General features: G+C 69.0%; 61 protein-coding genes and 4 pseudogenes. 41 read left to right on the top strand and 24 right to left on the bottom strand.

Annotated features, from left to right (window positions below; genetic code table 11):
- Positions 1 to 457: 457 nt before the first annotated feature.
- From tpg to NEH16_RS33465, 3 genes and pseudogenes are all read right to left on the bottom strand, one after another.
- Positions 458 to 1012 carry a telomere-protecting terminal protein Tpg gene (gene tpg / locus NEH16_RS33475; RefSeq protein ID WP_265547493.1) on the bottom strand — a complete coding sequence of 185 codons (555 nt, stop codon included), beginning with the start codon at positions 1010 to 1012 and terminating at the stop codon, positions 458 to 460.
- A gap of 6 nt (positions 1013 to 1018) precedes the next feature.
- Positions 1019 to 3223 carry a telomere-associated protein Tap gene (gene tap, locus NEH16_RS33470; RefSeq protein WP_265546986.1) on the bottom strand — a complete coding sequence of 735 codons (2205 nt, stop codon included), beginning with the start codon at positions 3221 to 3223 and terminating at the stop codon, positions 1019 to 1021.
- A 367-nt stretch (positions 3224 to 3590) separates the two neighbouring features.
- Positions 3591 to 5279 (bottom strand): annotated as a pseudogene (locus NEH16_RS33465) (PP2C family protein-serine/threonine phosphatase); the annotation flags it as partial.
- A gap of 995 nt (positions 5280 to 6274) precedes the next feature.
- On the opposite strand from NEH16_RS33465, the gene NEH16_RS33460 reads away from it, so the two are divergent.
- The 3 genes from NEH16_RS33460 (at position 6275) to NEH16_RS33450 (ending at position 8377) form a co-directional block, all read left to right on the top strand.
- On the top strand, positions 6275 to 6481 hold the full coding sequence (locus NEH16_RS33460; RefSeq protein WP_265546985.1) for a hypothetical protein: 207 nt from the start codon (positions 6275 to 6277) through the stop codon (positions 6479 to 6481).
- Positions 6482 to 6884: 403 nt separating this feature from the next.
- Positions 6885 to 7679 (top strand): DUF4231 domain-containing protein, encoded by a 795-nt coding sequence (locus NEH16_RS33455; RefSeq protein ID WP_265546983.1) that lies wholly within the window; start codon positions 6885 to 6887, stop codon positions 7677 to 7679.
- 536 nt (positions 7680 to 8215) lie between these two features.
- Positions 8216 to 8377 carry a hypothetical protein gene (locus NEH16_RS33450; protein ID WP_265546982.1) on the top strand — a complete coding sequence of 54 codons (162 nt, stop codon included), beginning with the start codon at positions 8216 to 8218 and terminating at the stop codon, positions 8375 to 8377.
- Positions 8378 to 8448: 71 nt separating this feature from the next.
- Here the strand turns inward: NEH16_RS33450 and NEH16_RS33445 are convergent, their stop codons facing one another.
- The 4 genes from NEH16_RS33445 to NEH16_RS33430 form a co-directional block, all read right to left on the bottom strand.
- The gene (locus NEH16_RS33445) at positions 8449 to 8655 is read right to left on the bottom strand and encodes a hypothetical protein (protein ID WP_265546981.1); all 207 of its coding nucleotides are present in this window, start codon (positions 8653 to 8655) and stop codon (positions 8449 to 8451) included.
- Positions 8645 to 9457 (bottom strand): hypothetical protein, encoded by an 813-nt coding sequence (locus tag NEH16_RS33440; RefSeq protein ID WP_265546980.1) that lies wholly within the window; start codon positions 9455 to 9457, stop codon positions 8645 to 8647. Before NEH16_RS33440 ends, NEH16_RS33445 begins: the two co-directional genes overlap by 11 nt.
- Positions 9454 to 9978, bottom strand: coding sequence for an RNA polymerase sigma factor (locus tag NEH16_RS33435; protein ID WP_265546979.1), 525 nt, complete (start codon positions 9976 to 9978; stop codon positions 9454 to 9456). The genes NEH16_RS33440 and NEH16_RS33435 overlap by 4 nt, the downstream gene beginning before the upstream one ends.
- A 350-nt stretch (positions 9979 to 10328) precedes the next feature.
- Positions 10329 to 11711, bottom strand: coding sequence for a hypothetical protein (locus NEH16_RS33430; protein WP_265546978.1), 1383 nt, complete (start codon positions 11709 to 11711; stop codon positions 10329 to 10331).
- A 383-nt stretch (positions 11712 to 12094) separates the two neighbouring features.
- Here NEH16_RS33430 and NEH16_RS33425 point away from each other — a divergent pair, with 383 nt between their 5' ends.
- From NEH16_RS33425 to NEH16_RS33415, 3 genes are all read left to right on the top strand, one after another.
- Positions 12095 to 12655: a hypothetical protein gene (locus tag NEH16_RS33425; protein ID WP_265547492.1), complete on the top strand. Its 561-nt coding sequence runs from the start codon at positions 12095 to 12097 to the stop codon at positions 12653 to 12655.
- Positions 12656 to 12728: 73 nt separating this feature from the next.
- Positions 12729 to 13631: a DUF4231 domain-containing protein gene (locus NEH16_RS33420; RefSeq protein WP_265546977.1), complete on the top strand. Its 903-nt coding sequence runs from the start codon at positions 12729 to 12731 to the stop codon at positions 13629 to 13631.
- A gap of 114 nt (positions 13632 to 13745) precedes the next feature.
- Positions 13746 to 14591 carry an HNH endonuclease signature motif containing protein gene (locus NEH16_RS33415; protein ID WP_265546976.1) on the top strand — a complete coding sequence of 282 codons (846 nt, stop codon included), beginning with the start codon at positions 13746 to 13748 and terminating at the stop codon, positions 14589 to 14591.
- 230 nt (positions 14592 to 14821) lie between these two features.
- On the opposite strand, the gene NEH16_RS33410 is transcribed toward NEH16_RS33415, so the two are convergent.
- From NEH16_RS33410 to NEH16_RS33395, 4 genes are all read right to left on the bottom strand, one after another.
- A complete protein-coding gene (locus tag NEH16_RS33410; protein ID WP_265546974.1) occupies positions 14822 to 15700 on the bottom strand; it encodes a hypothetical protein in 879 nt (292 codons plus the stop codon).
- Positions 15701 to 15827: 127 nt separating this feature from the next.
- Positions 15828 to 16577 carry a DUF721 domain-containing protein gene (locus tag NEH16_RS33405; protein ID WP_265546973.1) on the bottom strand — a complete coding sequence of 250 codons (750 nt, stop codon included), beginning with the start codon at positions 16575 to 16577 and terminating at the stop codon, positions 15828 to 15830.
- An 8-nt stretch (positions 16578 to 16585) separates the two neighbouring features.
- The gene (locus tag NEH16_RS33400) at positions 16586 to 17212 is read right to left on the bottom strand and encodes a hypothetical protein (protein ID WP_265546971.1); all 627 of its coding nucleotides are present in this window, start codon (positions 17210 to 17212) and stop codon (positions 16586 to 16588) included.
- 5 nt (positions 17213 to 17217) lie between these two features.
- Positions 17218 to 17970: a hypothetical protein gene (locus NEH16_RS33395; RefSeq protein WP_265546969.1), complete on the bottom strand. Its 753-nt coding sequence runs from the start codon at positions 17968 to 17970 to the stop codon at positions 17218 to 17220.
- 128 nt (positions 17971 to 18098) lie between these two features.
- Here NEH16_RS33395 and NEH16_RS33390 point away from each other — a divergent pair, with 128 nt between their 5' ends.
- Complete coding sequence (locus NEH16_RS33390) at positions 18099 to 18632, top strand: hypothetical protein (RefSeq protein ID WP_265546968.1); 534 nt, start codon at positions 18099 to 18101, stop codon at positions 18630 to 18632.
- 1021 nt (positions 18633 to 19653) lie between these two features.
- On the opposite strand, the gene NEH16_RS33385 is transcribed toward NEH16_RS33390, so the two are convergent.
- The 5 genes from NEH16_RS33385 to NEH16_RS33365 all read right to left on the bottom strand — a co-directional run bounded on the left by NEH16_RS33385 (position 19654) and on the right by NEH16_RS33365 (position 23155).
- Complete coding sequence (locus NEH16_RS33385; RefSeq protein WP_265546967.1) at positions 19654 to 19959, bottom strand: helix-turn-helix transcriptional regulator; 306 nt, start codon at positions 19957 to 19959, stop codon at positions 19654 to 19656.
- A gap of 89 nt (positions 19960 to 20048) precedes the next feature.
- Positions 20049 to 20465 (bottom strand): dCMP deaminase, encoded by a 417-nt coding sequence (locus NEH16_RS33380; RefSeq protein ID WP_265546966.1) that lies wholly within the window; start codon positions 20463 to 20465, stop codon positions 20049 to 20051.
- A gap of 64 nt (positions 20466 to 20529) precedes the next feature.
- The gene (locus NEH16_RS33375; protein ID WP_265546964.1) at positions 20530 to 21213 is read right to left on the bottom strand and encodes a RibD family protein; all 684 of its coding nucleotides are present in this window, start codon (positions 21211 to 21213) and stop codon (positions 20530 to 20532) included.
- 22 nt (positions 21214 to 21235) lie between these two features.
- A complete protein-coding gene (locus NEH16_RS33370; RefSeq protein WP_265546962.1) occupies positions 21236 to 22669 on the bottom strand; it encodes a helix-turn-helix domain-containing protein in 1434 nt (477 codons plus the stop codon).
- Between the two features lie 153 nt (positions 22670 to 22822).
- Positions 22823 to 23155, bottom strand: a complete 333-nt coding sequence (locus NEH16_RS33365) for a GntR family transcriptional regulator (RefSeq protein WP_265546961.1) — start codon at positions 23153 to 23155, stop codon at positions 22823 to 22825.
- A 187-nt stretch (positions 23156 to 23342) separates the two neighbouring features.
- Between NEH16_RS33365 and NEH16_RS33360 the strand changes: the two genes are divergently transcribed.
- From NEH16_RS33360 to NEH16_RS33215, 30 genes are all read left to right on the top strand, one after another.
- On the top strand, positions 23343 to 23723 hold the full coding sequence (locus tag NEH16_RS33360) for a hypothetical protein (RefSeq protein WP_265546960.1): 381 nt from the start codon (positions 23343 to 23345) through the stop codon (positions 23721 to 23723).
- 756 nt (positions 23724 to 24479) lie between these two features.
- Entirely contained in the window at positions 24480 to 24737 is a 258-nt protein-coding gene (locus NEH16_RS33355) for a WhiB family transcriptional regulator (protein ID WP_265546958.1), read from the top strand.
- 174 nt (positions 24738 to 24911) lie between these two features.
- On the top strand, positions 24912 to 25118 hold the full coding sequence (locus NEH16_RS33350; RefSeq protein WP_265546956.1) for a hypothetical protein: 207 nt from the start codon (positions 24912 to 24914) through the stop codon (positions 25116 to 25118).
- A 110-nt stretch (positions 25119 to 25228) separates the two neighbouring features.
- A complete protein-coding gene (locus tag NEH16_RS33345) occupies positions 25229 to 25684 on the top strand; it encodes a hypothetical protein (RefSeq protein WP_265546955.1) in 456 nt (151 codons plus the stop codon).
- Positions 25684 to 27726 carry a hypothetical protein gene (locus tag NEH16_RS33340; RefSeq protein WP_265546954.1) on the top strand — a complete coding sequence of 681 codons (2043 nt, stop codon included), beginning with the start codon at positions 25684 to 25686 and terminating at the stop codon, positions 27724 to 27726. The genes NEH16_RS33345 and NEH16_RS33340 overlap by 1 nt, the downstream gene beginning before the upstream one ends.
- Positions 27681 to 27827, top strand: a complete 147-nt coding sequence (locus NEH16_RS33335; RefSeq protein WP_265546953.1) for a hypothetical protein — start codon at positions 27681 to 27683, stop codon at positions 27825 to 27827. Before NEH16_RS33340 ends, NEH16_RS33335 begins: the two co-directional genes overlap by 46 nt.
- Positions 27828 to 28128: 301 nt before the next feature.
- Positions 28129 to 29511: a cell envelope integrity protein TolA gene (locus NEH16_RS33330; protein ID WP_265546952.1), complete on the top strand. Its 1383-nt coding sequence runs from the start codon at positions 28129 to 28131 to the stop codon at positions 29509 to 29511.
- Entirely contained in the window at positions 29508 to 29690 is a 183-nt protein-coding gene (locus NEH16_RS33325; protein WP_265546951.1) for a hypothetical protein, read from the top strand. Before NEH16_RS33330 ends, NEH16_RS33325 begins: the two co-directional genes overlap by 4 nt.
- Before the next feature lie 143 nt (positions 29691 to 29833).
- A complete protein-coding gene (locus NEH16_RS33320) occupies positions 29834 to 30331 on the top strand; it encodes a hypothetical protein (protein WP_265546949.1) in 498 nt (165 codons plus the stop codon).
- Positions 30318 to 30755 carry an RRQRL motif-containing zinc-binding protein gene (locus tag NEH16_RS33315; RefSeq protein ID WP_265546947.1) on the top strand — a complete coding sequence of 146 codons (438 nt, stop codon included), beginning with the start codon at positions 30318 to 30320 and terminating at the stop codon, positions 30753 to 30755. Before NEH16_RS33320 ends, NEH16_RS33315 begins: the two co-directional genes overlap by 14 nt.
- Before the next feature lie 137 nt (positions 30756 to 30892).
- Positions 30893 to 31489 carry a hypothetical protein gene (locus tag NEH16_RS33310; protein WP_265546945.1) on the top strand — a complete coding sequence of 199 codons (597 nt, stop codon included), beginning with the start codon at positions 30893 to 30895 and terminating at the stop codon, positions 31487 to 31489.
- A 75-nt stretch (positions 31490 to 31564) separates the two neighbouring features.
- Positions 31565 to 32047: a Pycsar system effector family protein gene (locus NEH16_RS33305; RefSeq protein WP_265546942.1), complete on the top strand. Its 483-nt coding sequence runs from the start codon at positions 31565 to 31567 to the stop codon at positions 32045 to 32047.
- Positions 32044 to 32175: a hypothetical protein gene (locus NEH16_RS33300; protein WP_265546941.1), complete on the top strand. Its 132-nt coding sequence runs from the start codon at positions 32044 to 32046 to the stop codon at positions 32173 to 32175. The genes NEH16_RS33305 and NEH16_RS33300 overlap by 4 nt, the downstream gene beginning before the upstream one ends.
- Positions 32176 to 32177: 2 nt before the next feature.
- Positions 32178 to 32753, top strand: coding sequence for a hypothetical protein (locus NEH16_RS33295; protein WP_265546939.1), 576 nt, complete (start codon positions 32178 to 32180; stop codon positions 32751 to 32753).
- A 109-nt stretch (positions 32754 to 32862) separates the two neighbouring features.
- On the top strand, positions 32863 to 33243 hold the full coding sequence (locus NEH16_RS33290) for a hypothetical protein (protein ID WP_265546936.1): 381 nt from the start codon (positions 32863 to 32865) through the stop codon (positions 33241 to 33243).
- Positions 33244 to 33337: 94 nt separating this feature from the next.
- A complete protein-coding gene (locus tag NEH16_RS33285) occupies positions 33338 to 34033 on the top strand; it encodes a hypothetical protein (RefSeq protein ID WP_265546934.1) in 696 nt (231 codons plus the stop codon).
- Between the two features lie 94 nt (positions 34034 to 34127).
- Positions 34128 to 34697 (top strand): hypothetical protein, encoded by a 570-nt coding sequence (locus NEH16_RS33280; protein WP_265546933.1) that lies wholly within the window; start codon positions 34128 to 34130, stop codon positions 34695 to 34697.
- 103 nt (positions 34698 to 34800) lie between these two features.
- On the top strand, positions 34801 to 34968 hold the full coding sequence (locus NEH16_RS33275; protein WP_265546931.1) for a zinc finger domain-containing protein: 168 nt from the start codon (positions 34801 to 34803) through the stop codon (positions 34966 to 34968).
- A complete protein-coding gene (locus NEH16_RS33270) occupies positions 34968 to 35465 on the top strand; it encodes an AAA family ATPase (RefSeq protein WP_265546929.1) in 498 nt (165 codons plus the stop codon). The genes NEH16_RS33275 and NEH16_RS33270 overlap by 1 nt, the downstream gene beginning before the upstream one ends.
- A 47-nt stretch (positions 35466 to 35512) precedes the next feature.
- Complete coding sequence (locus NEH16_RS33265; RefSeq protein WP_265546928.1) at positions 35513 to 36310, top strand: hypothetical protein; 798 nt, start codon at positions 35513 to 35515, stop codon at positions 36308 to 36310.
- 62 nt (positions 36311 to 36372) lie between these two features.
- The gene (locus tag NEH16_RS33260) at positions 36373 to 36789 is read left to right on the top strand and encodes an NUDIX hydrolase (protein ID WP_265546927.1); all 417 of its coding nucleotides are present in this window, start codon (positions 36373 to 36375) and stop codon (positions 36787 to 36789) included.
- Between the two features lie 10 nt (positions 36790 to 36799).
- Complete coding sequence (locus tag NEH16_RS33255) at positions 36800 to 37192, top strand: hypothetical protein (RefSeq protein ID WP_308285999.1); 393 nt, start codon at positions 36800 to 36802, stop codon at positions 37190 to 37192.
- Between the two features lie 88 nt (positions 37193 to 37280).
- Positions 37281 to 37961, top strand: coding sequence for a GGDEF domain-containing protein (locus tag NEH16_RS33250; protein ID WP_265546926.1), 681 nt, complete (start codon positions 37281 to 37283; stop codon positions 37959 to 37961).
- On the top strand, positions 37958 to 38416 hold the full coding sequence (locus NEH16_RS33245) for a hypothetical protein (RefSeq protein ID WP_265546924.1): 459 nt from the start codon (positions 37958 to 37960) through the stop codon (positions 38414 to 38416). Before NEH16_RS33250 ends, NEH16_RS33245 begins: the two co-directional genes overlap by 4 nt.
- Positions 38413 to 38973, top strand: a complete 561-nt coding sequence (locus NEH16_RS33240) for a WhiB family transcriptional regulator (protein WP_265546922.1) — start codon at positions 38413 to 38415, stop codon at positions 38971 to 38973. The genes NEH16_RS33245 and NEH16_RS33240 overlap by 4 nt, the downstream gene beginning before the upstream one ends.
- Complete coding sequence (locus tag NEH16_RS33235; protein ID WP_265546920.1) at positions 38973 to 39191, top strand: hypothetical protein; 219 nt, start codon at positions 38973 to 38975, stop codon at positions 39189 to 39191. The genes NEH16_RS33240 and NEH16_RS33235 overlap by 1 nt, the downstream gene beginning before the upstream one ends.
- The gene (locus tag NEH16_RS33230; RefSeq protein ID WP_265546918.1) at positions 39188 to 39826 is read left to right on the top strand and encodes an Lsr2 family DNA-binding protein; all 639 of its coding nucleotides are present in this window, start codon (positions 39188 to 39190) and stop codon (positions 39824 to 39826) included. The genes NEH16_RS33235 and NEH16_RS33230 overlap by 4 nt, the downstream gene beginning before the upstream one ends.
- A 2-nt stretch (positions 39827 to 39828) precedes the next feature.
- The gene (locus NEH16_RS33225) at positions 39829 to 40323 is read left to right on the top strand and encodes a hypothetical protein (protein ID WP_265546916.1); all 495 of its coding nucleotides are present in this window, start codon (positions 39829 to 39831) and stop codon (positions 40321 to 40323) included.
- A gap of 7 nt (positions 40324 to 40330) precedes the next feature.
- Positions 40331 to 41047 carry a hypothetical protein gene (locus NEH16_RS33220; protein ID WP_265546914.1) on the top strand — a complete coding sequence of 239 codons (717 nt, stop codon included), beginning with the start codon at positions 40331 to 40333 and terminating at the stop codon, positions 41045 to 41047.
- A gap of 194 nt (positions 41048 to 41241) precedes the next feature.
- Entirely contained in the window at positions 41242 to 41373 is a 132-nt protein-coding gene (locus tag NEH16_RS33215) for a hypothetical protein (RefSeq protein WP_265546912.1), read from the top strand.
- Positions 41374 to 41377: 4 nt separating this feature from the next.
- On the opposite strand, the gene NEH16_RS33210 is transcribed toward NEH16_RS33215, so the two are convergent.
- A complete protein-coding gene (locus NEH16_RS33210; protein ID WP_265546911.1) occupies positions 41378 to 42259 on the bottom strand; it encodes a hypothetical protein in 882 nt (293 codons plus the stop codon).
- 188 nt (positions 42260 to 42447) lie between these two features.
- Here NEH16_RS33210 and NEH16_RS33205 point away from each other — a divergent pair, with 188 nt between their 5' ends.
- Positions 42448 to 42732: a hypothetical protein gene (locus tag NEH16_RS33205; protein ID WP_265546909.1), complete on the top strand. Its 285-nt coding sequence runs from the start codon at positions 42448 to 42450 to the stop codon at positions 42730 to 42732.
- 141 nt (positions 42733 to 42873) lie between these two features.
- Here the strand turns inward: NEH16_RS33205 and NEH16_RS33200 are convergent, their stop codons facing one another.
- From NEH16_RS33200 to NEH16_RS33185, 4 genes and pseudogenes are all read right to left on the bottom strand, one after another.
- Positions 42874 to 43302: a hypothetical protein gene (locus tag NEH16_RS33200; RefSeq protein ID WP_265547509.1), complete on the bottom strand. Its 429-nt coding sequence runs from the start codon at positions 43300 to 43302 to the stop codon at positions 42874 to 42876.
- 242 nt (positions 43303 to 43544) lie between these two features.
- Positions 43545 to 43775: pseudogene (locus tag NEH16_RS33195) on the bottom strand (ParB N-terminal domain-containing protein); the annotation flags it as partial.
- A gap of 113 nt (positions 43776 to 43888) precedes the next feature.
- A pseudogene (locus NEH16_RS33190) lies at positions 43889 to 44937 on the bottom strand (ParA family protein).
- Between the two features lie 269 nt (positions 44938 to 45206).
- Entirely contained in the window at positions 45207 to 45824 is a 618-nt protein-coding gene (locus NEH16_RS33185; RefSeq protein ID WP_265546907.1) for a hypothetical protein, read from the bottom strand.
- 397 nt (positions 45825 to 46221) lie between these two features.
- Here NEH16_RS33185 and NEH16_RS33590 point away from each other — a divergent pair.
- From NEH16_RS33590 to NEH16_RS33170, 3 genes and pseudogenes are all read left to right on the top strand, one after another.
- A pseudogene (locus NEH16_RS33590) lies at positions 46222 to 48186 on the top strand (DEAD/DEAH box helicase); the annotation flags it as partial.
- Between the two features lie 1699 nt (positions 48187 to 49885).
- Positions 49886 to 51853 (top strand): MobF family relaxase, encoded by a 1968-nt coding sequence (gene mobF / locus NEH16_RS33175; protein ID WP_265869949.1) that lies wholly within the window; start codon positions 49886 to 49888, stop codon positions 51851 to 51853.
- Between the two features lie 417 nt (positions 51854 to 52270).
- Positions 52271 to 53140 (top strand): hypothetical protein, encoded by an 870-nt coding sequence (locus NEH16_RS33170; RefSeq protein ID WP_265546903.1) that lies wholly within the window; start codon positions 52271 to 52273, stop codon positions 53138 to 53140.
- Positions 53141 to 53243: 103 nt separating this feature from the next.
- Here the strand turns inward: NEH16_RS33170 and NEH16_RS33165 are convergent, their stop codons facing one another.
- The 3 genes from NEH16_RS33165 to NEH16_RS33155 all read right to left on the bottom strand — a co-directional run bounded on the left by NEH16_RS33165 (position 53244) and on the right by NEH16_RS33155 (position 55084).
- Entirely contained in the window at positions 53244 to 53420 is a 177-nt protein-coding gene (locus tag NEH16_RS33165) for a hypothetical protein (protein ID WP_265546901.1), read from the bottom strand.
- 216 nt (positions 53421 to 53636) lie between these two features.
- Complete coding sequence (locus NEH16_RS33160; protein ID WP_265546900.1) at positions 53637 to 54650, bottom strand: hypothetical protein; 1014 nt, start codon at positions 54648 to 54650, stop codon at positions 53637 to 53639.
- Between the two features lie 200 nt (positions 54651 to 54850).
- Positions 54851 to 55084: a hypothetical protein gene (locus NEH16_RS33155; RefSeq protein ID WP_265546898.1), complete on the bottom strand. Its 234-nt coding sequence runs from the start codon at positions 55082 to 55084 to the stop codon at positions 54851 to 54853.
- Positions 55085 to 55452: the final 368 nt, after the last annotated feature.

Here is a 55452-nt window from a genome sequence, read left to right as displayed (position 1 = left end):
AATCCATTTCATTTCATTTCCTTGCGTCGCGATGAAATGAAATGAAATGGATGACAGAGGGTTACGGCTGAAGTGCGGAACTTGAGGGCGCCTCGGGAGCCGAGGGCCTCACGGTCTGCTGCTCGGAGGAATGCGAAACGCCTCGTCCCCGGCTGTGCCTGAGCGCTTCACCTGGCGAGGTGAGCGAATCTTTGGCACCCGTGCGAGTGGCGGATCGCCGCGGGAGCCTTGGCGAGGCCGAGGTGCCGGTACGGTGCAGTGCAGGAGCCGAGACAGCCATCCCGGGATCGTTGTCCGTGCCACCCCGATGCCACGCGGAGGGTAATCAATATCCGCGGTACAGAACGGCCCCCACGCGAGTGGGGGCCGTTCTGCTCGACTCGCCAGATCAGGTGCGAACTCGCTACCTCAAGCACTCAGTCACAGCCGGCAGCCCGGCGCTCCTGCGGGAGCCGGTCTACAGCTCGATGTCGAGCCGTTCCACGTCGGTGAACTCCACGCCCAGGCCGTGGGCCCTGCTGTTGTTGGCGCGGAAGTACATCTGGGCCAGGCCGTCGGCGGCGATCTGCCGGAGCTGCTGCTCGTTGGCGCCCTGCTCGCGTGCGCTGAACAACTGGTCGGCGAACTGCGGCGGCAGGGCCTGGGTGATATCCCGGATTCGGGCGTCGTCGGTCGAACCTGCGGCAGCTTCGAACCCGAAGCGGGCACGGGTGGAAACGACCAGGCCGTCTGTGGTCGCCGCCTTCTTCCTCGCCTTCGCGCGGACCTGCGGCTGCCACCGCTTCTTGACCTCGCGCTCCAGGCGGCCGCGCAGTTCCTGGCGGGGCCGCTTGAGCTTGCCAGTCACGTACCGCTCCACGGTGCGCTGGGTGATCCCGAGGGCCTGGGCGGCGGCCTTGGTGCCCTTGAGCTGCTTGACGAGGTACTTCATCTGCGCCTGGGCGCTCTTGGGGGCGGGGCGGGTGAACGCCTTCTCCAGTGCGCGGTCCAGGCTGTCCCCGAGCGAGTCCACCACGGCCTACTCCCCTTCTCCGGCTGTCGGGTCGGCGGTCTTGATGAGGTTGGAGATGTTGAAGACGCCGCCGCGCTCCTCGAACTGCTGCTCCGCCCACAGGACGGTCTGGGTGCCCTGGTGCTTGACCATCCCGGGCGAAACACCGAGCCGGAAGCCGCCGGGCACCGGCTTGCCCTCGGGCGTGGTCGGCAGGACGTCCAGCGGGGACGGCCCGGGCGAGGGGTAGACGATCGCGTCGGTGCCGATCGCGACCGGGTACAGGTCGGCGGCGGCCGCCGTCTTCATCAGCTTGCGGTGCAGGCCAACCCGCTGGTTGGCGAGCACGGCGGCCCGGATGTCCGGGCGCCAGTTCACCCGCTCCAACGCCGGGTACGGCTCGTAGTACGGCACCTGCCCCCGCGAGCGCTGGCGCAGCTTGCCGATCGCGCCCTTCGCCGTCGCCTTGATCGCGGTCTCCAACAGTGCCATCGCTGGGTCGACCTGCTTGCGCCGCGCCATCGCCTCGAGGAACTCGGTCCCGGTGAGGTCGGTGGTGACACCCATGTCGGCCATCGTGGCGACGTAGGCGTCGCGCAGCCGCTTGTACCAGGAGTCGAGGTAGCGGCCGGTCTGGGTGCGGACGTATGCCTCGATCGGTGCGACGTCGAAGCCGAGCTCCACCGCGTACTGCACGGTGGGCGTGGCGTACCAGGCCGGGCCCTCGGGGGTGTCGCCCTTCGGCGTGAACGGGCTCGGGAGCCGGGAGCCGTCAACGGTGCGGCCGTTGACCCGGGCGCGGGACAGGTCGACGTGGGAGAGGTCGACCAGCCACGAGCCGGGCAGCGCCGGGTCGAACTTGGGGTTGCCGGTCAGGTGGGTTGGCCCGTTCAACCCGACGACCAGGCCGTTCGCGGCGGCGGCGAAGGACATGTTGAGGTCGACGACGACCAGGTAGGGGTTGGCGCACTCCTCATCGGTGAGCGGCCGGCACCAGTCGTAGGGCTCCTCCATCAGCATCTCTGCCGGGGTGCGCATGTGGTGCCGGGCGAACTTGCCCTTCAGGATCGGGTGCTCGTCGGGGACCTCGCAGTCCACCACCTTGTAGAGGGCGGTGATCGCGTCGTCGTTAAAGGCCCGCTCGAAGTCGCCGGTCGCCGGGTTCTTCTCTGCGCGGGTCGGCGGGCGCAGCGCGGTCATGAGCTCCAGGCCGGTCGTCGCCGTGCTGCCGCGCGGGGTCATCACCCGGGCTGCGTACAGACCGAGGTACTGGACCAGGTCGGCCGGGTGCATCGTCAGCAGCAGTTCCGGGTCGTCCTTGCGCCCCCACTCGCGGACGTCCAAGGCGTGCCAGGGCAGGATGCACAGCTGGACGCAGCGCCGCCGGGAGCCTTCGGGGTCGCGGTAGAGCCGGGCCCATGGGCCGAAGCCGCGCTGGGTCATCTGGAGGCCCGCGCGCTCGATCTGCTTGACCACCTTGTGGCCGGCCGGGAGCCGGCCAGCGTGCCGCTCCTCCTCCGACAGTGCGGTGGGCAGGCCGAAGCGTTCCAGGGCGGCTGCGGTGAGGACGAGGATCGGGTCGGCGTCGCGGCCGTTGCGGTGCAGGCGGGCCTGACCGAGCCGGGCTTCGGTCAGCGTCCAGTCGACCAGCGCGGGGATCGTCTTGGCGGGCACGTCCAGGACGAGGCCGCCGATGCAGTACGCCGACACCTGCCCGTCGGCGTCGACGTCGATGACCGCGAGCGGGCCGTTCTCGAAGCGCGGGTCGACGTCAGCGGTCGCGGCCGCCATGGTCTTCTTCGCCACCGTCTTCTTCGCACCCGGGCGCCGCGACGACGCGGCGGGCGCCGGGCGTACGGCGGCAGCCGGGGCCGGTGCCGCCGGTGCTTCGGCCGCCGGGGCGGGAACGGGAGCGGGGCCGGTGAACGCCTCCGGAACCACCGGCACCGGGGGTGCGGCGGGCGCGTCGGCGACCGGGGCGGGGAAGCGGGCGGTGAGACCCTCCAGCAGCCGAGCGTACGCGGCACGCTTCGGCGGCCGCGGCTCGGTCTTGCCGGTCTCCCAGTTCCCCACCGCCTCCCGGCGGGCATCCAGCGCCGTGGCGATCTGCGCCTGACTCAGCCCCGCCGCCTCCCGCAGACGCTTGCGCTCCGCAGGGACCGGCAGGTCGTCCTGCGCGACTTGCTCCAGCAGCGCATCGACAGCGCTGAACAGCTCGTTCTCAGTGGACACAGAGGTCACCTCCAATAGACAGCCTACTCGATCGCGCTTTCGTTCGCGCATTTAATCGCGCATGAATCGCGCATGTAGCGGTAGCGGGACGTGGAGCGGGTGTTCTTCGCGGAGCAAGGCGGGACGGCCGACTCGGAGCTGGCTCAGCGTCTGACCTGGGAGGTGGTCGGCGGCGCAGAGCTGAACCCGCACGACTACTGGTGGCACTGGGCGGTAGTCGACGATCTACTGCCCCCGCATGGTCGAGGACACATGCAGCCTGAAGTTCCGCCAGTGGATCCGGCGGCTCCGTCACTGCGGTGTGTGCATAGAACGCCCTACCGCACGAGCTTGTTGACCAGCAGCTTGACGGCGGGCGAGAGTCCCCGGCCGCTGCCAGCACCCGCCGGATCCACCCGGCTGCCGCTTCCTCCGGTTCCAGCAACCAGCACGCTGCGTTCTACGGTTCGATCCCGTCGAAACGGGCCGCAAGCAACGCGATGTCGTCGTCCCGGTCGCCCAGGCCGAGCATGTCGAGCACGTCGTCGCAGAGCCTCTCCAGAGGCGGCGCGTGGTCGGGTCCACTCGGGCGGCTGACCTCGGCTATGCGCTGCCGCAGATTCCCAATTCCGGTCCATACGTCCCGCATGCGGGACTCGACCAGACCGTCTGTGTAGAGAATCAGCGTGGCTCCGGGAGGCGCGTCAAACTCGACGGTGCTGAAGTCGACCCCGCCGACACCGATCGGCGCTCCTGGCGGAACCCTAAGAACCTCTGCCCGACCGCCGAGGTGCAGCAGAATCGGAGGTGGGTGGCCTGCGTTGGCAATCTTGATCCGATGGGCAACTGGGTCGTACACCGCGTACATGCAGGTCGCCATCCGGTCGGGCCCCAGGCGTTGTGCCTCAATGTCGAGCCGCCTGAGAACCTCGTCCGGCGGCAGGTTCAGCCCGGACAGGGCATGCACCAAAGTCCCTAGTTGGCCCATGATCGCGGCGGAGGTCACGGAATGGCCCATCACATCGCCGACCACCAGCGCCACCTGGCTGCCAGGCAGTGGGACCACGTCGTACCAGTCGCCGCCGACCCGTGCCGTTTCGGCGGCCGGAAGATAGCGGAAAGCGATCTTGGCACCGACGGGTTGAGGCAGCGAATCTGGCAGCATCGCACGCTGCAGCTCACCGGCGAGGTAAGCCTCCCGGCCGTACAGGACAGCTTTGTCGATGCTGAGCGCTGTATGTGTGGCGAGTTGAGCTGAGACGAGCAGGTCCTGCGGATCGAAGGCCGGCCGGTCAGGGGCGCGTAGGAAGACAGCAACGCCGATGACGCGGCGCCGCCCCCGCAGTGGGGCCAGGATCGTTCGGCGCGATCCTGGCACATTGTGCTCGGGTCCGCATAGCTCCCGCATTGCAGCAGAGGCTCCGGGGGCCTCGCCAAAGACCGGCCGCACCTGGCGCAGCACATCGGCGAGGTCCCCGCCAGCACGCACCTCGCAGAGTTCGGCCGCCGGCGTCGGACTCAAGTCGAGGGCGAGCGCCAGTCCCTCACCCTCCATGTCATTCAATCGCAGCTGGTCGGTGCGGCGCAGGCGCAGTACGAACGGCACGGTCGGCCGCTCGTCGCCCACCGGAAGCGGCTCACGGAGATAGACCAGGATGGTGTCCGCGAACGTCGGTACGCTCGCGCGGCACAGCCCGAGCACGATCTCGTCGAGGTCGATCCCGCGCGAGATTCGACGCGTTGCGGCCCCAATGAACCGGACGCGGTCACCTTCCCTCCGGACCGCAAGTTCTGTACCGGAGCCGGGGGTATTTGGGCTGGTGGGAGAGTTATCTGAGGTTGTCCCGAACAACATCTCGTCGTCGTTTCGTACCGTGGGTACGTCCCTTACGACTTGCCCCGGGACGACTCCCCCTCGCTTTTCTGCTTCTTCGACCAGCCACCACTCGTCGTCCTCGGCGGCTTCTGAAGGCACCTGGCTCTTTTGGCCGGCATTCCGCCACCCCACGTCCTCGGCAGCTTCTTGCACCGCCTCGTGTTCTCGGTCGAGGACGTCGCGGGCCTTCTGGAGGGCCATGTCAACTTGGTCAAGAGCATCATCATCCGCAGCAGTTCCGGCTGGCCCAGGGAGTGTGACCTCCGCCCCGCTCTGAGCCGGGACACCGCGCTCCGCACCGGGCCTGAGGTCGCGAAGCTCCCTCTCGAGTTGGCTGATCTGACGGGCAGCGAGATCCGCGACTTGCTGTGCTTTGTCGCGTTCCTCCTCAGCTCGTGCCAGTTGGAGGCGAAGGTCCTCGGTCTGCTTCTGGGCACGGTCGAGGCGGCCCTCGGTCCGTGCCTCGTCGACAGGACGAGGGCTGTCGGCTGCGCGGAGAGCATCGAGCTGCCTCGTGAGCTGAACTACCTGAGCCTGCGTCTGGCCGAGCAGCGCGAAGAGGACTGTGGCCACTTGCAAGGCCTGCAGCCGGGCCTGCTCACTGACCTCGTACGCCTGCCGCACACGGTTGAGCTCCTCCAATGCGCGGATCGTGTGCTTCTGCGCCTCGACGAGGTTGTACGTCGGATCGGCATGAGCCTCGGTGGGTGAGATGTTCGCCGCGTCCCACAACCGCCGAACCTGGTCGAGCCGGTGAGCTGTCTCCTGCACCGTCTCTGCCGGAAAGCAAATGTCTGCGACGGCCTCGGCGAGTTCCCACGTCAGACCCACGCCGTTGAGCTGCTCGCGTAACCGCCAGACCGGAGGGACGGACCGCGGAGCTCCGTCGAAGTGCTCCGGTGTAAGAAGGCGGTGCAGCTTTGCCACCGACACGTTGGACGCATCAAGCCAACCACGCAGGATGTGAACGACCTCGTTGATCTCCTGGGATGCCCCGCGAGCCTCCGCCCACGGCCGCCCGGGCCGCCTTGCTGCTCCCACGTCGTCCCCCTCCTGATCGGGTTGTTGGCCAAACAACCCCACGTTGTGCCGCGAACAACATCCAACCGGTTCATCCGCGCAGGTGGGGGGTGGATCGTCATTTCAGTGCGGTTCGACGGCGTACCGCTACACGAAGTGAATCTTGGAGGAGAGCCTTGAACGTCACCCACACCCTGATGGCGCTGATGGGTATCGGCCTGGCGGTGGTCTGCTCGTTCTTCGTGGCAGGCGTAGCGTTCGCTGTCGCCCGCTGGGGCGGGAGCCCGGTACCGGAATCTGTTTCCACCTCGGGGAAGGCGTTCGCGACGGCGTTGATGGTGATCAGTGCTGTGCTCGCGTTGGTACTCGGGGTCTTCAAGTAGGGCGGACCTCAGCGCAACCCGGTCCGTTGCCGGCCTGACACCGGGACGACGGCGAAGGCTAGTCGACAAGGTCCTGGCGGCTGACAATTTGGTGCCGCGGCCGCGAGGCCCTCCAGCAGCCGGGCATACGCGGCGCGCTTCGTGTCCGAGGTCACCCGCCTCTGGGTGTGCCGAGCGCAGCAAGCGGCGGGGGCGGTGGTGGCACCGCCCCACCCCGCACGCCTCCGACTGGCAGCCCCGCGCACCTTCCCGCCGACGATGCTCTCGTGCTCGGAAATCTGCCGACCTCATGCGTTTCTTCAGTCAACTCACGCCACATAAGGCTTTGCCAGCCACAAGACGCCGTTGCAAATCCTTCATCACTCCCCGTACCTTCGGTGATTCGTCCATCCGGGGGAGTATCGTGACATCCGATCCACACGAGGAGTACAGAAACAAGTTCGCTGAATTCAGCCTCAAAGAAGCGGACCTGAGGGCGGCTAAGGCGCTTCAGAGGATTGGCTGGCTAATCCTGCTGGGTTCGTTAACTCTGACGGGGGTGCTCGGATACACCGTCTTTGTTGGCCTATGGAAATCCAATGACGGAATCGCCAGATGGATTTCGTTGGCTATTGTCAATATCTTATGGATTGCGTGCTCATACTGGCTGTTCAGCAATCATAAAAACCTTGCCGCAAAAGCGAGTGCCTTTCGTGATGCGCTGCAGAAGCGCCAGACGGCGGCCGCTCAGCTCCCCCTTGACACGACCTCGGGTCTGCGTGTCTATCGCGAGGCCTCGCTTGATGTCATCACCTCCTACCGGGCGCAGGCGAGCCGCAACAGACGCGTACACAACATGTTCCAGCTGCTCATCATCACCGGGTCAATTGTGGTGTCCACTCTCACGGCGATGAACGAGGGATCCAACACGGTTTTATCGATCTTTACTTCATCCTTGAGCGCCCTGGTCGGAATCTCTGCCGGAGTAACCGGCTACTTCAAGTTCCGGGAGCGCGGCACTACCTCACAGTCGACAGCAGATGACATTGAGAAGAATTACAATGCCAGCGCGTTCCAACTCGGTGACTATGAAAGACTGGAGGAGACCCCTCGGCTTATCCAGTACGCGGCAACGGTCGAAAGGATCAAAGAAGAACAGCGTAAGCGTGAAATCCAGCTGGAGCAGAGTGCCTCACGCGAAGAGCGCTCGGCGCAATGAGGAGCGGCGAAGAAGATGTCAATCGCTCCCGGGAGCGGGCTGTATCGCTGACGACAATCCGCTGGCTGCTGGCACCGCGCTGGCAGTGGCGTGCCCGCCGGTTGCGGGCCGTTCACGGGCTCTCTCTGTCCGACGAATCTGCTTGGTGCCTGATCGCCCTTGCCGCCGACGTGGCCAACCTGCCCTACGTGCGGCGGCGCACCCGTCCTGTGCCCGGCGCAGCGCCGGGGGTGATGGTCGATGTGTGGGCGCAGCTCCACCCGGCGGAACAGCGGAGGCGCCGGGCTTGGCTGACCCGGCACAGTCGGACCCCGTTACACCTGCTGGGAGTCCCGGAGGAACTGATCGAGCTGGCGGGCTTGCATGTGATCGAGTGGGCGCTCCCGCCGGACGTGCCATCGATCTCGCTGGTTGTCCAGCACCGATCCCGGCCTAGGCGAAGCGACTGACCAGCGAGGTGATGGATACGGCGCGATGCGTCGTTGTCCGCGCCTTGGGCTGTTGAATGATGTGGAGGTCCGCAGCTGATCGGCGTCGTGAAGGAGACATACACGGCCTCGCTGGGCGAGGGGGTCGTGCCGCGCCCCCTGATGATGCCGCTGGTGCGCGGCGACTTGGTCGGGCTGGTCTGGGTCCGCCCGCTCAAGGTCGGCCAGGACGCACTCGCCGGGATCGTGAAGCTCGCGAGCTCTGCTTGATCATCCTGGTGCGGGTCACCTGGCCAGGTGACCCGCACCAGGATCGTTCAGCCCGACTCTTCGCTCTGGAGTCAGATCTGCTGCCGGAGTACGTAGAAGCCGAGACCGATGATGCCGGCGCCGGTGGCATAGGCGGCGCCGCGCAGGGCGCTGGAGAGCAGGGCGGTACGGCGGCGGGCGATCCAGCGGACACTGCGGCGGATCATGGAGGGCTGCTGGGTGGTGCGGTGGATTGTCGGGGTCTGGTCCGCGGTGCGGGTGCGGCGGCTAGTCTGCATGGCAGGTGCTCCGTTCTTCGGGGTGCTGATGTGTGGTCCGGCGGGGGCTGGGCGGCCTAGGAACCTTCGGCCCCGCGCCGGACTTCTGCGTTTCAGGGCGGCCGGCGAGTTCGTGGATGCGGTCGGCCAGGCGGGCGTCGGGGCGGCAGACCAGGCCGTCGTCGGTGTGACGGTCGGCCAGGTGGTCGACGTCCGCTTCGAGTCCGCCCGTCAGGACCGCTCTGCTGGCGTTGCGGCGGGCGGAGTCGTTGGTGAAGTGCTCCAGTGCCTTGAGGAATGCCTGCGGGTCGACTTCGCGGTCCTTGGCCGCGTCCGGGCAGAACAGCGTGGTCACCTGCCGCTTCCAGAACTTCGCTTCGCCCTCGTCGCCGAGGGCGAGGTGGTCGAGGTAGAGGCAGTACGCCGCGCCGCTGGATCCGGCACCGGCGGCGAAGCGCCACCAGAAGCGGGCGCTTTCGGGGTGGTGGGCGAGGTAGAGCATGCAGGCGAAGACCTGGACGCCGTCGATGTCGACGCCGGTGGTCCAGCCGTCGAACTGCGCGATGGTGTCGTCGCCGCCGAGCAGCGCGGTCAATTCCTCCATGTGGGCGGCCGCTCCGGCCTGGGTGACCACGACGCGGGCCATGACCCCGAGCCGGCGCAGGGCGCTGGGGTGGCCGCCGACGGGGACCGGGCCGGGGGACGGGAGGTGGGCGGTGTCGTGGGCGATGCGGCGCAGGCCGGCGCCGACGTCGAAGGCGCGGCGGGGCTCGCGGACGGAGGTGTCGGCGTCGGCGAAGAGCTGTTCCCAGGTGTCGCTCACTGGATGTCCTTCTTCTTGATCGGCCGCGTGGCGCGGCGATGGGTGGGGGCGAGGCGTTCCTGGGCCTTGCGGATGTGGTGGGTGACGGTGCTGGGGGTGAGGCCCATGTACCAGGCGATCTTCTTGGTTTCGAGCCGGCCGATGAAGCGCAGGACGACGACGTCGAACTGGCGCGGGGGAAGTTTGGTGAGGGCCGGGTACAGGCCGATGCCGCTGTCGCGTTCGGCCACTTCCTCGCGGAAGCCGCCGATCAGTTCGTCGATGATGGCGCGGCGCAGGATCAGCCAGGTCTGGGCCTGCAGATCCGGTTCGGCGAGCAGGGTGTCCCAGCGGGTGCGGATTGCCACGTAGGCGTTGTGGACGGCCTTCTCCGCCCGGTCGTTGGTCTTCAGGATGTACAGCGCGAAGTCGTGGAACGCCTTCTGGTTGGTGAGGTAGTGGGCCTCGAACTCCACGGGGAACTGGAGCGGGGCCTCCGCGGCCACAGGCACGCGGCCGTCCTCACGCACGTCGTCGGTCATGGGGTGTCTTCGGTCCTCTTCGTTGAGGTCTGATGGAGCGAGCGGCTCCCGAAGCACCGCTCGGGTTTACCCAATCGGACCAATTGGCCGAACACGCATGCGCAGCCGCGCGAATTTCACGCGGAGCGCTCGCCCAGGTGCTCAAAGTGATCAAATGAGGCGGTTGAGGCTCCCCTGACCTGCATGGATGGTCACTCAAGGGCGCGCCGCGCATGCGCAGCGTGATCGAGGTCACACGGCGGACACTCCGGCGCACAAGCGATTTCCTGCCACCTTCGAGTGAATCTCGCCAACTCCGGCTGCATGCAACCGAGTTCGTCTCCGACGTATCACCTAGCCGTACGGCGCACTCACGACAGCTCCTGGAGGGTCTCGCGCCTGCGCCACTCCTTGCCGAGCCGGTGCAGTTTGCGTCGGGCCCGCTCTCCTTGAGCCTCGTCCTGCTGCACCAGGTCCGATGCCTTGGGCCACGTCATGGGGTGGTTCTCCGACCAGGCCCGGACCAGAGCCTGTTCCTGCTCGTCGAGCCGGCCCGCCACGTAGCGCACCGGAGCGGTCTCGAACTGCTGAGCCCAGGGAATGAGGCGGGGGATTACCAGATCCTCGGGCCCGGGCACGGTGTCCGGCTGCTCCCAGCCCTCCGGGATGTATCCGATCGGGACACCGCGGATCTCGTGATCGCGTTCAAAGTCGCAGCCCTGGCGGGCGTACCGGATCAAGACCCTGCGCACCGACTGATCGTCGGTGAGGTCGGCCTCCTGCTCCCACGAACGTTCGAACATTGCCACAGCCAGGGCCTGACAGTGGTCCTCCAGCACTGGCCACAGACGCAGGCAGCGGCGCAGGAAGTCCTTCATCGGCTCCGGGTCGCCCTTCATATACGCGTCGAACGCGTAGCGAGCCTCAGCAAGGACGGACGGCCTCAGCCACTTCGCCCAGTCGGCGACAGACCGAACTCCAGCGAAGAGGTCGGCCATATGGCCACCGATGAAATCCGCCATCGACGGCAGGGTGCGCAGGGCCTCCTGCACGATCCGCGGCACTCCCACCTGGATGGCAAAGCACGGTGCGAGCGTCTCCGTCACCTTCGCCAGACTGGGCAGCGGGGAAAGCAGAGCCGGGAGACCTTCGAACACCGGAGCCAGGCCGAGGTTCGATTGACGAACAAGTTCACCGAAACCGACCAGCGGCTGAAAGGCGTCAGCCATCGACGACAGGCGAGCGACCGGTCCCACCGCGCTCGCCAGGCTACTGACCTGCGGCTCGACCACGGACAGGATCGCCCTGGTCGGGTTGAGTCCGTCCAGTAGTCCCAGCGTGCTCACGACAGAGGGCAGCACGGAGTTCACGGTCTCGGACAGCGAAGGGAACTGGGGCCGCACGTCGGCCAGCACCGACAACGCGGCATTGCGCGTCCCCAGTCCCTCCAGCAGCGACTGGCCGACCATCTCTGCGATGTTGGGGAGTCGGGGGACTGCCACCTCAATGCCAGCGAGGGCCGGAGCAAGGCCGAAGGCCGCCTGCGCGGTGAACTCACTGAGCATGGCGCTCAGACCGACCCACGGTTTGAAGGAGTCGCTGACGCTAGACCAGAAGGCGGCCGTGTCCACGACGTCAGCCAGGCCGCCCGAGTGCAGGACGACATCGTCAAGCAGCGGGAAGGCATCATGATTCTGGCCGGGCCCGTCCATCGGCGCCGCAGGCCTGGCGTCGCTCAGCTCGTCGAGCGGCACGCTCCCGAGCGCGCCGCACTCTTCCGCTGGGGAAACGGGCAGCGGTTCTGTTACCTCGGACGGCGCTGCAGCAATCCGCTGAGCGGCATCCTCGGGTGCCGAGTCCGGCGTTGAAGCCGCAGGCATCTTGGGCCTCCCTTGTTGCTTGGGTAAGTCTGTTCACCTACCTGCGGCGGGAGAGAGCTGATCCGACACTCATTCTCCCAACACCTTCTGTGATTCACGTCACACGACACTGTTCGGCGGCACTCCGCCTGTCAGCAGCCCAGCATCTGCCGCCTGAAGGGCTGGCCGATCATCGCCCTGACACCGCATCACTCCGCGTGGCAGGGTCGCCTGTGAGCACCACGAGTCGAGATACGGGGGCCTCCGTGGACGCACGGATGTGGAACGGTCTAATCGGCGTCGCGACGGAGACGTACACCGCGTCGCTGGGCGAGGGGGTCGTGCCGCGCCCGCTGATGATGCCGCTGGTACGCAATGAGCTGGTCGGACTGATCTGGGCCCGCCCGCTCAAGGTCGGCCAGGACGCGCTCGCCGGGATCGCGGAGCTCGGGAACATCGCCGCGGCGGCGGGCGCGGACGAGGTCGTCCTCACCTGGGAGACACACGATGTCGCCACCGCGTGCGAGCTGCCGATCGCCAGCCCGGCGCCGTGCCTGAACATGGTGCTCGCCACCCCGGCCGGGCACATGCTGCACCACTTCCCCTACACCGAGCAGCTCGTGTCCCGCAGCCCCGAGGGCTGGGCATCGGTCGCCCCCGATTGGAGGCCGGCCCCCACACCGCAGCCCGACGGCGAACTGGTGCCACCCATCCAGGCCGCGGTGAACTTCTCCTTCACCCCCATCGAGCTGGACCATCCCGACCCGTTCGGCGTCACCGTCGTGCTGATGGAAGAGGACGGCTACCGCATCAGCCTGACCGAAGCGTTCGCCCGCTGATCCCGTGGCACGGAACCTCGATGACGACGCCCCCCGTCGGATGCGGGCCGCAGAAGAACGGATCTCACAAGCCATGACCGAGAGCATTCGTGAACAAGAGTCGGGCAGTGAGCCAGCGCCAGACGGAGAGCCTGAAGAGCAATCGCGTTGGGAATTGGCCATGCGGGAAGCCGAGGGTCTCGACGTTTACCGGGATCTCGCGAAGGCGGAGCGACGACTTGCCCGCGCGCGATCGGTCGCCCGGGTTCGTACGGTTGTTCTGTCGGTGGCCGCTTTTTCGCTCCTGGCCAGCATGGGTTGGACGGCCTGGACCTGGGCGACGCCCTCCCGTTTCATCGGGCCCGACATCGTGTGCGCCATCCTCATCGCACTGTGCCTGGGAGGGGTCAAAGCCGACAGGCGACGGCGAGGCTCCCTAGAGAGCACGGCCGAGCTGGAGGATCGGCTCGACATCACGCGGGGATCAGCGCGCATCGTGAGTGCCCTGCGCGGAACTTCGCTTGACCTTCAGCGGGGTCTTTACCGCGAAGATGCCGCTGACGTCATTGAGCAGCACCGGGCAGACAGCCGGAAGTATCGGCGCGTCCACAACACGCTGCAGAACTTCATCATGATCGGCTCCGCAGCGACGACGACTGTGGCCGCGTTAGACACCGGAGGGAAGCTGACCTGGCAGAACGTGACGATCGTCGCCATCGGCTTTGCCGTGACGCTGTCGGCTGCGTTCATCGGCTACTACAAATACCGCGAGCGCAGCTACTTCCTGCTGCAGACCGCCGACTCCATCGAGGAGGAGGTCAATGCCTTCACCCTCGGTATTGGGCCCTACAGCGACTACGACCAGGACCAGCGGTCCCAGGCCCTGAAACTGTTCACCCAACGCGTCGAGGATCACCGTAACGAGCAGCGGCGCCGCCAGCAGCAACTCGACCAGCCCGCCGACCAGGCCCTCCCCTCCAGCCAGCCGCCGGCATGAGAGAGGCACCCGCTGAGTCGGCTTGGAAGAGGTGCTGAGTAGGCCGGAACCTCTACTGCGCATAAAGACCGGTGATGGGATGGTCACTCATCGTGACCAACTTGAGGGGGGTTCGTGGCTAGCACACCGCGGCGCAGCTACAGCAACGCAACGATCGCAGGACTGATGACCCTCGCCCGAGGCGGGTGCTACTGGCCCGACTGCGGCGTGCCGACCATTCGAATGATCAACGGTGCACCCCGTCTGAACTTGGAGATCGCGCATGTCCGGGCGTTCGAGGAAGGAGGTAAGCGCTACGACTCGGGCTGGTCAGTCGGCGAGCGCAACAGCTTCGCCAACCTCATCCTGCTCTGCCACCCGCATCACTCCGAGATCGATGGAACGAACAGCGATCAGTACCCGGTGGAGCTGTTGGAACGCTGGAAGCACGATCGAGAGGCCGATGGACTCAGCGCTCTGGCAGGACTGGGCGACCTGACCGAAGATCGGCTTAGCGAAATGATCAGTGGAGCACAAACGGCATTGGTCTCCCGCCTCGAGCCGGCCTTGGATGCATTCGCGAAGACGGCTCCTGAGCTAGCAGAGCTACTGAAGGTCACAGTTAAGGAAATCGCCAACCCGCGTATCCATGGATTCGGGCTCTCCGAGGACGAGGTCAACTCGCTGAGCCGCTCCTCCGACCAACTCGCTCACCTTCAAGACACTGCCTTCCTGCTGGTTGAAGCCTCGCAGAAGCTGGCCCATCTACAGGACACGGCAAGCACGCTGGCCGATGCCGCCGGCGACCTCCTAGGGCTGTCCGACGACGCATCGACGCTTCATGAGGCCGCAGTCAAAGCAGAACGAGCAGCCGGACGGCTGATGGACAGCCTCGGGAATCTCCCCGACAACACGCGGCTCCTTCAGATGGCCGCCGACAAGGCTGCACGAGCTGCGGAACGTATAGGAGACGGCTACTGAGCCCCAAAACCTGCCCCAGCACCACCCAAGGCGCAGGTCCGCGGGCGGCCTCCGCTGCGGCGGGGCGCCTCCGCAAGGTGGCACGGCCAACAGGTCAGCCACTACTCCCCCAACCCGAGGATGACAATTCCCGCAGGGTGAGGACGTACGGCAAGAGAGCAGGGCCGGCGGAATCCGCCGGCCCTGCCGCATGCTTAGACCCGCACGATCGTGGCGCCTGGTCCGTGTTCTCAGGCGGGATGGTGCGGGCCGCCGAAGTCGTGGTCGGTGAACGTCCCGAGCGCGGGTTTCGCAGTGACACGAGCGGCGCGGGGATATCCGCATACAGGGCCGTGCTCACTGTCGGGGGTGACCCAGACACTCATCCACCGAGGATGGCGGTCGGTGATGGGTTGGCCGCAGTCCACACAGAGCACGACGGGGACATCGTGCTTGCGCAGTACGGCGGCAAGGCCGGCCTGCTGAAGTTCGGGTACGTGGTCGTAGTAGCCGAGCAAGCCAGACATTGTCTCGGAGGTGTTCCAGGCAGCGGTATCGCGGGTGTCCTCCCAGGTGGTATCCGGGCCCACCGGGTGGAGAATGCGCCATCCGAACACCGGCATGCCCGGTCCGTACAGTTCCGGGTCCTCGCGGAAGGGCTGCGGAACAGCTGCGGTGTAGTCGGGACGAACCTTGCGGATCTCAGCCTCCAGGACCGGCCGGATCGCAGTGTGAAGTTCGCCAAGGGCAGCGAGGACTCCGGCCTCCAGCGAATCCCGCCTCTGCTCCCCAGCCTGGTGCCAGGCACACAACAGGAGCTCCTCAAGTGGGCCGCCGACGAAGACGGCCTGTTCGACGGTGGCGGTGCCATCGTCGAACAGGAGGACACGGTGGCGCATCGTCGATCCGTCGATCCCGCCTGTCCACTGCACGCACTCGCCAGCTTGTACCGCCTTCACCGCGTCAACAGGAGTGGGAAACCGTTCGGTGAAGGCATCGATCACGTCGACGCCCTCTTCCGAGGCATCGTTCCAGTCCACCAGCTCCAGAACTGCACGCTGGGCCGGAGTGGTCTGAACCGAGGACCGCCTCGAGGGCGCCTTGCGATCCTTCTTGCGTTTCTTCGGCATCTTTGTCGTCTCCTTCACCTTCTCGCGGGCTCTGATCCTTGCAGCCGACGACGGCCTCAATACCTTGATCAGCCGCCACGGTGAACACCACCCGGCTCTGGTCATGCGGACACCGTTTGTTCCAGCCCTACCGCAAGCACTCTGGGCTGTTGTGGTCCTGCCGGGCCCGTTCCGCACGAGTCCGGCGCAGGGCGGCGGCCTCGGTCGCCGCAGCCTGGCGGCGTCGCTGCGCGCGGGTCTGCTCGATCGGGGCTGGCGCGTCGTCCGCGATGACGTCGGGTTCGGGAAACGCCCGGCGGCTGCGTTCGCGCATCGCCTGGTTCTGCCGTTCGATCGCCTCGGTGACGCCCGAGCTGACGAGTTGGACACGCGGGACGGCCTGGTGGGCGGTGAGCGCGCGGTGGAAGCCGGGTGGGGCCATGTCGCGAGTCTTCACCAGTGCCTCGGGCGCGGCCGCCGTCGGGGCCGCACCCGCCTCACGGGGTGCCGGGGCCGTCGCGCCCACGGCCAGGACCCGAACGGTGCGCACTGCCTGGGTGCCGACCGCGTCGTTCGCCGCAGCGACGATCTGAGAGCTAATCAGGCGCAGCTGCGTGGCGTACGCGGGCGAGTCCGGGCGCAGGTCCAGCTGCCCGGTCTCCGCGTGGAAGGCGACCGCTTGGGCGTGCGCGGCCAGCTTCGGCGAGAGCGCGGCCGCAGTGGCCGGCCACTGGTCCAGGATGCTTCCGCCGGCGGCCGGGACGTCCCAGGCCCGGTCGGCCACCAGGCCCTGGAGCTCGCGTGCCTGGTGCAGCGCGACCCGTGCCAAGTCGACGCCCGACAGCTCCGAGGCCGGCTGCTCGCTGCTGCTGGCGGTGGTGTTCAGGGTCTCGGTCATCACGCCTCCTACTGGCGTCCGACGGTCATCAGCGAGGTGCCGCTGACCAGCTTGCGTACGCGCTGCACCAGCTCAGGGCCGTAGATCTGTTCGGCGGCGGCCGGACCGAGGGTGTCGAGGGTCATGAGGACCTGGTCGGGCCTGCCGAGCATGAACTCCTGCCAGGCCGTGGCCCGGAACTCCTTGAGCTCGTCCTCGCCGGGCACATCAGGGCCGGTCTCGCCCGCGCCCTGGTGGCCGTCCGGGATGTCGTACTGCGGCTGCTGCGGGGCGAGCGCGTTGGCGACCAGGCGGCGGACGGACTCACTGCGCGGAGACGTCCAGGCGCCCTCCCACTCCTGGTGGCGGGCCTTCTCCGCGCGCCGGGAGTCCCGGTACGCCTGGACGGCCCGCTCCCGGCCCTCCTTGGTCGGCCACAGCGCCACCGCACCCTTCAGCCGCCCGGCGAGGAACCCCGACGGGCGGTGGACGCTGCCCGGGGCGTCGCCGCAGTCCAGAAACGCGATTACCTGGTCGGCCGTCCAGCCCGCGTCGGAGACCTCCTTGAGGATCCAGGCGATCCGGGGCACCGCGGCGCGGCCCATCCACGGCACCTGGCGGATCAGCTCCGAGGCCAGCTGGAAACGGCGCCCCACCGCGTTCAGCTGCCGGCGGCCGCACTTGACCTTCTTCGGGGTGGGGGAATCGCTCTGCCCGCTTGCGAGCTCGTTCTCAGGGGGAAGAGAGGTAGTTCCCGCAGAAAAAGCACTGCGGGAACTACCCCCATTGGGGTGCAACGGACCTCATCCGAAACAGCCGTCACAACACCCTGGTCAGCAGCCTTCCGGGCACCCTTCGCCGGGGACTTCGAGGACGACTTCGACCGCCGCTTGCGGACCTTGCGGGCTGCCTTCTTCGACAGCGCCGCCATCAGCTCCCGGCCGGCTTCCGCGATCCCCGTCATCCGGCGCGCGGTGCCCTCACCGGCCGTACGCACGCCCAGCGCCACGTCGAACTCCACCGGCACCATCAGCGCGAACTCGCTGGCCTGCGCCGGTCCGCCGGAGACCCGGGTGCCCTTCACGATCCACGCGAGCAGGCCCGTCTCCCGCAGGATCTGCAGGTGGTATTCCACCGACCGCTCCGACAGCCCGGTGCGCCGCACCAGGTAGTCGATCCCCGGACGGCACGGGAACAGCGCCGCGAGCTCCTGGGCGACGCGCACCGTCGTCGGCCCGAACGAGCGCGGCCCGTGCGACCGGTACCGCCGCGGCCGGTACAACCCGGAGCCGGCCACCCAGTGCACGGCCTGCATCCACGAATAGCCGTCCAGAGCGATGCGCCCCGCCGACGACGACAGCCACTGCGACGCCTCCGGCACCCACAGCTCTGGCAGCATGACTACCTCGTCCACCGACTCCCTGGTCGCCTCGGACGCCGGGGTAGCCGCGGCTCGCGTCGTCACAGGACCACGTCCCCGGCCGGACGGCCTGTGGGACGGGAAGACGGAAACCGGTACCCATCCAAGTCGTTGTGTCGGGTATGGCATCGAAGAAGAAGCAGAACCCCGGCGCCCGCAGAGCACAGAAGAACGCCCGCCGCGCCACCAGGAACCGCCGGACTCCCGGAGCCCCTCGCATCAGGAGCCTGTACAACCTCAACCCACCTGGCTGCTACTACCAGGAATGGGACAGGCCGACCGGCACGGACGAGAATGTGATGGACAAGGTGGTCGAGGAGTTCGGCGCCGACTCCGGAGAGGCGGCCACCATGCGCCTCCTGCTTGAGTACCGCGCGATCTACGGACCTCAGATTCCGATCGCCGCAGCATGCCACCTCGACCTCATTCTGCGCGACACGGACCTCGTGGCAGATCTCCATGAATCGCTTGGATCCGAGCCGGAGGACGTCCGTGAATCCATCCACTCCCTGCACGCGCAGGGCATGCTCCTCATCGCCGACGACGGATCCCTGTGGATGACCGTTCCGCCCGGCACCCCTTACTCCGCACCGAACGGGCAGTGGGCCTTCGTCGAGAAGAAGGCAGACGTGCCGAAACCCGCTCCGGTCGGCTGACACCGACGCGGGCACCAGACCGGAGGAACGCGGGCCGAACGGCTGACGGAGAGGACACATCCTGAACTGGTCAGCCGCTCGCTCACACGCCGGACGCGATCCGGACACCGGCTCGAGGACCTTCGCCACCCACGAGAAAGAGATCATCCCGGCAGCCTCATGCAGGCCGCCTGTGGACAGAGTCCGAGCAGCGGCGGAACCCGTTCTCCCTCCCGCCCCGCGGACAACAACTTGCAATCGCGCCCCGCCCCACGGGCGGAAGCTCCGTGCGGCAGCCGGTGCCGCCAAGATGCTCGACGGGCCGCCGGGAAGGGCGCGGGCGCGCGGGTACGGATGAGAGATGGGTGTCATGGCGGCAACGTGGCTGATGCGGGGGCTAGCCACGCAAGCCCCGCTGTCACCGTCCCAGACCGCGCTGTTCGAGCCGCGGACAGCGATTGTCGCGTTGGTTACATCAATGGCCAAGGATTTATGTGGCCGAAGTGAATAGATAGCCCAAATCGCATGGGTCTTGCTTGACGCGGAGGAAGATCGCGTGGCCCGTACCGGGGCGAAACGGACGGGGTCAAGCTGACAGGGGGACGCCACTTCGGGCACTATGAGAAACGACCTGCTCTCCATATAGCTGGACCGACCAGAGCCCCTTGGGGCTGGACCGACTTCAGATGTGCGGATGTGTCAGGGACCGCCTCCTTCGTGAGAAGAGGGCGGACCTGGGTCAGGTGGGGGAGATTTCTCCTCTTCTCTTGATCCCGGTGAATCGCGAAGCCCCTGTGGTGGGGGCCCGCGGTGACACCAGTGGTGCGGATCTGCGGCTGTGGTGGCCGTGGTAAGCGGCCGGTGGTGGTGGCCCTGGTAAGGGCCGGTAGAGATATGAGCGGCTCAGTGAGTCGTGGCTCAGGACCAGCGGTAACTGGGACCTGAGCGACCGACACGGCGGTAAGCCGGTCGGTAGACGGGCCGCGCGAGGCCAGCGGATTGGTAGTCCGCCTCTTGGCGCGCGCGGCCGATGACCACTAGGTCATCCCGACCCCCCTTCGGAGGCCGGCGTCGGCATGCCCTCATCCGCTTTCGCAGCCTCGGGGAAGCGTTCTGCGAGGCCCTTGAGGAGACGCAAGTAGTCCTCGCGGTGCGGGCGTCGAGGGCTGGTCTGGCCCAACTCCCACCGCGTGACCGCGACCCTCTTCACGCCCACGGCGTCCGCGATGTCCTGCTGAGTGAGGCCGGCCGCGAGGCGCAGCTTCGCGCGCACATGCGGAGACGGCAGAGCCTCGGGCAGGCCGTTCAGCAGAGCGTCCACCCGCTGCGAGCGGTCCGAGTCGGACATAGCCACGCCTTCCATGATCGTTGTAACTGCGAAAGATACACGATCTGATCGCCGGCGGGGGCGCGGCGCTACTGCGAGAGGCGCGACGTTCACCGGGACCCCTCCTCGCCCAGACCCGGCAGGTGGGAGTTGGTCGCCTTCGCGGCCGCCGCCAACTCGGGCAGCTCCACGACAGTCACTCCGGCCTCCACCAGCTGCTCGTAGCCGACGCAGTCGTCGACGAACAGGCTCGGCTCACGCCAAGCGATGACGACGCGCGGGATGCCAGCCTCGAGGATTCGGTACGCGCAGGGCGTACGGGAGGCGCTGCGCTGGGAGCAGGGCTCCAGCGTGCTGTAGATCGTCGCACCCGCGAGGCGCGGGTCGCCCTGGGGGAGTTGGGCGAGGGCGACTTCCTCCGCGTGCTCGCGGGGCCGGTCGCGCGGGAGTAGCCGGACGCCAACTCGGTGCCGTCCTCGCCAACGATGACCGCTCCGACCGAGTAGGCGCCGGGAGCCGGAGGGCACAGCATGGCGAGGTCGATCGCACGCTGCATCCAGCGCAGGTCCTGGGCTCGGTCGGGGGCGTACATCAGGCGGTGCGCTCCTTCGGGGAGTAGCGGACGAAGACGACGTCGTCGATCGCCCGGACCTCCAGCACCTTCATCCGGGCCGTCGTTCCGCCGGGATAGTCGGCGGCGGCCAGGAAGCGTGCCGCCTCCGGCTGACCGACCAGCAGGGGTGCGATGGCGAGGTGCACTTCGTCGGCGAGGTCTGCGGCCATGAGCTGGGTGTGGATCGTGCCGCCGCCCTCCACCATGAGTCGGCCGATTCCACGGCGCCCGAGCTCATCGAGGACCAGGCCCCAATCGAGTTCCGGGCCGACGCTGACGACGTCGGCCAGGCCGTCGAGCGTGGCGCGCACTTTCTCCACTGCGTCATCGACAGTGAAGACCAGTTTCGGGCCGCCGTGGTGCCAGAAGTTGAGGTCAGCGGAGAGGTCCCCGGTCCGGGTGACCGTGACCTTGAGCGGGTAGGCAGGCTTGCCCTCGGCAACGCGCTGAGCCCTGCGTTCCTCGCTGTTGACCAGCAGGCGCGGGTTGTCCTTCCGCATGGTCGTCGCACCGATCAGGATGGCGTCGGACTCCGCGCGGACCTGGTCAACGCGGTCGAAGTCGGCCGCGTTGGACAGGCGCAGCCGCTGAGGGCTGGCGTCGTCCAGGTAGCCGTCGACCGACATGGCAGCGGAGAGTATGACGTACGGACGTGCGGTCATGGGCGTCGGTGATCCGTTTCTCTCAGGACTCGTGGGCAAGGACGGCGTCGAAGCTCTCACGGAAGGCGGCCACCTCCGGCTGGCGCTGCCACGGGACCAGCGTCTTGTCGAGGTTGACCAGCTCGCGCATGATCCGGCCGGAGCCGGTGTCCCGAGCGACGGCTAGCGCCTGGAGGCCGACGGCTGCGGCCTCTTCCGGCGAGCCGGCGCCAGCGTGGGCGACGGCGGCGCGGGCCAGGTATACACCCCGGTCCCGGTGGTAGCCCGCGGGCAGGGCCTCGATGGCGCGGGCGAAGACCTCCGCAGCCTGAGCGTGCTTCCCCAGCACCTCCAAGCCCTGCGCTCGGTGGACATCGAGGTACTGCTCGTTCAGCCACACACCCCAGGGGGTCGCGTCGCTGGAAACGCGATCAAGGGAGTTACGGACATCGTCGATCGCGCGCTCGCTGTCGCTGGACTCACCTCGAAGCGCGTGGCCGTACGACTCGTAGGTTCGGGCGACCGCCGCGAGGCGGCTTCGAGGCCGCGCCATCCGCTGCGCCGCCTCAGCCAGGTCGACGACGTCGACCCGGTCCCGCATCTCCCCGGCGAGCTGCGCCTTGCGTGCCATGACATAGGAGGTCAGGTCGCCGTCGCCGACGGTGTGACTCCACTGGAACGCCCTGTCGAGCCAGAACCCCGCGCTCCCGAAGTCGCCCATGTCCTGGTAGAGCCAGGAGGCGAACTCGGCGTACTGCGTCTGGAGCTCCATCAGGTCATGGCGATCGGCGCCCTTGGTGCCCTGGCGCAGCGACTTGATTTTCTCGATGTGCTCACGTACGGCTGCGATGGTGTGCCGCGGCCCCAGCAGGTTGTCGTTGTCGATCAGCAGGCGGCGGGCCTGCCGGAAGTGCTCGATGGGCGTGCCGCTGTACGCGGCCGCCATCTGCGGGGGCTGCATCAGGCCCTGAACAACCCCGGATTCCGCGACCGCCGGCGTGCTCGCGCCGAAAGCGGCCGCAGCGCCGATGCCCACCCCACCACGCAGCAAGTCGCGTCGATCGAGCGCCACGAATACCACCGATCCATCCCGTAGACGAGCGGGGACAAAGATCCCCTCATGATCAGACGCTGCCCGCTCGCTGGCCGCTGCGGCCAGCCCGATCGACGTTTCGGATACATGGGGAGCAGAAACGGATACAGCGGCCCGAGCGGATACACCGGGGCTGATCCGCTCCCAGAGGTCGACCAGAACACCGCCGGCCCGGAGCAGGGAATCGATCAGCTCGACTTCCGCTCGGTCCTTCGGCGGGCGGCTGGCGTTCTCCCATTTCTGCAGCTTGGAGTGCGACATGAAGGACTTCGCGGCCAGTTCCCGGAGCGACATGCCGCGGACCTTTCGGAGCTCTCGAAGCGTGTATCCGAAGCGGTGCAGAGGCGACTGTTCCGGCGTCAGCACGTTCGGCTGCTGCCCCACTTGGTGATCCCTCCATGTCTCCACTCGGTGTATCCAGCGGCTGGATACATGTCCGATCTAGCACTCGCTCCCGGGCTGGGCCTACAACTTTGCTAACGAAGTTAGACCGGCCAAGGAGGGACGAACATGCGCAACGGGACGTGGGAAAGGGCGTCAGTCGCTTCGGCCCTTCTCGATCCGTTCGAGGCGCGCGGCGAGGTCGGCGATCTGCTCCTCAAGGGCCTTGAGGGCGCGGCCAGTCGAGTCCTCGCTGGACTCGGCAGCGGTCTCTGTGATGAAGCTGCCGCGTCCTTGGTGGGAGTAGATGAGCCCTGCCGTGCGCAGCTCCGTCAGGGCCCGCTGGACGGTGCCGGCCGCGACGCCGTACTCCTCTGCCAGCTCCCGTGTGCTCGGCAGTTTCGTCCCGGCGGTCCAGCGGCCGGAGCGGATCTTGTCGCGGACATCCTGAACGATTCGCTGGTATGGCTGCACGGCCTCGTTGCTCATGAGCGTCATCGTAGGTCGACCCCCTCGCCTTAGCTAGCTTCCATAGCTTCCTCAAACAACCGCTTGACACAACCCCGACTGTATCAGCTAAGTTAGGTATGCCGACGAGGTGAGCGGGGCGGCAAAGGCCCCCACCTGCCACTTCCTGGGATCACGTAGAGCCCGAACTTGAAGGGAGCACCACCCCATGAACACCACCAGCCGCCCCTCCGCCGGCCTCGCCACCGAGAACTTCGACGCCGAGACGCTCGCGCTCCTGGAGGCGGTGGAGGTGCCGCTCCCCGACTTCGGCGGCCTGGACCTGGACGTCGCCTTTGGGATGCCGCTGGAGATGTTCGAGGCCGGCCCCCTGCCCCACGAGCGGCTGGACGGCCTGGACATCGCCGCCGCCGTCGCCGCGATCGAGGCCCGCGAGAACCGCATGCTCGCCGCCCGCGACATCGTCGCCACCGACCCGACCGCCACCGAGCTGGTGCGCCAGCGCCTGGTCGACGTGCTCCTCCCCTACGCCACGCAGCTGCGCATCACGCGGCCGGCCGCCGCGGCTCCCCTGCCGATCGCGGCCTGACCTCCCGCACCACCGCCGGGTCTTCGGACCCGGCTCCCTCACCCGGAACCGCCCCCGCGGGCGGCGCCGGATGTGGGAGCCGGAAGCGCCACTCCCGACAGCATCCGCCCGGACACCCAGCCCTTGGGCTGGCTCTGGAAGGCAGCGGCTGTTCCTTGAGAACTCCACAGCGCGATCCACCACCGCAGCACCGGCCGTGACCACACCAGCCGGAGGTGAGTGGAAACCCGTCGTGCGGCGCCATCACCCCTGGTGGTGGCAGTCGGCACACGCAATGACCTGTCAGGCGCTCAGTTCCTGGGGCGGCCCGGTGCAGTACCAACCAGGCGCTCATTACTGACGGAAAGCGTGGAGGGCCGACACCCCACGACGTTAAGAACGACGCGACACGCTCCCAGACCCTCGGCACCCGGTCCCAGCCGAGGCGAGGAGCCGCGTCGGGACTGAGGGAACCTCGTTCTCCCTCTCAGAACACAAGGCGAGCAGGCGCGGCGGCAGAGGCCGCGCCCCCTGTTCTGCAGCCCCGCGCTGCCCAGTCGTCCACCGCCGGCTTTCGGGTCGTTCGGGCGGGCGGTGGAGAGCGCGGTGGACACCGGCTCTACCAACGGCGGCAGCCCCAGGGATCGGACCCCCGGGGCTGTCCAGGACCTGCATGGAGGCCCTGTTGAACTCCCTCAGCGTTGCACAGAACGACGACAACACCGACCCGATCATCGAAGAGGCCCTTCGCCGCGTCCGGCAGGGGAAGTGATTGCGATGGACTGGCGACACAACGCGGTCTGCCGCGAGGAAGACCCCGAGCTGTTCTTCCCGATCGGCAACACCGGACCGGCGCTCCTGCAGATCGAGGAGGCCAAGGCGGTCTGCCGCCGCCGCTGCCCGGTCATGGAGCAGTGCCTCCAGTGGGCGCTGGAATCCGGCCCAGTTGACGGCGTCTGGGGCGGCACCAGCGAGGACGAGCGGCGCTCCATCAAGCGCCGCGCCGCCCGCAGGCGGGCCCGCTCCGCCTCCTGACCATCCGAATTCCCCGCTGCTGACCCGCTCCGCTTCCTGCGTTGCCCAGTCGCTACCGGCCCGCCTAGCGCGGCCCGGTGGCGGTGGAGAGCGAAGGAGCACCCGCTTCCCCCGCTCGGTTCGGCCCTCGCGGCTGGAGAGCACATCCCCAACTCCCCGTCCCTGGAGGACCTCGTGATTGCACTGCCTCTCTTCCTGCTCGCCGGTGGCGCCACGTACCTGTTCTGGCGCTCCGACATGCGAGCGTGCGTCCTGATCGCCGCGCTGGTCTGCGGCTACGCCCTGGCGACGTCGCCGCTCTCGAACGCGATCGACGGCATCGGTACCGGCATCGGTGCCGCGGTTTCCAGCGCCAACGACAGCACTGCCGCCAGCAAGTGACCTTGTGTCGCTTGCCCGTGGCTCCGCACCGCAGGGTGCGGGACCGCGGGGAGGTGACAGCCCCCGACCCGTCCGCACAACCCCTGATCTGGAAGGAACCCACCCCGACCATGAGCGACAGCGACAGCGGCGAGAAGCTCGGCTCGAACCTCTCCCAGCTCATCCAGCAGCTGGAGAAGATCGAGTTCACGAGCGACCGTGACCTCTACCAGTACGCCCGGATCCTGCGGGCGATCGGCATGGAGCTCCACATGCGGATCGGCATGGACGCCGACATGATCGGCGCCATCCTCGCCCAGTACAAGGGCAAGTGGTGGACCTTCGGAGCCCAGTCCAAGATCCGCGCGAAGCTGGTGGCCGCCCACCTCAAGGGCGGCGCGTCCGCCGCGAAGGTTCTCGGGCTGAGCGGCATCAAGATGTACGCCTCGTTCGTCAAGCACTTCATCCAGCCCGAGATTGAGGCTGAGCGGAAGGCGCGCGAGGGCAAGGGCAAGAAGCCCGGATTCTCCATCGGTGACAAGCCCAAGGGCGCCCCTGGGCGTCCGGGCGAGGCAGGAGCTGCGTGATGGCACGCCGTATCTCCGCACGAGCCAAGAAGATCGACACCCGTACCGAAGAGGAGCAGGAGTCCGCGAGGAAGGCATGGGTCGCCTACGGCGGGCCGTGGGGCATCAACATCGGCGGCTGCATCGTCGCCGAGACCGCCCACGTGCTGCTCTCCGCCACCCCGGCCTCCCTGGCGCTCGCCGCGCTCGGTCTGGCCGGCACCGGGGCGGCCCTGGCCAAGCTGATCAACCACATGGACCACAAGGCCAAGCGCGAGAAGGACGTGCGCTACCTCCACCAGGTCAACGTCGTCGCCACCACGGCCGGGGTCACCCTGGGCACCGTGGTGGGCCTGGAGTCCGGCGCCACGATGGGCACCTGGATGCTCGCCGGGTCCGGTCTGTGCATCGCCAACCACCTGTGGTCGGCGTTGTACAAGAAGGGCTCGGGCGAGAAGGCCGACGGCAAGTGGGCCAAGCTCGAAGCCGAGATCGGCCTGGCCAAGCACGAGCTGAAGGAGGCCAAGTCCAACGGCAAGGGCACGGTCGTCGCCCAGGTCGAGGCGAAGGACGGGGCGACGGCGGACGAGTTCGCCCGCCGTATCCCCGCCATGACCTCCGCGCTCAAGCTCGGCAAGGGACGGGTCACCCACACCGTGGACGACGACGACTCCTCCCTGATCACCATGCGGGTCCAGGTCGCCGACCTCCTCAAGGAGGCGACCGCCTGGCCCGGTCCGTCCGCGTTCGGCGCCGGGTTCGGCGATGTGCCGATCAACATCGGGGTCTACGAGGACGGCGAGACGCTCAAGCTCAACCTGCCCGGCGTCCTGACCGACCCGCAGGAGGTCGAAGGGGGCGGCAACGTGGAGCACTGCGTCGCGCAGGGCACCAACGGAGCGGGCAAGACCGTCGGCAACAGCATCATCGTGACCGAGGCCGCCACCCGCACCGAGGTGTCCGTCATCGTCATCAACTGCGCGAAGTTCATGCAGGACTACGGGCACGTCCGGCACGCCGCCGACATGGTGATCACCAACGAGAAGGACGCACGCCGGTTCTTCAAGCAGATGCACACGGTGATCAAGGAACGCGGCGAGTACCTCGCGGCCAAGGGTCTGGCCAAGTGGAAGCCAGGGTGCGGCCTGAACTTCCTGCTGATCATCGGTGAGGAGGCCGCCGACTTCGCCGACGGTGAGGCGTACGGCAAGGTACTGCGCACCCTGCGCTCCACCGGCGGCTGGTTCCTCTCCTCCATCCAGCGCGCCACGCACGACCAGATGGACACCACGGCGCGCTCCAATCACCCCGCCGGTATGGCGTACGGCCTGACCGACGGAGCGGAGGCCCAGTACGTCCTGCCGCCCGAGGCGATCGAGGCCGGTGCCCACCCTGGCTGGGGCAACAGGAAGCCCGGCTACCTGTACGCGGCCGGGATGGGCATCGCCGAAGACCGCTGGGCCGTCGTCGCCCGCACCTACAACGTCGACCGCCCCACCCTGGCGGCCGCCGTTACCGCGGGCATGAACGTACGCACGCCCATGGACGCCACGACCGCGAAGGCGTTCGGCGCGCTGTGGACGAACCGCACCTTCTACACCACCCCGCTCCTGGAGGGCGACGCCGACGGATCCGGCGCCTTCCCCCAGCAGCCGGCCGCCCCGCCGCCCCGGCGGCGGACCCGGCCTCCGAGTACGACGCCGACGACGAGTACGAGGAGGACGAGGACGTGGAGATCGACCCGGATCTGCTCGCGAAGGAGACCGAGGACTTGGACGAGGAGCTGCGCAAGATCCTGGAGGCCGACCCGGAGCCCGGCGCGTACGACCACCTCAGCGTCGAGACCGAGATCGAGGCGCCGGCCGACGACGCCCCGGTCTTCCAGCTCCCCGGCGCGGTGGCCGACGAGGACAAGCTCTCCCCCGAGGACACCAAGGCCGCCATCTTTGCTCGCCTGGATTCATGGGTGCGCGAAGGCAAAGACAGCTTCGAGCCCAAGGAGCTCAACGACCTGTGGATGCGGGTCAACAAGAAGGGCGCCCGCGACTGGTGGAACCGCCTGAAGAAGCAGCTCCTGGACGACGGCGTCATCGCCAAGGATGAGTCCGAGGAGGGCTACGGATCGTACGACCTGATCCGCTCCCCGCTCGACAACGGCAACTGAGAGTGACCACGCTCGGGAGGGGTCGCACAGCGCACACCGCACTGTGCGGCCCCTCCCTCCCCTTAGGGAAGTTCCAGTGTGCAGCCTCGCACACAGGTTATTGATCCCGGTTTGCACCCTGTGCAGTGTGCGCCGCACACTCCCCCGCACACTACGGAAGGTAGTCAGAATGAGCGCCCCGACCGTGCCCCGGCCGCAGCAGGCCGGGCCGCCCAACACCCCCGCTCCACCCCCTCCGGTCAGCGCGGCCGACGCCACCAAGGCCCGCAAGTCCATCGCCAAGCTGGACGACGTCCTGGCCATGGTCACCAAGGCGCTGCTCACCCTCGGGGGTGGCGCTTTGATCTTCACTTGTGTGAATGTGACCCTGTTCGGGATCTCCCACGAGATCCCCTGGTACATCGCCTGGATGCTGGACCCGCTGGCCAGCCTCGCCCTGATCACCGTCCTGTACGTCGACGGCGTCCTCGCCGAACACGGCGGCGACTACAAGCCCGGCGGCTGGCCGTTCCTGCTGCGCTGGACCGCCGGCCTCTCCACCTGGGTGATGAACTGCTGGACGTCGCTCTACCCGGACGGCCACTTCCACTTCATCCCGCAGAAGCCCGACGCGGGCGGCATCCTGCTCCACTCCGTCGCCCCCGCGCTGCTGATCCTGCTCGCGGAAGCCGCCACCGGCTACCGCAAGTACGCGACTCGGCGGCGCGGCGAACTGAACGCGGTCATCGCCAGGTTCGAGACCGCGAAGGCCACGGAACGCGAGGCCGCCGAAAAGCGAGCCCGCGAGGAAGCCGAACGCGAGGCCGCCGCGAAGCGCGAGGCAGCAGAACGCGAGGCCGCCCGGCGCGAACGCGAGGAAATCGCGAGGCTCGAAAACGAGCGGCGCGCCGCAGAAATCGAGGCGGCCGACCGTACCCGCCGCGCAGAAATCGAGGCGGAACGCGAGCGGCTCGCGCTGACCGAGCGGTCCGCAGAAATCGAGGCGTCGCGGCGCAAGACCGAAGCCGAGATCGAGGACCGCCGCCGCCGTGAGGAGTGGGAGCGGGAGCAGGCCGAACGGGACCGTGAGGCCACCCGCCAGGCCGAGATCGTCAAGGCAGAAGCGCAGGCAGAGGCGCTGCGCAAGGAAGCCGAAGCCCAGGCGGAGGCGCTGCGCAAGGAAGCCGAAGCCCAGGCGGAGGCGCTGCGCAAGGAAGCCGAAGCCGCCGCTGAGGCTGAGCGGATCAGGGCTGAGGCAGAGGCCCGCGCCCTGGAGGAAGCCGAGAAGCTGAAGCGGCAGCGCGCCCTGGAGCGGGCCGCCGCCAAGGCTCGCGGAACCTCGGAAAGTGCAGGCGCCCGCGCCTCGATTTCTGCGGGTCGTCCCTCGGAAAGTGGGGTCGCGCTCAGCGCGGTGCCCGCCCTGACCGCCTCGGAAAACGGCGGCCGGATCCCTCGCGAAGTGCGCGAGAAGCAGCGTGACGAAGCCGAGCGGTACATCGCGAAGTGCTCGCTGTCCGGCATCGCGCCGGACCTGGAGCGCCTCGGAACCCAGTACGGCAAGGGCGAGACGTGGGTCGGAGACCGCGTCCGTGCGGCGAAGAAGCGCCTCGCGGAAGAGGACGGATTCGAGGAGTCGGTCATCGCCGACGCCCTGGACGTCTTCGAGGACGACGGCAGCGACAGCGAGAGTGCCGGTGCGGCATGACCCACCGGCCCAGCGAAGAGGAAGAGGACACCGTGGACACGGACTTCGAGTTCGACTTCACCCACCTGGGCAACGAGCCGGTCGCTCTGCTCCCCAAGGCCGGCCCCGAGCACCCGCCCACGATCCTGCTGCGCCGGGACGAGCTGCTGCCCACGCGGTGGCGCCAGCTCACCGACTGAACGCACACCCGAGCTTCGACGGCTCCACTGGCCCCCGAGATGTTGAAGCCACCTCGGGGGCCGGTGAAGAGGCCGAAGCCTCCACGGGCGAATCTCACGCCAAATGACACCGCCCGAGCTCCCCTTCGAGGAGAGGACCCATCATGCCGTCTCACGGCGAGCAGCCCCAGCCCACCTACTACCCGACGCCGCTGCCGCCCCAGTACGGGCAGCCGCCCGCCCCGCAGTACGGGCAGTACGTCGTCCCGCTCCCCCAGGGCGCGGTCGTCTACCCGCCGACCGCCGGCCTCGACGGCGTCGTGATGATGTCCGGACCGGGCGGCCAGCCGGTCGCGTACTACATGCCGCCGCCCGCCCCGGCCCCGCAGCCCTACATCTCCCCGCTCCTGGTGAGGGCCGCCTTGGTCGCGTTCGTCGTCGGAGTCGCCGGGGTCGGCGTGTACTTCCTGGCAGCCGCCCTCCTCGAGCTCGCCAAGGCGCTCGCCCTCATCGCGGGCGTCGTCCTGATCGGCTTCGTCCTGCTGAAGATGTTCGCCACCGGCCCCGGCAGCGGCCGCTCGATCAACGTCCAGGCCCGCGGCCGCGCCAAGGTCCAGGTCCACACCGGCCGCGGACACAACCGAGGCCGTGGCCGCCGCTGACCCCGCGTCCCCGCCGGCCGTCCGGGACGTCGACATCTACGCCGATCCCACCGGCGCCCTGCCCGTCTACCGCTGGAGGCAGGCCCCCAAGGGCCTCGCCACCCGGCGCCAGCTGCGGGAGCGGCGCTTACGGCCCGGCGGCCAGGACCCGGTCGCCGTCATCGAATGCCGGGGCGGCAAGCGCAAGGCATGGCTGTACGAGATCAAGAAGGCCAAGCCGATACGGCCGATGACCTTCGCCAAGGAGCTCGCGCTCGACAAGGCGATGGCGAAGCGGCAGACCTGCCCGACCTGTTCGAGGCGGTACTACCACTGCCTCCCTCTGCGCACCCTCGGATCGTGCCTGGAGTGCTACGACGGCACCCCGGCCGCGCCCGGCAGCTACATGCGCCCGCCCGGCGAGCACCTCGCCGCCGCGGCCTGAACCACCTTTCCCGCGTCTGCCGGTTGCCTGATCCACCCGCCCGTCGGCGGGTGGTGAAGGGGAGTCGGTGAGCCCGGCCCGCCCACGTACCGCACCACCTCGTCCCGCAGCCGTCGACCACCGTGAAGGAGACCCCGGTGAGCGAGCCCGACAAGCACGAGCCCGACCCCGCCATCCCGCCGCTGGACACCATCGACGACAGCCAGCGCGTCCCGCCGCCCCGCAGGCCGGCCCCGCCCCGGCCGCGCCCGATCAAGACCACCGACGACATCCCGCTTGGCGTCATCGCCGCCTTCGGCGTCGTCGGCCTGGTCGTCCTGCTCCTCACCCTCAAGTGGGGCATCCCCAAGGGCATCGACTGGTACCACCACCAGGACTGGGCGTGGGCCTCGCAGTGGACCGCCACCGTCGCCGACCCCGTCCACGCCTACCTGAGCGCGCACACGGTCGGTCTGCCCCTGACGGCGACCAGCGCGTTCGTCATCTGGCAGGGCGTCGGCATCGTCTCCCTGGCCCTGTCCTGGTTCACCGGCGCCGTCGGCGCCCGGCTGACCTGGACGGCACACGGCGCCTGCTCGGTGTTCATGGTCTGGGACGCCGCCCCCGCAGCCGGCCGCCCCGTCGCCGCCGCCCTCACGGTCCTGGCCTGGACGATCGGCAGCCTCTTCGCCCTGCGCGGCCTGTCCCTGCGCCCGCTGATCCACCTGCACAACCACAACCACCCGGCTCGCTGACCTGACGGCTGCCTGATCCACCCACCCCGCACCCGCGGGCCGGGTGGTGACGGGGAGCCGGACAGCCCGGCCCGGATGGGAGTCGCACATGACCACCACCCCCTCACCATCACCGGCGACCGGAACCTGGACGCCGCCTGCGCCACCGTCACCGGTGAGATCGCCCGCACTGACAGCAAGGCCAGCCTGCTGCTCGCCTTCGACGGCGCGGTCCTCGCGGGTCTGGCCAGCGTCGCCGACAAGGACCTGCCCGTCTTCACGAAGGCCGTCGGCGCCCTGGCCGTCCTCACCCTCGCCGCCGCGGCGGTCTTACTCCTCCTGGTCGTCCGGCCCTGCCTGACCGTGCCCGGCCGCCCCGCCCCGGGCACCTTCCCGCAGTGGGCGCACCTGGAGGAGAACGAGCTCCAGGAGGCAATGGACCAGGACCACCGCCCCGCCCGCATCAAGGCGCTGTCGACCCTCGCGGTCCGCAAGTTCCGGCGCCTGGCCCTCGCGGTCGACGTCATCCTCGCCGCGCTCGCCCTGCTGACCGCCGCCGCGATCGGGGCGCTGGTGTGAGCACCGCCGCCAGCTTCGTCATCAGCTACGCCAGCCTCGCTGGCGCGCTCGCCATCCCCTTCGTGATCGCCGCCGCCCGCCGCACCGCCGCCCGCATCCACGCCCAGGCCGACCAGAAGGAGAAGTAACCATGTCCCTCACCCCGTTCGCCCGCCGCCCCGAGCCCGTCGAAGCGCCGGCCCCTGAGCCGTGGCCCGAGATCGGCGAGACCTGGAAGCCCGAGGGCGTCACCATCGCCCAGCGCTACTACAACCAGGCGCACGCGGTCGTCCTCGTCTACACCACCGACGACGGCCCGCACGGCACCTACTACTCCGTCGCCTGCCTCGGCTGCCACTACGCCACCGCGAAGGACGGAAAGCGCACCTACAGCACGCGCTACGGCCTCGCCGACGCCGCGACGGTGGCCAACGAGCACGCCACGACCTGCCGGGCGCTTCCCCGCGACATCCCTGCCCGCCCGGACGACGACACCGTCCGCGAGCAGCTGCACACCTGGGTCCGCAGGTCCCGCCGCCGGGACGAGGACACGCAGGTGTGGGTGTCCGACCTGGACCTGATCCGCCTCACCCTCCAGCGCACCAACGACTGGATCGTGGCCGTGCTCAACCAGCTGGTCGTCGACGAGCCGGAGATCATGCGCGTCGAGCGCAGCCAGTACAGCGACTACGTCTCCTACTACGCCCGCCGCCTCCCGGAGAACTGACCGGCGCTCTCCGCGCGTCCCCGCCCGCCCGTACGACGGCGGCCGGGGACGACGCGGTGTCCGCCCGGTCAGCCGAGACCGGACGACCGGCCCTCCCCCGGAGGTCACCGTGTCCCTCGCCCGCCGCTCCCTCATGGAGGCCGGCGCCGCCCGCTTCGGCTGGCGCCGCGCCTACGCCGACAACACCGCCGTCGACGAACTGCTCACCGAGCAGACCGAGACCGCGTACACCGAGGCCACCAACCACGCGGCCCTGGCGACCGCGAAGAACGATGACGTCCTCGCCGTGCAGCCCGGCGTCCTGGACGTCCGCGGCCGCGTCCTCGCCGACGTCCTCTACCTCGAGGGCGTCCTGGCCGGCGCCCGCAACCGCGGTTTGCCCGGCGAGCTCATCGAGCGCCTGGAGGACGCCGTCGACCACGGCCACGAGCTGACCGTGCTGCTCGCGGACACCGTCCGTACCACCGCCGCGCTCCACGCGGCCAGTTGAGCGCCCGGGGCGGCCGCAGGCGTCGGGCCCGGCCACCCCGGAGCAGTCCCTCCCCCTCCCAGAGCGCATCGAGAAGAAGAGGAGCTCCATCATCATGACCGCAACCCTGCGCCAGACGGCCACCACCGTCGCCAACGCGATGATCGAAGGCGCCAGCATGGCGTCCGCGCTGATCGGCGGCGCGGCCGGTGCCTACCTCGGCTACCAGCTCACCCCCGCCACCTGGGCAGACGGAATCCGCATCCTGCTCGCCGGAGCGGTCGCCGTCGTCGGTGCCGTCGCCATCGACGGACTCGCCGAACTCGCCCTCGCCCCGCTGCGCCGCCTCATGCGGGACCGCAGCCCGCTGCCCTCCACCCGCCGGTCCGCCCCGGCCCCGGCCGCCACGCTGGACGCGGCGCTCGCCCAGGTCATCACCGCGACCGAGGAAGACGCCGCGCGCCGAGCCGCCAACGCCTCCCACCGCGTCGACGACGGCGACAACTTCCTGAACGACGCGAGCCGGTGGCGCGGCTACGAGGACGGCGAGGCCACGTTCTACCTCGCCCCCGGCGTCGTCCTTCACCACCGTGCCGAGCGCAGTGAGTACAAGCACCACTTCACGCTGCTGACCGGCGACGGCGAGGAGCCGGTGGTCATCACCGGCATGGAGCAGATCCGCCACCACCTCGCCGCCCGCGCCGCCGGCCTCCCCGCCGTCCCGGCGACCGTCGCCACCGAGGCCGGGAACGAGCACACGGACTCGATCACCGAGCTCGACAACGACATGAAGGTCGTTTTCGAAGTCTGACGGGCTACCCGTTCCGCCCCGGCCCGCGCGGCCGGGGCGGTGCGGTGGCCAATCAGCCCACCCCGTGATCCCCACCGAGAGGACCGCATCGACCATGCCCGCGACCAGGAACAAGCCTTCCCAGCTCAGCGTGCTGCGCTATGGCGTGTTCGTCTCCCTCATCGCCGAACAGCGCGTCGTCTCCTACGCGCCGACCGTCCGCAACCTGATCCACGACCACTTCGGACGCCGCCCGCTGGGCGCGGTCACGATCATCCTGACCAAGCCGCGCCTGCTGCTCTCCCTCGCCAACGAGGCGCAGGGCGAGGCCGCCGGTGTCCCGGAGAACATCTGGAAGTCCGCCGGCGTGAAGCAGAGCATCATCGGCAAGCCCAAGGACTTCAGCGTCGCCACGCTGATTGCCCCCAAGGGCGCGATGTGGATGCTGATCAACGCCCCGAAGATGCGCGACCCCAAGCAGCTCAAGCTGAGCCTGCTGCGTGGCTTCGTGGAGGTCGACCAGCTCATCCGCTCCGGCGCCCGCGACAACCGCGTCGCCTGGGTCCGCCACGAGATGAAGGTGGCACCGCTCAGCAAGCGGCAGGCCAACAAGCTCCAGGCGCAGATCCTCGCTGACGGAGCCGAAGCCGAGAGCGTCACCACGGACCTCGCCCGCCGTCTGTGACCAGCCGTCGAACCGCCCAGCCGCCCTCGCCCGCTGGCCCGTGCCACAGGCGACTGGGCGAGCGGCGCTTACTGCCCCCGCATTCCGAATCCGAAGGAGTCCAATGACTGCCACCGATCCCGCCCTGCGGCTGCCCGCGATCCAGGTTGCGTGCCCCGCGTGCGGCGCCCGGCCCGGCGACCTCTGCACGTCCCACGGCGGGTCCCGCCAGCGCCGCCACAACGTGCACCAGGCCCGCACCCAGGCCCTGGGCAAGAGCGAGCGCCGGTGATGGACCTGCTGAACCTTCCCGCCAGCGTCCTCTGCACCCTGGTCGGTCCGCCGGGCAGCGGCAAGTCCACCTTCGCCGCCCACTACCCCGACAGCTGGCGCGTCTGTCTGGATGTCTACCGCCGCCTGGCCACCGACTCCGAGGCCGACCAGTCCGCCACCCCGGTCGCCGCCGAGATCCAGGCTCTACTTCTGGACGCCCGCCTCTCCCGAGGCCTGACCACGCTGGTGGACTCCACCAACGTCTTCGCCCATGTCAGAACCAGTCTGATCGCCCGTGCCCGTTACTGGCAGCGGCCCGCCGTCGCCGTCCTGTTCGACGTTCCGCTGCCGACGGTGGAAGCCCAGAACGCCGGACGCGACCGCGTGGTCCCGCTGCACATCGTGCGAGAGCACCACCAGCTGCTCCCCGACGCCGACCAGCTCCAGCGCGAGGGCTTCACCGCCGTGCACCCGATCTCCGAACTCCTCGCCACGCCCGGCGCCCCGCGCCGCTGACCAACGCACCACCACCTGCACGTTCCTGACCCGACCCGGAGGAACCCATGGCACGCAGCGCCCGGCCCGTCGTCCACTACATGGCGACCCGGCCCGACGGCACCGTCCCGCCCACCGACATCTACAGCGCCCAGTACCACCGCGCCCAGGGCGAGACCATCTCGACCGTCAACCTCGCCGACAACATCGGCCAGGTCATCGACCACCCCACCCCCGGCCGCAAGTGGTACACCGACCGGCCCTTCGGCTACTTCCACATGTACACCCGGCCCGGCGAGATCCTGGACCGCGTCGAGGACGGCTGGCCGGTGCGGCTGTTCGTCGTCGAACCGCTCGGTGAGACCGGAAACTGGGGCAATCCCTACTCCCCGTACTGGCTTATGTCCCACCAGATCCGCGTCGTGGAGGAGACCGACGCCTGGAAGGCGTTCGGGCACCGCGGCGCGCAGGTCCTGGCCGTCCTCGCACAGCTCCCCGACCTCGCCAGGCAGTGGGCCACCGAGTGGGCCGCCGACCCCGAGGACACCCGCACCACGTACAAGGCATGGGAGAAGCGGGTCGGCCGCACCCGGGCCCTGACCGGCTGGGCGTCCTGCCGAGCGCAGTACTCCCGCCGCGAGGCCGCCCTCCAGGTGGCCAACCAGCTCGCCGCCGACGCCGCCGGGCAGGCCGCGACTACCGCAGGCGCCGACCCGCACACCGTCGCCCTGATCCAGCTGCGGGCCTGCTGCCTGGTCGCCGGTCAGCTCATGTTCGACCGGATCCGCAACGGCGAGTACGAGCAGTCGATCCGCAGCCTGCTGCTCGGTGCCGGACTGGAGACCCCTACCCCCGTCCCGGCCTGACGGCGATCCGTTCCGCCCCGGCCGCCCGGCCGGGGCTCCGCTCCGAGATCAGGAGGCACCTCTTGAGCACCGACACCATCCCCGAGACGATCCGCTACACCGCCGACGTGGTCCTGTTCGCCGACCGGCACGTTCTGCTGATCGAGCGCGGCTGGGACCCGTTCAAGAACCGGTGGGCGCTGCCCGGCGGACACGTAGACAAGGGTGAGAGCAGCCTGGACGCCTCCGCGCGCGAGCTGTTCGAGGAGACCGGGATCACCGTCCCGACCGCCGACCTCCGGCAGGTCGGCGCCTTCGACGCCGTCGGTCGTGACCCGCGCGGCCGGTACGTCACCGTCGCCTACACCGCCATCCTGCCCGCGCTGGTCGAACCTACCGCCGGGGACGATGCCACCGCCGCCCGCTGGTGGCCGCTGGCCGACCTCCCCGACCTCGCGTTCGACCACGCCGAGATCGTCGCGGAGGCCGTGAAGCGCTGACCTCGCCCGCGTGGACGCGGCGTTCCTCCGTGCCGCCCCGGCCTTCCAGGCCGGGGCGGTCGCGGTGTTCCGCCACGACCAGCGACAGGAAGGAGCGGACGTCATGCACCTGGAGTTCTACGAGGTTGACGTCCCGATACACGACACCAGCCGGGCGCTGCACGGAGTGCACGTCTTCACCGGCAAGGCGTCCTCGGTCACCGAGGCCCTGGCCCGCGCCCACCAGGTCTACGACGCGGCGTTCGCCGCGCGGCAGGCCGGGCTCGAGCTCCCCGGACAGCAGGACGGCGGCTGGGGAGCGCGCGGGGTCCGCGACGGCTGGGAGCTGGACTGGGCGTCGGCGAAGGCCGGCCGCTGGTCCAACCCGAACGACTGGACCCGCAAAACGCCCTACGAGCTGTAGATACGCCCCGAGGCAGACGCACACGGCCTGGTAACCGACGCCTGCCTCGGGCCACCCATCCCGTACAAGACGAGAGGGAGAGACCAGTATGGCCTCCACCATGCGCGTACAGACCCGTTCGGGAAATCGCGCCCTGATCATCACCACGCTCGCCGTGCCGCTGACCGGCTGGACCATGCACGCGGTCAGCCTGCACCGCAAGCTCGCCGCCGCCCGCAAGGATCCGCTGACGGGTCTACTGGGACGCGACGGCTTCACCACCCGGGCCCGGCAGATCACCGACCGGTATGGCGACGCCGCCCTGGTCGGGATCGTTGACCTGGACCACTTCAAGGCGATCAACGACGGGCCCGGCGGGCACGCCGCCGGCGACCGCGTCCTGGCCGCCACCGCGGCCCGGCTCACCGCCTGGGCAGGCAGCCGCAGCGCGGTCGGCAGGATCGGAGGGGACGAGTTCGCCGTCGCGGTCCGGATCGGCCCGGCCCGCCGCGAGCTCCGTCTCGCCCAGCTCACGCAGCTGCTCGCGCAGCCGGTCGAGGCCGAGGACGGCGTCCTGGTCGACGTCGCCGCGTCCATCGGCGCGGCCTCCCCCGACGTCCTCGGCACGACGGACCTGTCCGTGCTCCAGCGGGCCGCCGACGCCGCGATGTACGAGGGCAAGCACACCGGCCGTGCCGTCCTTGCCGGACCGCAGCACGTCACGGTGCCCTCCATCAACGGCCGCCGCGCCGGGCGGCCGGGCACCCACACGCTGGGGCGGGCGGCATGAGCGAGACCACCACCGTCGACCCGGGCACCTGGATCCGGGGCATCACGATCCGCCAGCCCTGGACGAGCTGCATCCTCGCCGGGAAGGACGTGGAGAACCGCCCGGTCCCCTGGTCCTGGCGCGGCTGGCTGCTGCTGCACGCCGGGCAGGTCACCGAGCGGGCCCCGATGCGCGACGCGCTGGTCGCCACCGCGATCCGCGGCCGCGCCCTGCACACCCGGGCCGTCATCGGCGTCGCCCGCCTCACCGACTGCCACCAGGACGCCGCCGGCACCGCCCCGTGCTCGAAGTGGGCGCAGGCCGACGCGTTCCACCTGGTCCTCGCCGACGTCCAGGAGCTCGCGCTGCCCATCCCGTGGCTGCACGGACAGCTCGGGCCGTGGCGCCCCCCGCAGGACCTCGTGGACCAGGTCCTCCTCCAACTCCCCCACCTCGCTCCGGAGGCCACCTCATGAGCGGCAACCGCACCGGCGTCCCCAACCCGCCAGCCATCGTCCTCGCCGACGACCGGATCCCCTTCCCCGACACCGACCAGGTCCTGTGCTGCCGTACGAGCCCGGCCCTGTTCCAGATCGAGGACATCCCCAACACCGACCAGGACCCCCGCGCCCGCGAGAAGGCGCTCGCCAAGGCCAAGCACGCCTGCTCCGGCTGCCCGATCGTCAAGGACTGCCTGAAGTGGGCGCTGGCCAACCCCGCCCTGACGCAGACCGGGGTGTGGGCGGCGACCACCAAGCGCGACCGCACGCAGCTGCGCAAGCAGCTCGTGGCCCGGCTCGGTGAGGACTGGGTCGGCGTGGTCGCCGAACAGGACCGGCTCCGCAGGGAGCGGGCCCGCGCGGTCCGCGCCGTGCCGCCGACCGCCCGCGAACTCGCCCTCGCCCGCCTGGAGCTGGAGTCCATCCCGACCCGGCCCGCGCCGTACAACCGCTGGAAGGAACCGATCACCCCGGCACAGGCGGCGTCGAACCAGCGGGTGCTGGCCCTGGTCGCCAGCGGCAAGGCCGCCTGATGTTCACCGACTGGACCGAGGCCCTCGAAGCCGAATCGCTGCCCCTCAACCCGAACCCCGCGCAGCAGCTCGCCGCCGCAGCCCGGGTCACCGCCCGCAGCTCCCGCGACAAGGACGACCTCGGGCTGCTCCTGGACGTCCTCGGACTGTCCACCGACGCCAACACCCTCACCGCCCTGCTCCCCTCATCCCGGAAACCGGAGACGCACCCACCATGACGAACACCCCCGCCACCGCCCCGGCCCCCTCCGCGTTCGAGGCCATGGCGATCTCCATGCACAACAACGGCGACTCCGAGCAGGCGATCCGCGAGGCCACCGGCCTGAGCGAAACCGAGCTCAGCGACCTCATCGCCAACCAGGCCGGACTGCCCGGCCAGAACGCCAACGTCCCGGCCGCCATTCCGGCCATCGACGTCCCGGTCGTCGCGCTGCCCGTCACAGGCGCGCTCCAGGAGCTGATCGACTGGGCGGCCGCGCACCCGACCGCCTCGGTCCGCAGTCGCGCCGCCCGCATCACCGCCGACCTCTGCGAGCTGTCCGAGCGCCGCGACTCGGAGGCCGCGCAGCGCGAGGCGGAGGACAAGGTCGCCAGGGCCAAGGCCGAACTGGAGCGGGCACAGGAGGAGCTGCGCACGGTCAAGGCCAGCACCCGCACCACCACGGCGGCCGCCACCGCGCCCACCCCGATCAGGGCAGGCATCGGCAGCGGCCGCACCAGGGAGGAGCTCGCCGCCGTACGGACGTGGGCGCGCGAGAACGGCCACCAGGTCGCCGACGCCGGGATGGTGCCCAAGCGGGTCCTTCAGGCGTACGACGTCGCGCACCAGGCACCGGTCCGGAAGGCCGGCTGACCGTGGCCGCCGACGACGCGATAGCCCTGGACGGCTTCCTGGACGAGGAGACCGTGCCCGGCGACCTGCACGGGTCGACGGCCCGGTTCCGCCTCACCGTCTCCCCGACAGACGAGCGTACGGACGAGATGATCCTGCCCTGCACCGTCGCCGACTCCGTGCTGGCGCACGCGGTCATCCACGACCTGGTCCCCGGCGACAAGCTCCGCGTTACCGGCTACCTCCGGCTGCCCCGTACGCCGGACGAGCCGATGTGGCTGGTCGTCACCACGCTCGCCGTGCTGGAGACCGCACCACAGCTGTCCGACCCGGCCGCCGTCGCCACGGCCGTGCTGGAGCGGTACGGCCCGTACGTCTGCTACTTCGACGCCGAAGACTCCGGAGAGATCCCGGTGTGGACCGAGGCCGGAGTCTGGGTCGGCCACGCTGGCGACCCGGGCGCCCTGGGCGAACTGATCGAGGCGTTCGAGCACCGCCAGGCCGCCGGCGGCGAGTGACCCGGCCGTGCCCATCCGTCCCGAGAACCTGCACCGCTATCCGCGCGACTGGAACGAGATCAGCGCGCGGATCCGGTTCGAGCGGGCGGGCGGCCGCTGCGAGTGCACGGGCCAGTGCGGCCTGGCGCACCCCGGCGGCCGCTGCCCCGCCGTCCATGAGGAGATCCACCCGGACACCGGGTCCGTGGTCGGCCTCACCACCGCCCACCTCAACCACACCCCCGAAGACGTGCGAGACGAGAACCTGCTCGCCGCCTGCCAGCTCTGCCACCTGCGCATCGACCACGGCCACCACCGGGTCCCCCGCTCGCCTACCCTCGCCGCCCGCGCAGCCGCCGCCGGACAGCTCGGACTCCTCCCCGAGATCACGCTCGTCCGCACCGAGCCGCCCACCCCGCCGCGCCCCACCCGGGGCCGCACCCCGGCGGCCGCGCTCCACCAACTGCCCTTCCCTGAGCCCGACAAGGAGACGAAGCCCATGGCCCGCATCAGCGTGAAGGTCGTCCTGCTCCACCCCGACGGCACCGAATGCACCCACGCGGTCTGCCCCTCCGGCAAGCCCCGCGACCCGGACGCCGGGTGCGTCGGCCGCCGCAACTACGCCGTGGTGTGCAGCTCCTGTGGCCGGGTCGGCGAGCCGCACGGCTTGCGCGTTCTTGCCGAGCCGGAGCAGACCGCGCACCGCGACAGCCACAAGGCCGCGCCCGTTCCGGCAACCCGCTGACCGCCCCGGCCGCGCCGGGACCACCACGGTCCCGGCGGCCCCGTCCATGTGAGGGCTGATGCCCACCACTGTCTTCGACCAGTTCACCCGCCGCACCGCCGAAGTCACTGCCCAGCTCGCCGCATGGCCTCGCGTCGCAGCTTTTTGAACTCGGTCTGCCGACCCTTGCGGCCCACAACACGGCGATGATCACCATGGCGGCTGATCTCCCACCGATCGTCACCAGCGACCCCTTCGGCATCCACGTCAACACCGCCATGGAGTGGGCCGCACTGGCGCAGGACAGCTGGGCGGACTACCTGGCAGCCCGGAGAGCGACCGATTAGCGCTTCAGAGCGCCCCACCTTCACCCTGAAGTAGTTGGTCGACGTCGGTGACATGGACCTTTCCATCGTGGGTGAACCACGCACGCTCACCGCCCAATGCGTTCTTCACCATCCAGGCGAGACGTTCCCGGCCGCCAATAGTCCAGTCGAAGGGATCGGTGAGTTCCTCACCGACGGTCGCAGAGATGGAACGCACTTCTGCCGCAGGCTGGCCGCTTACGGTCAGGACAGCCAGTGGTTCGAACTGTCGGGTCACGCGGTGGAGGGGCGTCAGCGGCTCCGTCATGGGGTTGAGCTCACCATCCTGGAGGAGATCCATCATGCTTACACGTCGACCGCTCGGCTCCTGGATCTCAAGACTATGGTTCAGTACCGGCCCGTTCAGAGCGTCCGAGAGCAACGCGGAGACGTCCATGCCGACGTCCTTGACCACGGGAACGCGACCCGTCATCGAGATGTGGATCTTCATCAGCCGACCATCGACGTCCTTATCGGTCGGAGTGCGCATCTCCAGAATGATCAAGCCATAGGTATCGGCGATCCTCCGAGCACCCAGCTGGAATCCGGTTAGGTGCACCATCACCCCGGTGGTGGGGGTCGACTCGAAGCCGACCTCCTCAACCACGCCCTTGAAAGCGAGCGCGTCGTTCTGCTCCAGCGAGCGATTCTTGCGACGACACTCGAAGATGACGCGGTGCGCATGGCCGGACTCGACTGTGAACTCCCACAAGACGTCGATCTGGTGAGCTGACGCACGGCCCGGCAGGACAACATTGTGCTTAAGCCGGGTCGTGGCCACGGGCGCTCGCGCAGCGATTCGCTCGACTAGAAGTTGCGTCAGCTTCTCGTACTCGGTCGAGTTCATCGAACTGCTGTCGTCAGCCATCAGCGCCACCCCGCGAACCGGTTGGTGTTGGACATGGAGGGCAACCTACTCCCCCATACAGTGCGCCTGTCGGCGCTTCACGCACGCACACTGCGCTGCGGCGATCACCAGTCAGGGGGGCGAATCGTGCAGGGGTAGTACGTCACCCTTCACCAGTTGGACAGAAGGCGGTCGCGGAGTTCACCGACATGCTCGCCGCTCGCCGGAGGCCGGCTCCGTGGAATGGCCGCGGCGACGTCGCCGTACGGATCGGCGAGCGCCGCCTGGAACGCGGACGCCTGCTCCCCGGCCAGCAACCCGACACCGACCCCCTCGCCCTGGTCCTCATCCATCCCGACACCGAGACCGCCCTCACTGGCACGCTCCACTGTGCCCAGAACCGCATCCACGGCGCTTGGACCGGCCCCTACCGACTCTTCACCCACGCCCTCGCCGAGCGCGACCTCCCGGCCGCCGTCGACCTGAGCACCTGAGCACACAAAAGCGGCCCCCGCCGTTCGAACCTCGCGGTCCGAGCGGCGGGGGCCGCTTTTGTGTTTCTGGCCGACCAACAGGACAAGAGCTTCGGCAAGATCGTTCTTGCCCAACTGGGCGACCCGTTCGCGCTACCAGCCTCAGCCCGTTGCTGACTCGGTGAGACTCTCCATGAGCAGCTCCGCGACCTTGGTCAAATCCTGCGGCGACAGTTGCTCCTTCAACGCAGCCACGATGCTCTCCGGGGAAGCGTCGGGGATGACGACGGATGCCTGGGCAGCCGGGGCTGTCACTGCCGAGGTATTAACGGCGTTAACGGTCTGCTGCGGCGTCGCAGCGCCAGAGCCAGAGACGCCGGAACCATTAACGCCGTTAACAGTCGGTGCTTCGCCGCCATCACCAAGCTGCCGACGCGGCGCGCGCTGACGTGGCGTCTTCGACACGGCCAAGACTTCCTGCGCAGCTGGGGCCTGCTGTTCCTGGGGCAGACGACCGATGCGCCGGGCGGGCTCCACCTTGAGCTCGCCGGTCTCCACGGCGTTCTGGAGGTCCGGGGTGAGCTGCAGCAATGCCAGTCGTTGTGAGACCCACGCCGGTGTCTTCCCCAGCCGCTTGGCGACCTTGCCCTGCGATCCATGGACGTCGACGAGCTGCTGGATGGCCTTGGCCTGGTCCAGGGGGGCACATCCACACGGTGCACGTTAGCGATCAGCGCCGACTCCAGAATGTCGGCAGCGGTGACAGCCAGGCCATCATGGACGTCGATCCGCAGCTCATCCAGACCGGCCGCAGCGGCGGCCTTGAGCCGACGGTTACCGTCGATGACCACGTACTCGGCGGCGCCGACCAGCTCTTCCTGGTCCGGGTGCGCCCGCAGGAAGGCGGCCCGCCGCGCCACGGTGACCGGTTGGATCTGTCCTCGCGCGCGCAGCGACTCCGCAGTCTCCTCGATGTCGGTGTACTCATCGCGGGGGTTGAACGGATTGTGCGCCAGCTCTGCCAACGGCACCGACGCCGGGGGGCGCTTGCCTTCTCCGTTCATGATCTGCTGACGCGTCCGCACCCGCCGGGGTGCTCCTGCCGTACCGCCCTGGCCGTCTTCATCCAGGGTGAATCCGCGTGTCACGCGCTCCTGGTCCTTGGCCTTGGTCTTCCTCATACCGCCAGTTCCTTCGCCAGGTCGCGCATTGCCTGCGCATGCTCACTGTCGGGTGCATACTCCAGCAGCGGGATCTCTCCATCCGCAGCCTCGCGTCCCTCCTTCAGGTCCCCGATGACCGCCAGAACCGCTGGCGAGCTGCTGCGCTCCCACTGGTCCCGGTTCTCCTTGACCAACCGGCCGCGGCGGCTGTCGTACGCGTTGATGACCAGCCCGAGGTAGTCGACCGTGATGCGGCCCTTGCGGCAGAGGTCCTCCATCTGCGAACGCAGCAGCCGGAATGCCCGGTGGGACGCCTTGTTGGCCCACACCGGCGTGATGACGCCGGACCGGTCGGACAGCTCGCCATCGCGGCGCCGGACGTAGTACAGCGCCGTGTCCATGTTCAGACCCAGGCTGGGGGGGCCATCGATGATGATGATGTCGTAGTCGTTCTCCAGCGACTCCAGAGCCCGTTCCAACGCGGCCTCGCTGAACGACACCTTCGACAACGCCACATCCCGCAGGAACGCGTCGTCACTTGCGGGCAGCAGGTGCAGACGCTCGCCGAAGCGTTCGTGGTCCAGGGCGACCAGCAAGTCGTGGATGTCGCCCTTGGCGGTCCCGTCCATGTGCATCAGCAGCGTCTCGACGTCGTCCTCGTACATGAGGTCCTCGAAGCCGAGCTCCGCAGTGAGATGCCCTTGGGGTCGTAATCGACGATCAGCACCCGGTGGCCAGCTTCCGCGAGTGCCTGAGCCATGCCGCTGGAAATGAACGTCTTGCCGACGCCACCCTTCTGGTTGGCCACTATGACGCGGATGACCGGCTGCTCGGTGAGCGGCGTAGTGGGAGAGGGATGTGCCTCCAGCCAGAGCGTCAACGCCTGGGCGAGCCCCTGGACATAGGTGACACCGCGCTCGTTGCACGCGTTCTTGAACGTGTCCGGTTCACCAACTGGGAGGAATGTCCCCCAAGTCTTCGCGCCGGCAGTGTCCACGTCGGGGAGGCTGTCCGCCGTGTACCACGCCTTGATGGCGCGCTCAGTGGCGTCCTGGATGTCCATACCGTGCTCGAAGGCGCGGATTTTCAGGTGTCTGCGCAATTGAGGAGTGAGAGCAGTAATTAGCTTCTCTCGCTCCCCTCGCGGGCTGGGGATGCTCATGCGGCCGAACATTACTAGGTCCGGACTGTCTTGCAGCAGTCCAAAACGCTGCGATCAAACACTCGGACGAGGACGACCGCGCTGACGGACGCCCGACACCCACGAAGGGGTCGCTGCGCTGCAGGAGAGGGACGAGGAGCGGGAGGTACCACGTGCGTGCGGAAGCGGGCTTAGCTCCGCGCGGCATACGTGACAATGAGGACGGGGGAGGACCGCGAGTTCGGGGGGTAAGCATGTTCGGCAAGTGGCTGGAGCAGGAGCCGGTGGAGCAGCCGGAGGGCGAGCTGCACTACGAAGCCCTCGTCGAGTCCGGCGAGCTCGGCGACGAGGAGCTGATGGACCAGCTCGGCCACGATGTAGCACGTAATTACCTCAATCCCAGCGAGCTTGCGCTTGTGTTCGACGACCTGGGGACCCCGGAGGTCGCTGACTATCTCCGCGTCAACAAGTTCCCCACCCGGGTTGCGGTGCGGCACGGTGACTTCGGAGAGATCGTCACCGCTGCCTTGTACCGGAGGGTGCGTCGCTGGTGTGTGCCGATCCTCAAGCTCCGCTACAAGCAGACCCCGAATCAGGCCGTACAGGGCACCGACGTGTTGGCCTTCCGCTTCCGCCAGACGCCTCCGGTGATCGCCGTGCCCGAGGTGAAGACCCGCGCTACCCGCAAGCGAGACCTGGGGAAGGAGGCATACGACAGCCTGGAGAAGGTCCTCGTCCGCTTGGACGAGAGCATTCACTTCGCGATGGTTCGCTGCGCCGAACGTGACCACCAGTTCCTGGTACGCCATCTCGCTGGCCTGCTGCGCCGCCCCAGGGAGCGGGTGGTGGAGCGGCACATGGTCTTCGTGCACGATGCCTTGGCCTGGAAGGACGATGTCGTCGACGTCCTGGCCGGCGTGGTGACCCAGCGCACCGAGCTGACGGTCGTCAAGATCCGTGGACTTCAGGACTTCGTGGCTCGCGTCTACCAGGCCGCCGAGACCGGCTCCAGCCCCGCCAGCCCGAGACCAGCGAGGACACCGCAGCGTGAAGGATTACGACGGCACCATCCACCGGCTCGGCGAGGAAGTCTTCACCGACGGCGCAGCTGGCCCCCTTTTGCGCGCCCAGCTGCGCTCGCACGTCCTGGGCGACCAGATCAGCCTGGAAGGCGCCCCCGTCGCCTACACCTACGACCTCGACGGCATGCGCAACGGCTTGACCCTGGCCCGTCTTGGCCAGCTCACCCGCACCCCGCGCGAACGCCGAGCCGATCCCGGCCCGCTGACCGAGATCGCCGAGGCGTACGCGGACCTCGCCGACCGCCATCAGGCCGCGGACCCGCAGCGCGTGGAGCTGCTGGCGATCGCCTCGACGATGTGGAGCCTGGCTGGCTACCAGGCCAACGCCGCCACTCTCGCCGCCGTCTTCACTCGCGAAGCACGCTCCCTGTTCGCGCGCGGCGAGCTCGAGGTCTTCGAGACGCCGACCACGGCCGCTCCGTACCGGATCGCCGAACTGACCGGCGCCGTACTGCGCCGCGACCTCGACGAGGTCGCGCGCCTTGGCCAGCAGACTGCCGACGACCTTCCCGTCCTGGGGCAGCGGCTGTTGGGGGAAACCACCGAAGGACGGGCTGACGTAGCAGACGCCGCCGTACTCGCCGCCTACGGACTCACCGGTCGCGCCGCCCGCAACCTCGCCGCCCTGTGGCGCACCGGCAGCCGGGCCGCCGGTCACGCGGCCGTCGCCGATCTGCGCAAGGCCTCCTCCATCCTGCTGGACGCCTCCGTGGCCGACACCTGGACATTGATCGACTCCCTGGCCCACGTCGCCGAGGACATCGTCGCCACCTCGCCCTGGCTGCTGCTGCGCCGCGCAGCCACCTGGGGCCGCCTGTGGGAGCGCTACCTCAAGGCCCTGATCGTCGCCGAGCGGCCCGTCATCCAGGTGTGGCCCTCCCAACGCGCTGCCCTGGACGCCGGCTTGGTCGACGCCGCCGCCCGCAACATGGCGGTGACCATGCCGACCTCGGCGGGCAAGACCCACATCGCCGAGTGGGCCATCCTCCACGCCCTCGCCCCCCGGCCAGGCGACGAGAACCGCTGGTGGCTCGTCTCCCGGCTCGCCGTCTACGTCGTCCCCACTCGCGCCCTTGCCGCACAAGTGGAGCGCCACCTGGCCGAGAGCCTCGAACTGCTCGGCATGAGAGTCTCCTCGCTCTTCGGCGGCGCCGAGCACGTCCGCTACGAGATGCAGCTCCTGGACTTCACCGACGTCCTCGTCGTCACCAGCGAAAAGCTCGACCTGCTGCTGCGCAACATGCCCGAGCTGACAGCGCGTCTCGCCCTGGTCCTGGTGGACGAGGGCCACGCCATCGACCGCTCCGAGCGCGGCCTGCGCTTGGAGATGCTGCTGACCCGTATCCGCCGTACTGCCCCGGCCGCCCGCCTCCTGCTGCTCTCCGCAGTCCTGCCCAACGGCGAAGACCTCGCCCGCTGGCTCGACCCCAACGCGGACGCCACCAACCTCGCCAGCATCAACTGGTCGCCCTCCCGCCTCCGGACGGGCGTCTTCTCCTGGCGCGGCCGCGAAGCCGACGGACAACAGGGCGCCATCGACTACGGTAACGGCGGCACAGATGAGTTCTTCCTTCCCCGCGTCCTGACCCGGCACAAGAAGCGCGTCAACCTATTTCCCAGTGCTCCCAAGGACGTCGCCGCGGCCCTGGCCCTGCACTTCGACCGGCTCGGCCCCGTCCTCATCGCCCAGCCCACCAAGATCAAGGCCCGCGCCGCCGCCAAGGCCCTGGGCGAAGCACTGAAGAAGGAAGGCGCGCCGAAACTGGGCATGACGGACGGCTCCTTCAACGCCGAGGTCGCCCGACGGCGCGTGGAAGCCTCCGCCGAGATCGGTCGGCATATCGGCAACAGCCACGAACTCACGATCATGGTCCTCGGGGGCTACGCCTACCACCACGCCGAGGTCCCCCAAGCCGTCCGCGCCTGCCTCGAGCGCGCCTACCGCAATGGCGCGCTCCGTGTCCTCTGCGCGACCAGCACTCTGTCCCAGGGCATGAACCTGCCCACCAAGACCGTCCTCGTCCCCGACACCTGGCGCGGCCAGAACGACAGGGTCAGTGTCCGCGACTTCTGGAACACCGCCGGGCGGGCCGGCCGCGCCAGCCAAGAGACCGAAGGCCACGTCGTACTGATCGCCAAGGACTCCAGCGCCGCCCAGGAATTGCGCCGCCACTACCTGGACCGGAATAGGATCGAACCGGTCGTCTCCACGCTCGGCTGGCTCTACTACGAGCTCGTCATCGCCCGCCTCGGCCACCGGCCCGACGCCGGCGAGGACCTCACCGCGCTGGACCTGGCCGACCCCGCCGACGGAAAACTGGCCGAGTGGGCCGACGGACTCGACATCCAGCTCCTGGCCCTGCTCGCCGAGGAAGTCGTCGACACCCCCGACCAGCACCTCCTTGAGCAGGCCGCCCAATCGCTCCTCGTCGACACCCTCGGCGGACACCAGCTCGGGGCCCAGGAATGGTCCCTGGCCCCGCTGGCCCGCTTCTCCGCCCGCCGCGTCGCCGCCATCGCCCAGCGCCTGCCCGACCGGCCCGCACGCGCCGCGATCGTCCGCTCCGGCCTCAGCGTCCAGGGCGGCACCGACGCACTCGCCGCCGCCGAGCAGATCCAGACCGCCCTCGACGTACACCCCGAACTGCTCACCGCCGAGTACTGGCCCCACCTGCAGCAACTCATCCTGACTCTCGCCACCGAGGTGCACGAAGTCCAGCGCGGCATCCGCCAGAAGAAGGTCGCCGCCCCCGCGCTCGTACCCCTGGCCACCGACTGGATCGCTGGCGTCCCGGCAGCCGACCTCCACCAGCGCCACCAGGGCAACCTGCTCACCCCCGACATCACCGCGACGACCAGCGCGATCGACAAGATCATCGTCCAAGACCTTGCCTGGGTCGTCTCCGCGCTTCTCCAGCTCCTCGAACTTCGCCGCGGCGTCCCCGCCGAGGGCCACCTGGCCGCACTCCCCGCAATGATCAAATACGGGGTCGGCAGCCCCGCCGCCTGCTACGCCTCCAGCATCGGTATCCACGACCGCGCCATCGCGACGTCCCTCGCCGCCAACTGCCCCTACCTCGAGCCGACCTTCCGGCAGTTCCTCGACTGGCTCAGCCAGCTCACCACCGACGAGATCACCACGTTCACCGACCCCGACACGGCCCGCCTCCTCATCCGCAGCACCGAACGCCGAAGCCCCCGCGCGACCCAGGCCGCGATCCTCAGCGGCACTGGGACCTTCACCTGCCCCCTGCGCGGCGTCCGCCACAGCGGCAACGACCTCCACCTCGCGCAGCTGTCGGCCGGCACCCTCCTCGACCTCATCCGCGACCCCGGCAACGAGGCCGACCCGAACGCCATCCAAGTCCAGCACCAGGGCGTCTTCCTCGGATGGATCTCCCGGGAGATCGCCCGCCCCCTCGCCCTCGCCCTCGACGAGGACCCCGCACCCCACATCTACGTACAGCTCACCACGGACGCCCGCTCGATCGCACAGCAGAGCGGAGCCCACCAGCTCCACGGCCACAACGCGGTCACTCTGACCATCACGCTCGCCCCCGGTAACACCCCTCGCCGCACCCAGCTCGCGCCCTCTGTACGTCCCGACGACGGGCCGCTTCGTGCCGGGGAGCTGCCGGTGCCGGAGAGCGATGACATTCGCTTTCGGCTCGGGGCCGCTTCCCGCCCGGCCGGGCACCTGAGAAGAAAGTTCGGCCTCTGCTCCCGCCTGGCGGGACGTCCCACGATCGGCCTCTTCTTGCAGTTCAGAGCCGTGTGGCGTGGTCTGCATGACAGTAGATATCAAGATCGTCCGAGCCGGTCAGATGTACCGCTACTACCTCCGCGAGACCGTTGTCGGCGACGGCCGCCGCCTGGCCCGCACGCCGCTGCGCGCCGCCCAGGAACAGGCCGGGGTCCCGGTCGGGCGCTGGATGGGCCGGGGACTTGCCGTGCTCGGACTCGCGCCGGGTGAGGAGGTCACCGAGGCGCAGCTGCGGAACCTGTTCGGCGAGCGGGGCCGCCACCCGTACGCGGACCGGATCGAGGCCGAGCGGCTCGCCGCGGGTGACTCGGCGAAGAAGGCCTTCGAGGCCGGCGCCCTCGGACGCCGGGTGACGGTGACCGGTGTCGACTTCGTGTTCCGGCCGCAGCCGACGATCTACCTTCTGTGGGCGTTCGGGGATGACGAGACCCGGCGGGTGATCGAGGCCGCGCACGAGCGGGCGATCGAGCGGGTGCTGGAGTGGATCGAGGACGAGGTCGCGGTGATCCGGTACGGCAAGGACGGCATCTACCGGGTCCGGCCGCCCGGCGGTCTGGTCGCCGCCCGCTTCCGCCACTACGAGGCTCGCTCTGGGCGGCCCTTGCTCCATGACCATGTGCTGCTGTCTGTGAAGGGGCAGCGTCTGGACGGGAAGTGGGGCTCGATCCACACAACGGCCCTGCACGAGAACACGGTGGCGACCTCCGCGCTCTACAGCGAGCTGGTGGCCGCTGAGGTCTGCGAGGCGCTGGGGCTGGCGACCGAGCCGCGCATCGTCACTCCGGGGCGCCGGCCTGTGATGGAGATTGCCGGGGTGTCGCACGAGCTGATCCGCTGGACCTCCCGGCGCAGTGACCAGATCGCCGCCTGCCTGGCCGAGCTGGAGCACGAGTACGTCACCGCCGTTGATGACGACGGCGAGCCGCGGTTCCTGCCCGTGGTCTCCGAGCGGGCCCGCGCCAAGATGAACCAGATCGCCGCCCGCAAGACCCGCCCGCCCAAGCAGAAGACCCAGCCGCTCGCGCAGCTGCGCGCCTGGTGGAAGGTGAGCGCGATCCTCACCTCCAAGGTCGCCGCCGACGTCATCAACTCCCTCCTCGAGCACGCCCGCGCCGCGGCCGCCGCGGTCCGGGCCCGCGTCGCGGCCGTGGTCGATGTCGCCCTGGCGGCCATCGACGTCACCGCGACCGTGTTCGTGATGAACGACGGCGGCCGCTTCCACCGCCGGCACCTGCTCGCCGAAGCCCGCCGCCACCTCGCCCTCGTCCTGCGCGGCCGCCGCCGCGACCCCGGCCTGGACGACCAGATCGTGGCCGCCGCCATCTCCACCCACTGCCTGGACATCAGCGAGCCGAAGACGATCCGCGGGCTAGAGCCCGGCTACCGCCACTACACCGCCCGGTGGGCCCTGTCCGACCTCCCTAGCCGCCGCCCACCCGCCCCCGCGCCCGACCTGGGCTGGCAGCGCCCGGCTGGCCCCGGCGAGCCGCCCGCGCACCGGCCTCCGGGGCAGGATGCGGGGGAGTGGACGATCCCCCGCATCCCGCTCCGGTACGAGCGCGCCGTCCTCGCCGGCGCGGTGGTGCGGGAGAAGCTGCGCACCACCACCTCTGCTGTGCGGGGGCGGGCGTACGACGTCGTCGCCCACCAGCAGGCGGCGATGCCCGAGCAACTGCTCGTGCCCGAGCCGGCCGACCCCGAGCACGACGACCAGGAGCAGGAGCCCGGCCGCCACGGGGCGATGGACCTGAAGGCGCTGCGGGCCCTGTGGGAACCCCGTACGGACGTCGACGCTCTCGATCTCACCGCCGAACGCCTGCGCCACCTCCAGGACGCGTTCACCGAGGCGGCCGACCGGGCCCACACCACGATGAACCGCTACACGCGCCGCAACGACGACACCGAGACGCCGCCCCCGGTGCGCCCGGACGACCAGCAGGCGCACCGCCCACGGCAACCCGGACCCCACCACGGCCGGGAGGCCGACCGCTAACTGCCGGACGCCAGTCTCTGCCGTCACTCGGACGACTGAATGAACGGTTGTGGCAGCCCGTCAGCCGTACCGGAGGGCCGTCCCGGCGGCACACTCCTGAATGGCCCCCTCGGTGGGCCAGCATCCGCAGCGCGCTCTCCGGCCCAGACGCCCCCGCTTTACCCGCGGATGCGAAGGAGCAAGGCCCCGACCCAACAGCACGCAAACCGTTCGCACTACCTGTGCGGGCCGGGGCCGGACGGTCCGCAGTCAGGAACGTTGATGAGTCACGGTGAAATCCTCACCCAGAAGGCCCGATACCGTGCCCGATGCACGGGCCTCGGGCACCAGACCAGCCTCCAGCACCTCCAAGCCCTCCAAGGGCAAGCCCCGGTTCCTGCGGCTGCCGACCGGGCCCAGGCACGCCTGGAGGCCGCCGTGTTCGAGCGGCTGGGCGGCACGAGCGATTACTGCGCCCACCCCGCCGGCGTTGCCCAGGTCCACCCCGGCGCCGACCACCTGGTCGTGGAACTCGATCCCAAACTCGGCCCCAAGCACTCGCTGCCGGAGCACTCCCTGCTCTCTCTCCTGCCCACCCAGTACACCGGGCCTGACGAGGACGAAGGAGGCCCGGGAGGCATCGCCGGGATCAGGCTCCTCGGGATCGACGCGGCCGGTGCTCACCTGGGCCTGGTCGGTACCGACGCCCGCGTCACCCTCAGCGGACTGGCCACCGCACAGTGGCGCACCATCGTCACTACACACCGCACCGCATGCCACGACGGCCATCTCGTCCCCCTGTGGGACGCGCCTGCGCTGACCTCGTTCGAGTCCGACTACCTGGCCGCAGACCACGCCTGGCTGGAGGAGGAGGCCGACCATGCTTGGGTCGCCAGTGGCCTCCTGCGCCGCATCGCCCTCTTCCACACTGCGACCAAGCCGTACTGCGTCAGGTACTGGCGTCACGGTCTGGGGTGGAAGTTCGAGCTGCGCTACGAGCACGACGTCCCGATGGACCATGAGGCGCTCCTTGCGTACCTGACCCATCCGGTATGGGGGATGCCGCTGAAGGCAGCCCGTGAGCACTGCGTGTGCAAGCCGTGCGACTGCGACCAGGGAGCCGAGCGCAATTGCTGGTACACCCTCGATGCGGGAGGAGGCCGCCGCGGCGAGATCGGGATCCACTTCCGGCGGGGTCGCGTCGGCCGCGACACAGGGCAGGAGCACGGGCGACTAGTGGGAGCGGGCGCCACCCCCGACTGGCTCGCCCAGGCCCTGCCATCCCATTACCAGCGTTCAGCCGCATAGAACGTATCCCCGGCCGTCGGGCTGCACCGCGGCGAGAAGCCGACTGCTGAGTGCACCCGGCGCGGTCCACCCGATGCTCACCGACGATGTCGGCGCGGTGCGCTCAGGCGACCAGCAGGTGCACCACCAGCAGGAGCCCGGACCGCACCGAGGCCGGGAGGCCGGCCACTGAGTGGACCCGATGGTGCGCGCACCCGGTGCCGTGGTGCGGGTCCACTCCCTGCTGGGCGCCACTCGGTGTGCGCCACTCGGTGGGAGTGGACGCCACCGTGCTCGACATCCACTCCACCGAGTGGAGCCCACTCCGGCCGGGAGCGGACGCGCACCGCCCACCCGACCCAATCCACCGCACCACCGGCCACCCAATGCGCACCGCTCCTGCGCGCCGGTCACACCGGTGCGCGCACCACCGCACTGGCGCGCACCCATCCGGCCTTCATAAAGGGACACAGGCCGGTCCTGGCCGCTGAGCCCATCCACCTGCCCCACAGCAGTGTCACACCTCGTCGAACGCGGAAAACTCCGGTTCCGGCGCCGGGTCCACAGGGCCTGTCCAACTGCGCTCACCGAACGGCTCGTGCGGATTCCAGTTCTGGGTGAACTGGCGCTCTTGGATACCCCGGATCTCGTCGGCCCGGGAGGCTCTGAGGGCGGACTCGATGACGAAGTGCGACGCCCAGTCGTAGTCCTCTGCCGTGAGCGCCTGCACAGAGTTCAGGTTCACGAAGCGGTGACTGCCGTCGCCATGGCCGTACACAGGCGGCGCGATGATCCTGAACCGGGCCAGGCTGGGGTAGTCGATGCCAAGGCTGATCGCCTGCAGGGCCCTCTGCGCACTGGTCGCGAAGTCGCTGAGCTTCTTGAGTCGGGTGTTGGTATGGGCGCCGGCACCATCGATGCGGGGCTCGTCCATGAAGTAGAGCGACGCTCCGAATTTGAACGGCGACTCGCTTGCCACGGGGTTCTCCCCCCTGGCGTAGTGATCAAGAAGTGCATCGAAGGCGAGCACGAGGCCGGCCATGGCCATGGGGTAGTCACCAATGTCCGCGTGTGTCCGTGCCTCGCGCACAAGACGGACAACCTCCGGCTGCGTCAGTAGGTCGACCATGTCGATGGAGTCAAAGTCGACACCGAAGACTTTGGGTGTGACCGTGGCGAAGAAGTCGTCCAGCGTCTGGTGGGCCTGCTCGATCTGGTGCTTGGAGGGGAAGGTGCCGTTGTGTTTGAGGGCCACGCGAGCGTCGTTGAGACGCTTCATCGAGTCCTTCTTCGGCAGTTCGAACTTCTCCTTGATCAGGGCCCAGTACGCGATGAACTCGGGAGCCTTATTCACGTCGATGCGGAGGTGCTGGGTGACGATGCCGAGGTAGTTCTCGACGGCGTCGTGGAAGGAGGTGATGGCTCGTGAGCAGAGTGGGGCGGGCTGGCGGCTCTGCTCGATGCCCTCGCGGTACAGGTACCGGACATATGCGAGCCGTTGGACTGTGTGCGGGGCGAGGGGGTGAGACATAACAACTCCTGGTGGCGGTGCACTTGTTGTGATTGTTGCGACGTCCCCGCTGTCCCGCACGTGGATATCCCTTCGTGACCTCCGGGCGGGCGTGCGGTGACTCCCCATCGCTACCAATGGACGCTGAGACCATCAGCAGGGCACCACAGTGTGCGGCTGTCGGACAAGGGATCGCCCACTGGGTGGCCACCCGATGCGCCTCACTGCACAGGCGCATCGGGGTGTGGTTGCGGGCGCGGGGTCATGGACTGCACGGTGCGGGCCCACTCCAGGTGTTCGTCGCGCATGGTCTCCAGGGTGGCTCGGGTGTCTCCGTGGTCGTCGGGGTCGGGGATGACGTTCTCGACGAAGCGGATGATGCTGCGGGCGATGCCCAGCACGGCAGTGGTGGGGAGTCGCGCGTCCAGTCCCGCAGGGCGGACAGCAAGATGCATCCGACCTCGTCCAGGGCGAAGGAGTCCGCGTGCGGCTCCCCGTTGCCCAGGACTCCCGTGGCGGGGAGGACGATGTTTTCGGCGAGCCGCAGCAGCAGGAAGGCCAGCTCTGGAGAGGCTGGCGTGCGGCCGGAGACGTAGTTCCCGCCGCCCATCTGGAGCGACAAGAGGTAGTCGAAGCCCTGCTCCACCTGGTCGGGCGTCAGCGGCGTGCGGGACGGGAACGGGTAGTGCATCAAGCTCTCCTCACGATGGCCGCCGCGCGACTCGCGGCGGGCACATCGCATGGTTGGCTGGCGGGCCTGTGGACAGAGACCAGAGATTTCTTCCCGCTCCACGGATGGGGCGAATCGGGGCTGCAAGGGCCA

The sequence above is a fragment of the Streptomyces drozdowiczii genome (assembly GCF_026167665.1).
In the GTDB taxonomy this organism is placed as follows: Bacteria; Actinomycetota; Actinomycetes; order Streptomycetales; family Streptomycetaceae; genus Streptomyces; species Streptomyces drozdowiczii_A.
The sequence above is the reverse complement of the archived record's forward strand: the minus strand, read 5'-3'. Positions and strand labels throughout refer to the sequence as shown.

Excerpts from the sequence above, each read along its gene's own strand:
- NEH16_RS33445 (WP_265546981.1), bottom strand. The coding sequence starts at position 8,655 with ATGCAGACTAGCCGCCGCACCCGCACCGCGGACCAGACCCCGACAATC.
- NEH16_RS33435 (WP_265546979.1), bottom strand. The coding sequence starts at position 9,978 with ATGACCGACGACGTGCGTGAGGACGGCCGCGTGCCTGTGGCCGCGGAG.
- NEH16_RS33425 (WP_265547492.1), top strand. The coding sequence starts at position 12,095 with ATGTGGAACGGTCTAATCGGCGTCGCGACGGAGACGTACACCGCGTCG.
- NEH16_RS33420 (WP_265546977.1), top strand. The coding sequence starts at position 12,729 with ATGACCGAGAGCATTCGTGAACAAGAGTCGGGCAGTGAGCCAGCGCCA.
- NEH16_RS33410 (WP_265546974.1), bottom strand. The coding sequence starts at position 15,700 with ATGCCGAAGAAACGCAAGAAGGATCGCAAGGCGCCCTCGAGGCGGTCC.
- NEH16_RS33405 (WP_265546973.1), bottom strand. The coding sequence starts at position 16,577 with ATGACCGAGACCCTGAACACCACCGCCAGCAGCAGCGAGCAGCCGGCC.
- NEH16_RS33390 (WP_265546968.1), top strand. The coding sequence starts at position 18,099 with ATGGCATCGAAGAAGAAGCAGAACCCCGGCGCCCGCAGAGCACAGAAG.
- NEH16_RS33385 (WP_265546967.1), bottom strand. The coding sequence starts at position 19,959 with ATGTCCGACTCGGACCGCTCGCAGCGGGTGGACGCTCTGCTGAACGGC.
- NEH16_RS33375 (WP_265546964.1), bottom strand. The coding sequence starts at position 21,213 with ATGACCGCACGTCCGTACGTCATACTCTCCGCTGCCATGTCGGTCGAC.
- NEH16_RS33365 (WP_265546961.1), bottom strand. The coding sequence starts at position 23,155 with ATGAGCAACGAGGCCGTGCAGCCATACCAGCGAATCGTTCAGGATGTC.
- NEH16_RS33360 (WP_265546960.1), top strand. The coding sequence starts at position 23,343 with ATGAACACCACCAGCCGCCCCTCCGCCGGCCTCGCCACCGAGAACTTC.
- NEH16_RS33355 (WP_265546958.1), top strand. The coding sequence starts at position 24,480 with ATGGACTGGCGACACAACGCGGTCTGCCGCGAGGAAGACCCCGAGCTG.
- NEH16_RS33345 (WP_265546955.1), top strand. The coding sequence starts at position 25,229 with ATGAGCGACAGCGACAGCGGCGAGAAGCTCGGCTCGAACCTCTCCCAG.
- NEH16_RS33340 (WP_265546954.1), top strand. The coding sequence starts at position 25,684 with ATGGCACGCCGTATCTCCGCACGAGCCAAGAAGATCGACACCCGTACC.
- NEH16_RS33335 (WP_265546953.1), top strand. The coding sequence starts at position 27,681 with ATGCGGGTCAACAAGAAGGGCGCCCGCGACTGGTGGAACCGCCTGAAG.
- NEH16_RS33330 (WP_265546952.1), top strand. The coding sequence starts at position 28,129 with ATGGTCACCAAGGCGCTGCTCACCCTCGGGGGTGGCGCTTTGATCTTC.
- NEH16_RS33325 (WP_265546951.1), top strand. The coding sequence starts at position 29,508 with ATGACCCACCGGCCCAGCGAAGAGGAAGAGGACACCGTGGACACGGAC.
- NEH16_RS33320 (WP_265546949.1), top strand. The coding sequence starts at position 29,834 with ATGCCGTCTCACGGCGAGCAGCCCCAGCCCACCTACTACCCGACGCCG.
- NEH16_RS33305 (WP_265546942.1), top strand. The coding sequence starts at position 31,565 with ATGGGAGTCGCACATGACCACCACCCCCTCACCATCACCGGCGACCGG.
- NEH16_RS33295 (WP_265546939.1), top strand. The coding sequence starts at position 32,178 with ATGTCCCTCACCCCGTTCGCCCGCCGCCCCGAGCCCGTCGAAGCGCCG.
- NEH16_RS33285 (WP_265546934.1), top strand. The coding sequence starts at position 33,338 with ATGACCGCAACCCTGCGCCAGACGGCCACCACCGTCGCCAACGCGATG.
- NEH16_RS33280 (WP_265546933.1), top strand. The coding sequence starts at position 34,128 with ATGCCCGCGACCAGGAACAAGCCTTCCCAGCTCAGCGTGCTGCGCTAT.
- NEH16_RS33275 (WP_265546931.1), top strand. The coding sequence starts at position 34,801 with ATGACTGCCACCGATCCCGCCCTGCGGCTGCCCGCGATCCAGGTTGCG.
- NEH16_RS33270 (WP_265546929.1), top strand. The coding sequence starts at position 34,968 with ATGGACCTGCTGAACCTTCCCGCCAGCGTCCTCTGCACCCTGGTCGGT.
- NEH16_RS33265 (WP_265546928.1), top strand. The coding sequence starts at position 35,513 with ATGGCACGCAGCGCCCGGCCCGTCGTCCACTACATGGCGACCCGGCCC.
- NEH16_RS33250 (WP_265546926.1), top strand. The coding sequence starts at position 37,281 with ATGGCCTCCACCATGCGCGTACAGACCCGTTCGGGAAATCGCGCCCTG.
- NEH16_RS33245 (WP_265546924.1), top strand. The coding sequence starts at position 37,958 with ATGAGCGAGACCACCACCGTCGACCCGGGCACCTGGATCCGGGGCATC.
- NEH16_RS33240 (WP_265546922.1), top strand. The coding sequence starts at position 38,413 with ATGAGCGGCAACCGCACCGGCGTCCCCAACCCGCCAGCCATCGTCCTC.
- NEH16_RS33235 (WP_265546920.1), top strand. The coding sequence starts at position 38,973 with ATGTTCACCGACTGGACCGAGGCCCTCGAAGCCGAATCGCTGCCCCTC.
- NEH16_RS33230 (WP_265546918.1), top strand. The coding sequence starts at position 39,188 with ATGACGAACACCCCCGCCACCGCCCCGGCCCCCTCCGCGTTCGAGGCC.
- NEH16_RS33215 (WP_265546912.1), top strand. The coding sequence starts at position 41,242 with ATGGCGGCTGATCTCCCACCGATCGTCACCAGCGACCCCTTCGGCATC.
- NEH16_RS33210 (WP_265546911.1), bottom strand. The coding sequence starts at position 42,259 with ATGGCTGACGACAGCAGTTCGATGAACTCGACCGAGTACGAGAAGCTG.
- NEH16_RS33205 (WP_265546909.1), top strand. The coding sequence starts at position 42,448 with ATGCTCGCCGCTCGCCGGAGGCCGGCTCCGTGGAATGGCCGCGGCGAC.
- NEH16_RS33185 (WP_265546907.1), bottom strand. The coding sequence starts at position 45,824 with ATGGCGTACCAGGAACTGGTGGTCACGTTCGGCGCAGCGAACCATCGC.
- mobF (WP_265869949.1), top strand. The coding sequence starts at position 49,886 with ATGACAGTAGATATCAAGATCGTCCGAGCCGGTCAGATGTACCGCTAC.
- NEH16_RS33165 (WP_265546901.1), bottom strand. The coding sequence starts at position 53,420 with ATGTCGAGCACGGTGGCGTCCACTCCCACCGAGTGGCGCACACCGAGT.
- NEH16_RS33160 (WP_265546900.1), bottom strand. The coding sequence starts at position 54,650 with ATGTCTCACCCCCTCGCCCCGCACACAGTCCAACGGCTCGCATATGTC.
- NEH16_RS33155 (WP_265546898.1), bottom strand. The coding sequence starts at position 55,084 with ATGCATCTTGCTGTCCGCCCTGCGGGACTGGACGCGCGACTCCCCACC.